Here is a 57,671-nt window from a genome sequence, read left to right on the forward strand (position 1 = left end):
CCAACACACGGGGGTATGAGAGGCCGGAACCAAAAAACATTTGGCACTGACATTCATCGACACACTATTGAGTTCTCAAAGAACACACGCACACACATTCACTCCGGCGTAAATCCGAGGCTTCAGTGAGGCAACTTGATGAAGCTTAGCTCAGCCGAATCCCGAAACAAAATCAGAACCCGTTCGAACTAGTGTGATTGTCAGGCGCTCCTCGTCCTACCTCGTTTCCCAGGCCGTTCGGCTCCGGGTCGGTGTCCGTGTCGCTCTGACTTGGATAAAGTTACTTACCGGCGTGCATGATGTCAAATCGCCTGGCCAGCGGGTGTTTACAGCGAGTTCACCCAATTGCGGAGCAACTGTGCGCCCGCGTCACCGGACTTTTCGGGATGAAACTGCGTCGCCGACAGCGGCCCGTTCTCGACGGCCGCCAGAAATGGGACGCCGTGTTCGGCCCAGGTGAGTTTCGGCGCTGCGAAGTGTTCACTCGGTGGCAGGTCCCAGGTCTGCGCGGCATAGGAATGCACGAAATAGAAACGGGTATCGCTGGCCATTCCGGCGAACAGAACGCTGTCGGACGGAGCCGACACGGTGTTCCAACCCATGTGCGGGAGCACAGGCGCGGACAGCCGCTCGACCACACCCGGCCATTCCGCGCATCCTTCGGTTTCCACACCGAACTCCCTCCCATGCTCGAACAGGATCTGCATGCCGACGCAGACACCGAGCACCGGACGACCGCCGGCCAGCCGCTGACCGATGATGCGTTCCCCTTTCACCTCACGCAGTCCGGCCATGCACGCGGCGAAGGCACCGACGCCGGGGACGACGAGTCCATCGGCGGCCAGCGCGATACCAGCATCCGCGGTCACCTCGACATTCGCACCCGCGCGGATCAGCGCGCGATATGCGGAATGCAGGTTGCCGGAGCCGTAGTCGAGCAGAGCGACGGATTTGGTTGTCACAGTGTCCCCTTCGTCGACGGGACACCGCTCACCCGCGGATCCAGTTCGACGGCGGCGCGCAATGCCCGCGCCACCGCCTTGAATTCGGCCTCGGTAATGTGGTGCTGGTCACGGCCGTACAGCACCCGCACGTGCAGGGCGATGCGGGCGTTCAGCGCGATCGATTCGAATACGTGCCGGTTGAGCACGGTGGAATACGGTGCGCCTGGTCCGGAACCAGGAATCACCGTATGCAGCAGGTGATCAGGTTCGCCGGTGTGCACGCAGTACGGGCGGCCGGACACATCCACCGCGGCATGCGCCATCGTCTCGTCCATCGGAATGAACGCATCACCGAAGCGACGGATGCCGGACTTGTCGCCCAGTGCCTTACCCAGCGCCTGGCCGAAGACGATGGCGGTGTCCTCGACGGTGTGATGCGCCTCGATCTCGATATCCCCCTCGGCGCGCACCGTCAGATCGAAGCTGGCGTGTGCGCCGAGCGCGGTCAGCATGTGGTCGTAGAACGGGACACCAGTGGCGATATCGGTCTTGCCGGTGCCGTCCAAGTCCAGTTCGACGACGATATTCGATTCCTTGGTGACGCGCTCCACCCGCGCGGTGCGATTCATCTTTACTTCCTCCACAGGCGGATTCATCGAACGGTGAGGCCGGTTTCGACCAAGGTGCCACTGACGCGCAGGAATTCGTCGTTCTCGGCGGCGAGACCGATGGTGACGCGCAGATATCCTGTGATGCCGACATCGCGGATCAGCACGCCGCGGTCCAGATAGTGCTGCCAGGCGCGGGAGGCGTCGGTGAAACGACCGAAGAGCAGGAAGTTGGCGTCACTGGGGATCACCTCGAAACCCATGGCGCCCAATGCTTCCGCGACGCGGTCCCGCTGTACCGCCAGTTCGGCGACGCTGGCGAGGGTTTCATCGGCGTGGCGCAGGGCCGCGCGGGCGGCGGCCTGGGTGACCACCGACAGGTGATACGGCAACCGCACCAGCAGCATCGCGTCGATCACCGCGGGAGCGGCCACCAGATAACCGAGTCGGCCGCCCGCGAAGGCGAAGGCCTTGCTCATGGTGCGACTGACCACGAGTTTCGTCGGATAGCGGTCGATCAGAGCGATCGCGCTCGGCTCGGCGGAGAATTCGCCGTATGCCTCGTCGACGACCACGATTCCCGGTGCGGCGGCCAGGATCCGGGCCAGGTCGGCCTGCGGAATGCTGTGCCCGGTCGGGTTATTGGGTCTGGTCACGAAGACCACATCGGGTCGGCGCGCTGCAATGACGGTGAGTGCGTAGTCGATATCGAGGGAGAAGTCGGCATTGCGCTTGGCCTCGACCCATTCGGTATCGATGCCCTCGGAGATGATCGGGTGCATCGAGTACGACGGCACGAAACCCAGTGCGCTGCGGCCGGGTCCGCCGAAGGCCTGCAGCAGCTGCTGCAGGATTTCGTTGGAGCCGTTGGCCGCCCAGACATTCGCGGTATGCACCGCGACGCCGGTTTGGCGGGTCAGGTATTCGGCCAGGTCGGTGCGCAGCGCGACGGCGTCACGGTCCGGGTAACGGTGCAGGTCGGTGGCGGCGGCGCGAATGGATTCGGCGACGTCGTCGACGAGGGCCCGGCTGGGCGGGTGCGGGTTCTCATTGGTGTTGAGTTGCACTGGCACCGTCAATTGGGGTGCGCCGTAAGGCTTTTTACCGCGCAGATTCGCGCGCAGCGGCAAATCGTCCAGGCTGATGTCGGAGCCGGGCACGGTGATCTCGGGATTCATGGCAGTGCCTCGAATCGTGCTTGTACGGCCTGGCCGTGTGCGGGCAGGTCCTCGGCATTGGCCAGGGCCACCACATGACCGGCGACATCTTCGAGTGCGGCCCGAGTGTATTCGACAACGTGGATACCGCGCAGGAAGGTCTGCACGCTCAGGCCCGAGGAGTGGCGCGCGCAACCCGCCGTCGGTAGTACGTGATTGGAGCCCGCGCAGTAGTCGCCCAGGCTGACCGGGGCGTACGGGCCGACGAATATCGCGCCGGCACTGCGCACACGGGCCGCGACGCCCGGTGCATCAGCGGTCTGGATCTCCAGGTGTTCGGCGGCGTAGGCGTTCACCACCCGCAGGCCCTGCTCGATATCGTCGACGAGCACGGTGCCGGATTGCTTGCCGAACAAAGCCTCCCGCACCCGATGCGCGTGTTTGACCACCGTCATCTGGGCGGTGAGCGCGGCGTCCACCGCATCGGCGAGTTCGACGCTATCGGTGACCAGCACGCTGGCCGCGAGCACGTCGTGTTCAGCCTGACTGATCAGATCGGCGGCGACGTGGACCGGATCGGCGGTCGCATCAGCCAGGATCGCGATTTCGGTGGGGCCCGCCTCGGCATCGATGCCAACCAGGCCGCGGCACAGGCGCTTGGCGGCGGTCACGAAGATATTGCCGGGACCGGTGATCAGGTCGACCGGCTCGAGCTGCGCGCCATCGGTATCGATGCCGCCGTAGGACAGCAGCGCGACCGCCTGTGCACCACCGATGGCCCACACTTCCTCGACCCCGAGCAGCTTCGCGGCCGCGAGGATGGTCGGGTGCGGCAACCCGCCGAACTGCGCCTGCGGCGGTGAGGCAACCACCAGCGAATCGACACCGGCGGCCTGCGCGGGCACCACATTCATCACGACGCTCGACGGGTAGACGGCATTGCCGCCGGGCACGTAGAGCCCCACCCGCTCGACCGGCACCCACCGCTCGGTGACCGTGCCGCCGGGCACGACCTCGGTGGTGGTATCGGTGCGTCGCTGGTCGGCGTGCACTGTGCGGGTCCGTTCGATCGCGACCTCGAGTGCGGTACGGACGGCCGGATCCAGCTTCTCCAACGCGGCATCGAGTTCGGCCGCCGCGACCCGCACGCTCGCCGGAATCACGCCGTCGAACTGCTCGCTGAACTCCAGCGCCGCCGCGACCCCGCGGTCCCGGATCGCCTCGACCACCGGTCGCACCTGATGCAGCACCGAGTCCACGTCGACCCCCCCGCGCGGCAGCGCGGTGCGCAGCTCGGCAGCGGAGGGAGTACGGCCGCGCAGATCGACGCGGGCGAGCTCGATGCGGGATGTCATGAGGTCTGCGATCCTGTCTGTCCTGATCCGTGGACGCCGTGCCCGACGCCGAGCGGTCGGTATTCTCCGCTCCGCTCCAGCTACCAGCCTATCGGTCCGGTGCCACCCGTTATCCGCGGCGGGTCGCCGGATGTATAGCGGAGTACGGCCGCCCGCAGATCGTCACTTTTGATCCGATCCGCCCCTCGGCCACGGACTGCACCACTCCACCTGGCGGCGCCGACATCAATATCGCGCCCGCATCCGTCACTATCAGCGACGATCCGGCCAGCCCACCGCGTCACGATGTCCGGCTGCCCCCTGGCCGAATCCGGACGCCCGTGTTAATGGGTGTCGCTGTCAATAAGCGGAGACCCGCTGCCAGGGTTGATCAACCGAAGCGTCACCGACCTGTTCTGGCTCGCATAGGTCACGCTGGCCACATCGATGTCCACCGAACCGTCTGGGTTGGTACCGATACCGCCACCGGCCGCACCAACAGTGTTGAAGTCCGTGACTCGATTCTGCGTCCAGTAATCCTGGAAGGCTTGTTGGCTGCCGAAGACCTGCTGGGCAGCAGGGGTCAACTGTTTCCATGCATCGGCGAGCCTGAGACGGGAAAGGTTGTTGTAGAAGTCCACTACTTGATCAATGGATTTCCGTACGTCGGCCTGGCCGACGCTCTTCGTCCGGCCCACCGGGCCCGCGGCAGCCGTGGAACTGGTAGTACCGGGCGACGCGGACGATACAGGCGGACTCGCTTGCACCGACGGCGTATTGCCGCCCGACTGATTCAGCACACCGATCAGGATGGCCACGACGGCCACCACCGCTCCGACGGTCGCGCCGACCAGTACGGCCTTGCGCTTACCACCGGACTTGCGCGGCGCCGGACGGGGCTGGGTGGCTGTCTGCGGATGTGCGGCGGTTCTGGGATGCGATGCGGTCCTCGGATGCGACGCACCACCGGAGTTATCGGGGCGGGCGGAATTTCGCGGCGGCGGCGCTGGACGTGGCTGCCGCGCGGTCGGCTGATGTTCCGGCGTCGGATTCGCGGGTGGGCGCAGCGCACGGGTCGCGGATTCGCCGTGGCGGCCGAAAGCCTCACTGGCGGGCACGAATCCGGCGGGCACCGGTCCGGAATCGGAGAGTGCGGAAAGATGTTCGCGAGCCGCACGCATGGTCGGCCGGTCCGCGGGGTCCGGGCTCAGCAGATCCAGCAGGAAGTCGGTCGCGGGGCCCGCATGCCGCGGTTCGCTCACCTGGCCGTTCGCCGCGGCGTAGAGCACGGCGAGCGGATTGGCGCTGGCACCGTATGGCGGTTCCCCCTCGAGTGCGTGGAAAAGCGTTGCGCCCAGGGCGAATACGTCGGCGGCGGGCGTCGGGTCGGCGCCGCGCGCGACCTCCGGTGCGAGATAGGCCGCGGTCCCGCAGATCAGACCCGTCTCGGTGAGGGTGACATCACCGGTGGCGCGGGAGATGCCGAAGTCGGTGATCTTCACGGTGCCGGTGTCGTCGAGCAGGATATTGCCCGGTTTGACATCGCGGTGCACGATTCCGGCGTGATGCGCGGCGATGAGCGCCGAGGCGACCTGTTCGCCGATCCGCGCGACCTGGGTCAGCGGCAGCATGCCCTGCGCGGAGATCACGCCCGCCAGACTCTTCGACTTCATATATTCCATCACCAGGCACGGATCGCCGTTGTGCTCGGTGATATCGAAGACCACAATCGCATTCGGATGCTGGAAGCGCGCCGCATTGCGGGCCTCGCGGATCGCCCGCTGACGCACTACATCGCGCTCGGCTTCGGGCAGGCTCGGCTTGATATGGATCTGCTTCACCGCGACCGAGCGCTGCAGGCGTTCGTCGACGGCACGCCAAACCACACCTGTGCCGCCGCTACCAATCCGCTCGACCAGGCGGTAGTGCTCCGCGATCAATTGACCGGTATCGATGGCGCCTACTCCGAACCTTCTCGAAATCGTGACATCACGCGTATTGACCATCAACGCGTTCCGCCGACGAGTGTAGCGGGGGGCAATCCTCGGCACACGGCTGCGGGGGTATATTCGCCGCCCACACCGCGCCGAATGCTCATGCCGTGCGGATTCAGGTGTCGCTCAATGCCCCGAACGCAGCATACGACCCGCGGCCTGCACGGCCGGACCCGAACTGTTCGCATCGCTGACGAAGACGGCGAAGGCCAGGTCACCATCGATGCCGACGAACCAGCCGTGCGCGTGCTTGTCATCTATGTACTCGGCGGTGCCCGTCTTGCCGATAAGGCCCGAAATGTCGCGCAGCGCGGTGGCGGTGCCGCCGGTAATGGTTTCGCGCATCATGGTTTTCAGCTGCTCATCGGTGGTCGGTGGGAGCGGCGCCGGGGTGCGGTCGGCGACACCGGGCTGTCCGTTGACGACCATCGGCAGCGGCAGCGATCCGCGTGCGATGGATGCGGCGACCAGCGCCATCCCGAACGGTGAGGCCGTCACCTTGCCCTGGCCGATACCGGACTCCACCCGCAGCGTCGGAGTGTCCACGGTCGGCACCTTGCCGGTGACGGTGGTCAGACCGGGTGTGATGAAGTCGATGCCAAGGCCGAGTTGCGCTGCGGCATCGGTCAGTCCGTTCGGTGCGAGATTCGCCGCGAGTTGGCCCATGGTGGTGTTGCACGACTGGGCGAAGGCGGTGTGCAGCGCGACATTGCCGAGGTCGAAGTTGTTATCGTTGGGGATGCTGCGGCCCTCGATATTAGCGGTGGCCGGGCACGGCAGCACGGTATCGGGCGTCACCGCGCCGGATTGCAGTGCGGCGGAGACCGTGACGGTCTTGAAGGTCGAACCGGGTGGATACAGGCCGGTGAGCGCGATCGGTCCCTGGGCGTCGGCGGCCGCGTTCTGCGCGACGGCGAGCACCTTCCCGGTGGAGGGTTGCAGTGCGACGATAGCGGCGGGCTGGGTGATCGGCGTCAATGCGCTCTCCGCGTAGCGCAGCAGATCTGTGTCGAGAGTGGTCACGATATCCGCAGTGGGTTTCGGATCCTGACCGGCGACGCGTTCGGTGCCGTCGGCGGTCTGCGCCCGCACCGCCCAGCCCGCCGCCGCGTCGGCGGAGCTCTGCCACAGGTCGGCCAGGCCGGACAGCACGGGTGACGCCAGGGATTTATCGGTGGCGAGCAGGCGGGTCTGCGGCGCGAGAGTGACACCCGCAACCGCGGCCAACGCCGTCTGGATCGGGGCGATATCGGTGTCGCGCAGGGTGACCGCGGTGATCGGCTTGCCTTGTGCCGCAGCCAGGTCCGATTGCAATGACTGTGCGGTGATATCCGCGGCGACCGGGGCGAGCAGAGCTGCGAGCGCGGCGGTGTCGGCACCGGGGGCAACGTTCACCAGGGTGACGACCTGCTCGGTCATCAACTCACCGCCCGATGCGTCCAGCACGCGCGCCGGCTTCGGATAGGTGTTCGCGTAGCTCAGCGGGCCGAGCGCGAGACCGGGTGCGATGGCATTGGGATCCCATTTGATCTTCCAGCGGTCGCCGGATTCGCTGGCGGAACCGGTGGTGGTGTAGCTCCACTCGTTCTTGCCGTCCTTGCCGAACTTCCAGGTGGCGGCGAGGGTGAAAGAGTTCTTATCCACATTGCGGACCTCGAATTTCACATCCTTGCCGAGCCCGTCGTAGAGCTTGCCCAGTGCATCCGACGCCTTGATCGGATCGTCGGTGAGTGCGGCGGCCGCGGCGATATCGTCCCGGCTGAGCGCAGCGGCGAACTGCCCGGCGACGGTGTCGGGCTGGTCCGGCCCTGAGCTGCACCCCAGGGCCACGGCGGAGGCTGCGAACAGAACGAGAAGATTCCGGTATGAACGCACCTGGCCGACTCTAATGGCCGATAGTGATCAGCCCGGGGAGCCCACACGGAGCTGTTTCAGGCGAGCAAGGGACCTTGGGCGAGGGCGATGGCGTCGGGCTCGGAGAGCTCGATATCGAAGACCTCGGCGAGGATTTTCGGAAGTTCGGCGGGTTCGAGTTCGCGGGTTTCGCTGGAGCCGTTCGGATATTCGGTGATGAGGGTGAGGCCGTCCAGGACATGATGGACGTCCGGGAGGAAGCGCTGTACGAACGGCCGGGTGGTGAACGGCGACCGCGGCGCGGTGGACACGAAGTGGTTGCCGACCACGAAATCGATGCGGTACTGCGGGTTCAGCGTAAAGGTGTAGCGGTCGATCCAGCCGTCGCGGCCGAATTGGTGCAGCACCCACCGGTCGCTGTCGAGTTCACCGGTGCCGCGCTCGAGCCGGAAGCGCCAGTCGCCGAGCGCGAATTCGCCGCCCTCGACCAGTTCATAGGGCGCGAGCGGTCCGGAGCCGAAACCGACATCGCAGATCCAGACGCGATCGTCATCGCTGGTGGTGACGCGCAGCAGGGCGTGGGTGGCCGGGCGCAGACCGTCGGATACCCCCATGGTGACCCGGCCGCTGAGTCCGGTCACTCCGAAGCCGAGCCGTTCCAGCGCGGCGGCGAACAGGCCGACGTTCTCGTAGCAATAGCCGCCGCGCTGGTGCCGGATCATCTTGTCCTGCAACGATTCCAGATCAAGCGGCACCGGGCGGCCGAGAATGGACTCCAGATTCTCGAACGGGATCGTGGTGGTGTGTGCATAGACGAGCGCGCGCAGGGTGGCCGTCGTCGGGGTGCGGTCGCCGCGGTAGCCGATGCGAGCCAGGTACGCGTCGAGGTCCAATTCCGCGCCGTTCCAGTGGTACGCGGGATCATTCGGCTTCATGGCACCTCTCCTAGTGTCCGGTTCTGCTCGAATGAACCACACCGCATCGACAGGTGTTCCCTAGGCCGCGCATTTGGCGTTCGGCGGGGCCGGTGGGGCGGTCACGATGCCGCGGGCGACGTCGACCAGATAGTCGCGGTCGGGTCCGTCGACGGGTTCCGTGCCGAGCAACAGGCGCTCGACCACGCAGCCGCCCTCGAAGTACGCGGGACCGATGCGGTGATCGCCGGGGACCACGGCGCCGTACAGGTCGCGGCCGGTGACGATCGTGTACATCGAGGTGGGCTTACCCGCGGCGAGCAGTCCGGCCCGCATTTCCAAGGTCGCCGGGTACGGCACCACATCGTCGGCGGTGCCGTGGATGAGAAAGGCGCGTTTGATGCTCATCCGGGCGGCAAGCAGAGCGGGTGAACGTTGGGCATACGCCTGCGGACAGACCGTTGGGACGCAATCGCCCGCATCGCGTTCGATCTGAGCGGGCAGTGCTGGATCGATGCCCGCCGCGGCAACCCACATGCTGAAATCATCGGCGGGACCGTAATTGTCGACCCAGTAGTCGAAAAGCCCGTGCGGAGCGTACGCTGCCGCGAGTCCGCTCATGGTGCCGCCCTGACTCCAGCCCCACAGCACGGTGCGGCCGATGGTCGGATGCTCGTTGTGGTACCACTGGGTGGCGGTGACGATATCGCGCCAGCCCGCCCACAGATTCCAGTCACCGGTGCGCCAGACGCTGGTCGCGCTGCGGGCGTCCACGGACAGGATCGGGGTCGCGGTGCGGCGGGCGATCGAGGTCAGATATTCGGCGAAATCGGCGGAGCTGCCGTTGTGGCCGTGGACCGCGACGACCAGGTCGCGCGGCGTCAGATCGCCCGGCGCACAGCGATCCGGTTCGTATACCCGGCCGGTGGCGTCCTCGCCGTCCACCGTCAGGGTCACCAGCCGCACGTCCACTTCGACCGCGCATTCCGGCACGGCCGAAACGGGCGATGCGACAAGGCTTGTCGTCGACACCGCGACGAACAGCGCACAGCCGAGCGTCAGCAGGAGGTGCCTCATCCTGGAATGATGACATGTGGCTATCGCTGTCCGGGCGCGGTGACGGGCGAGTCGCGACGAATACCGCGCCGCGCATCGCGGCCGCCCCCACATGTCCGCCGGCAAACCGATTGTGCCACCGAGCAAACCGGCGATTTGCCAACATCGCATCCGTACACGCGAGCGATTTCTGCTACGCAATGCGGATGGGAATTTCCATCAGGACGAGATCGCGGCGGCGCGGGAGGCGTGTCAGGCGTTGCTGGTGGATCCGCAGCAGGTCGACATCCAACCGCTAGTATTCGCATATGCGTTCGATTGATACGGCAGAGCGGCGGGCCCGGCTTGCGCGACGACATCGGCTCACGTCGGCGTGCCGCACCGATGATGTTGCCGATATCGTCCGCTCCCTCGTCGTACTGCATGCGACCGATCCCGCGACGGTGTATCTGTCGGTGGGCGCGCGCAGTCGCACCGCCGAGTCCGCACATGTCGAGCAGGCCCTGTACGACGATCGGACGCTGCTGCGCCTGCTCGCGATGCGGCGCACCATGTTCGTCGCACCGGTCGAATTGCTGCCGGTATTGCAGGCGTCGTGCGCGGATGCGTTGGCGGAGAAGCAACGTCGCACCTACAGCAGATTCATCGAGCAGGCCGGTGTCATCGACGGGGATGTGCGCGCATGGCTCGCCGATGTCGAAGACGAAACGCACAAGGCGCTTTTGGCGCGCGGGGCGGCGACCGGCGCGCAGCTGAGCAACGACGTGCCCCGGCTGCGCACGCAGGTAAATCCCGCTCCGGACAAGGCATATTCGCGCCCCAACAGCATTACCACCTGGGTGCTCCTGATCCTCGGTATCGAGGGGCGCATTGTGCGCGGTCGGCCGAACGGCAGTTGGACGAGCAGCCAATACACCTGGGCGCCGACGGAAACCTGGCTGCCGCAAGGTGTTTCGACCATGTCCGCCGATGCGGCCCGCGCCGAACTCGTCCGACAGTGGCTCTACGCCTTCGGCCCCGCCCCGATCACCGATATCAAATGGTGGACCGGCTGGACCCTCACCGAAGTCCGCAAGGCGCTCGCCCAACTCGACGTGGTGGAGGTCGATCTCGACGGCACCACCGGCCTGCTGCTCGCCGACGACCAGGACCCAACCCCCGAGCCCGAACCCTGGACCGCGCTACTCCCCGCCCTCGACCCCACCCCCATGGGCTGGCAGTCCCGCGACTGGTACCTCGGCCCGCACGCACCGATGCTGTTCGACCGCAACGGCAACGTCGGCCCCACTATCTGGTGGAACGGCCGCATAGTCGGCGGCTGGGCCCAACGCAAGGACGGCGAAATCGTCTATCGCCTCCTGCAAGATATCGGTGCCGAGGCCAAATCGCTCATCGAAGCCGAAGCCGACCGCACCGCCACCTGGTACGGCGGAGTTCGCGCCATCCCACGCTTCCGGACTCCGTTGGAACGGGAACTCACCGCCTGACAGGTCGCTGCTACATGTCCAGGCCGAGGTCGAGGACACGGACGGAGTGGGTCAGGGCGCCGATGGCCAGGTAATCGACGCCGGTGCGGGCGTAGTCGGCGGCGTCGGCGAGGGTCAGGCCGCCGGAGGATTCGAGTTCGGTGGTGGGGGCCTGAGCATCGCGGCGTTGGACGGCGGCCTGGGTCTGCCACAGGGGGAAGTTGTCGAGCAGGACCAGTTCGACGTTTTCGGACAGGACGGCGTCGAGTTGTTCGAGGCTGTCCACTTCGACCTCACAGGCGATATCGGGGGCCAGCTCGCGGACGGCACGCAGGGCCGCGACCACCGAACCGGCGGCCACCACGTGGTTGTCCTTGATGAGGGCGGCATCGCCGAGACCCATACGGTGATTGACGCCACCACCGACGCGGACCGCGTACTTCTGCAGGGCACGCAGGCCGGGCAGGGTTTTACGGCTGTCGCGAATGCGGCAGTTGGTGCCGGCGACCGCATCGACCCACGCGGCAGTCGCGGTCGCGATGCCGGAGAGGTGACAGACCAGATTGAGCATGGTGCGTTCGGCGGTGAGCAGGCCGCGGGTCGGCGCGACCAGCTCGAGCACGGACCGGCCCGGCTCGACCCGGGTGCCGTCGGCGACCCGATCGGTGATTTCGTAATTGCCCGCACCGATCACCTCGTCGAGCACGAGCAGGCCGACATCGAGCCCGGCCACCGTGCCCGGCTGGCGCGACACCACTGATGCCTTCACCGCCGCATCGGCGGGAACCGTTGCCGCCGTGGTGATATCCGGGCCGTAGCGCAGATCCTCGTCCAGCGCGGTGCGAATCAGGGTCAGCACCTCGTCACGATCCAGGCCGGTATCCAGTCCCATCAGTGCACTCCTTGTCTTACTACCCGCAGCGTGCGCGGAAATTCCCTGTTCTCGATCATGAGGCGTTGGGGATGTCGTTCTGAGTCCAGGTGGTGAGGTCGAGACCGTCCGGGGCTGGGACGGGGTGACCTTCTGGGCCCAGACGTACCGTGCGACTGCGGCATTGGTGGTCGTCGGGGGCCGGGTGGTCGGAACGGGTGTGGGAGCCGCGGCTTTCGGTGCGCGCTGCCGCGGCGAGCAGCAGCACTTGGGCGGTGAGGGTGAGGGCGGCGTCCTCGAATTCGGTGATGCGTTGTGCCGCGGCCGCGGCGTTGAGGTCTGCGGTGTCGTTACCGCTCGGTGCGCCGTTCCGCGCCGAAATGTCGCTCACTACCGAAAGTTCGTTCGCGAATCGCTGGCTGGCACTGGTCAACTCGGCACGCAAGCGACTTGCCGTACAGTGCGACACCCCATCCCGTAACCGCACGGCCGCCTCCGCCAGCCCGGCGGCATCGCGGACCACGGAGGCATGCGATGTCATCGACTGCTGGACCAACGCTCGGGCCGCGCGCGGAATGGTATGGAAGGACATGTCCGTCACGTGCGCTTCCTCGCCGAGACGTTCGGCGGCGGCGGCCACTCCGGCTCGCTCACCGACCACCAGCCCCTCGAGCAGACTGTTGGAGGCCAGCCGGTTGGCACCGTGCAGTCCGGTGCGCGCCACCTCACCCGCGGCGTACAGACCGGGAACCGCGGTCCGGCCGTGGGTGTCGGTCACGACCCCGCCACATTGATAGTGCGCCGCGGGGGCGACCGGAATGAGATCGGTATGCGGATCGATCCCGGCGGCCAGGCAGGATGCGGTGATCGTCGGAAAACGTTGCGGGAACTGGTCGATCGCTCGGGCATCGAGGTAAACATGGTCGGTGCCGAGTGCGCGCATCCGTGCGGCGATCGCACGCGACACCACATCGCGCGGTGCCAGATCACCACGCGGGTGCACACCCGCGGTCACCGAATTTCCTTCGGAATCAACCAATGTCGCGCCTTCGCCGCGGACCGCTTCGCTGATCAACGGCCGCCTGCCCAGTCCACCGGGGGTGTAGAGCACCGTCGGATGAAATTGCACGAATTCGAGGTCGGCCACCGTCGCACCGGCCCACAGCGCGAGCGCGATGCCGTCGGCGGTGGCACCCGGCGGATTCGTGCTCAGCGCGTACAGCTGACCGAGCCCGCCGGTGGCCAGCAGCACTGCCGGCGCGTGCACGACCCCGAATCCGTTCTCGGACACCGCGATCACGCCCTGCACGCCGGTCCGCCCGGTGACGACTTCCAATGCCGCGGCACCGAACAGGACCGGCAATCCGGCCGCATTCAGCGCACGCTGCACCTCGGCGCCGGTGGCGTCACCGCCGGCATGGATGATCCGTCGCGTGCTGTGCCCGCCCTCGCGCGTACGCGAAATCTGGCCGTCCCGTGCGAGATCGAAGACCGCGCCCAAGTCGGTCAGTGCGGCGACCGCGGCCTGACCGCCTTCGACAATCGACCGCACCGCCGCCTCGTCACACAGTCCGGCACCGGCCTCGACTGTGTCGCGCACATGTGATTCCACCGAATCCTCGTGCGGCGCAACGACTGCGATGCCGCCCTGGGCGTACTGGGTCGCGGTATCGGTGGGGCCGCCCTTACTGAGGATGAGCACCCGCAGACCGCGCAGCGATGCCGTCCGTGCCGCGGTCAACCCGGCGACACCGCCGCCGATAACGACCAGATCGGCGGCGGCTTCCCAGTCGATCCGCGGCGCTGCGGTCATTCCGCACCGCCACTCCGGACGAGCGCGCACGTCGCGCTCCGATCGCAGCGGTTCATTCGCCACCGCCCGGGTTGCCGATTTCGATCATGCGCTGCACCGAATTGCGAGCCAACGCGGCGGTTTCCAGGTCGACGTGCACCTCGTCGGTGTTCTCCACGAGCGAGCGGAGCAGTGCCGCCGGGGTGATCATCTTCATGTACTTGCAGGACGCACGATCGTTCACGGCCTGGAAGTCGATGCCGGGGGCGGCCTTGCGCAGCTGGTGCAGCATGCCGACCTCGGTGGCGACCAGGACCTGATTCGACTTCGCGGCCTTGGCGGCGTCGATCATCCCGCCGGTCGACAGAATGTGCACCCGGTCGGCCGGGAACGAGCCCTCGCCCGCGAGGTACAAGGCCGAAGTAGCGCAGCCGCATTCGGGGTGCACGAACAGTTCGGCATCCGGGTGGGTGCGGGCCTGCTCGGTCAGTTCGTCACCGTTGATCCCCGCGTGTACGTGGCATTCGCCCGCCCAGATGTGCATGTTCTCGCGGCCGGTGACCCGCTTGACGTGCGCGCCGAGGAACTGATCCGGCAGAAACAGCACCTCGCGGTCCGGATCGATGGAGGCAACCACATCGACGGCATTCGATGAGGTGCAGCAGATATCGGTGAGCGCCTTCACCGCGGCGGTGGTGTTCACGTAGGAGACGACCACCGCATTCGGGAATTCGGCCTTCCAGGCTCGCAATTCGTCGGCGGTGATGGAATCGGCCAGGGAGCAGCCCGCCCGCTGGTCCGGAATGAGCACGGTCTTCTCGGGGCTCAGGATCTTGGCCGTCTCGGCCATGAAGTGCACACCACAGAAGACGATGGTGTCCTCGGGCGCCTCGGCCGCGATGCGGGACAGCGCCAGCGAGTCGCCGACGTGGTCGGCCACGTCTTGGATCGCGGGCAACTGGTAGTTGTGCGCGAGAATCGTCGCGTTGCGCTCCCTGGCGAGGCGCTTGACCTCGGCCGCCCACTCCGGTGTGGCCTCGACACCGGCGAATCCGGTCGGACCATCGAATACCTGCCCCATCAGCGGGGGCGCCAGCTTCACACCCGTCGTCGCCATGGATGGCTCCTCTCCTCGTACGCTCGGCCCTTGTGCCTATTCGCATGCCAGCCGATTCGCACCAAACCAGGTTTTCGACTTATAATCGAAAACGTGCCCCATAGTAACACCATCCACGAAACGCTTACCGCGGTGTTCCAGGTTCGGCGCTTCCCCACCGAAATCGCCGCAGGTAGCAGCCCTGCGCGCAGGACAGATGAGCTGATTCGACCATGTCCGCCCGGTCAGCGGAGTGAACTCGCGGTGCTGCTGTGGGAGCGCGCACTCGACCCACAGAAGGGCACCTGGTCGCTACCCGGCGGACGACTGCGCGACGACGAGGACCTCAATGTCTCGGCCCGCCGCCAGCTCGCCGAGAAGGTCGATGTGCGCGAGTTGGCGCATCTGGAGCAGCTGTCGGTATTCAGCAATCCGGACCGGGTGCCCGCACCGCGCCGGATCGCCTCGGCCTATCTGGGGCTGGTGCCGCTGACCGCGGACCCGCAACTGCCCTCGGACACCTCATGGCATCCGGTCTCCCAGCTGCCGCGCATGTCGTTCGATCACGGCACGGTCGTCGAACACGCGCGCACCCGGCTCGCCGCGAAGCTGTCCTACACCAATATCGCCTTCGCACTGGCGTCGGAGCGGTTCACCATGTCCACGCTGCGCGAAATTTATTGCGCCGCACTGGGGTACGAAGTCGATACAACGAATCTCCAGCGAGTTCTTACGCGCCGCAAGGTGATCACGCCGACCGGTGCGACCGCATCCCCCGGCCGGACGGGTGGACGCCCCGCGGCGGTCTATCGGTTCACCGACTCCGAGCTCCGGGTCACCGACGAATTCGCCGCGCTGCGCCCACCGACCTGACCGCCCTGCGATCGCCTGGGCACGATCGCCCTTGGTTCGAAATGGACTGTGCCGTGGCCACTGTCATAGGGGGCCACAGCCCGGTGCGATCGATCCCTACCGTCTGACGAGTTATCCGGACCGGAAGGAGCCGGCGGTTCGGTGTTCCGGATCGGATACGAGTCGGTGAAAGCCCTGTGGCAGAACACCTCCCGGCCTCGCCAACGAGGTCCGCGCGCATCCGGTTGCTCATCGGATGCCGCCACCACCGAGCACATTGTCGGAATTGGACTCGAGCACCCCGAACAACAAAGACCCCGCCTTCACATGCCTTCGCACACGAAAACGGGGTCAATTACGAACCACTGGAAGCAACCTCAATCCCGCTCCCGCCCCTTATGTTTCACCTTCCGCCGATACCGCCGCGCACTGGGAATCGGCTGCGCGGCATTGGACCGCCGCAATGCATCCCGCCGCCGCCACGCCACCAGATCAGCCCGTTCCCACGCCCCGGCCTCCGGAACCAGCACCCACTGCCCATGCCTGATCAACATATCCTCGCTCATCACCACCTCCTTCCAGTCCTCGGCTCAACGTGCGCAACAACGGTATCGACGAGGCGCCACATGCGGCCAGCGATTTTCCGCGAGTAATGAACGCCCACAGGCCGGGAACGCGAGCCGAGACTTCGTCGATCAGGGCAACAACCATGCGGCTGGAACAGCTGAAAGGAGTTCCGGACCGGAATATTCGACCTGCTCGGGCGGCCGTGTTCAAGCCGTTTTCAGCCGCGGCTGGGGCGGTGGCGCGCCGGTTCGGCGGCCGAGCCGCGCGAACACCCAGAACACCAACTCCACCAACCAGAACAAGAGCAGGAATACCGTCACCACGGTCACCGGGATCGTGAGGAATACCGACGATGGGATGGCGATGAGTACGACCAGTGCGATATCGCCGAGATTCGCGCCACGAAGGCGACTGTCCAAACGCACTGCGGCCCACATCATGTAGCGGCGCGGTACCGAGACCCGGAACTCCCGCAGACAGCGCCGGAAGATGCCGTCGGCGTCGGCCGTACTCACCACATTCGAGCTGCGCAGGTAGTCGTGCAGGATGGCGGCACGGGTGTAGACGCCGTATCGCGGCACCAGCCAGACCAGAGCCCTTGGCACCGATGCGAAGTCGGTGCGGAAGCCCGCGGGGATGACGAATTCTTCTGTCGCACCGTGATAGACGAGCGGCTCGACGACCCGCCAGAATTGCGCATCGAGTTCCTCGACCACCGGTCCGCTACCGACGAACGCCATGATCCGTTCCTCTCTGAACGCACAGCGTGTCCCACAATTCTAGGCCGTCCCGGTACGTCTGTACCGCCGCGTGGGCAACGGTTCGGATAACGTTAGCGAGCGCCATCCGAACCAGGCGGTCCGAAGCCGCCATAGGGAACACCGTAGGGCACCGTCCCGCCGTTCACGGCGCCATGGTGCGGATCGGCACTCTGGACCGTCGCGAATCCGCTTGCCGCAGTGCAGTATGGCCGCGCATCGCCGAACGGTCCGCTGAATCCGGTGCCGAGATCCTCTGTCGGACTGAGCGCCGCGAGGAACAGCACGATCAGCGAGGCGAACAGTGGTTGCACGATCAGCGCCAGCCAACTGCCGACCTCGACCGGCAGCCGCACGATCTGGCCGACCGAGGGATCGTACGGCATCGGATGCTGCCATTGCATGATCTGCTCGCCGACCTTCGCCATCACGTAAGCGCCTGCGCCGGAACCGATCAGCAGTCCCAATTGCAGCAGCGGTCCGCGCGGGCGACGCCAACGCCACACACCGATGGCCGTCAGCACACCCAGCACGGCACCGATGCAGACAAAGATTGCCAGCGCGTCGAACTGGTGCACACTCTCGCCGGTCAATGCCGCGCCCTTGGCCGGTACCGCACCGGCGCGCGCCTTGACCACCAGATACTGCTCGGAAGGCGCCGCGAACGCCCACAACACACCGCCGAGCACGCTGAGCAGCACCACCCCGACCGCGATCAGCGCGGCCGCCCGCAGCTCACGCCGCACGCCAACCAGCCGAGCCGAGCCGGCCGGCCCGCTGACGTCGCCGTATTCGGTCACCACTAGCGATGTTCCAGATTCTTCGAATCCAGTTCCCCGTGCCGCGAGCACCTCGCCCACCAGCCGTCGGGGCTGACCTGCACGATCATGCGGCGGCCGCACTGTTCGCAGAAGCGCGGCGGTTCCAGTCCCAGCGCCGCGGCGGCCGGGACCGGATCGTCGAGACCCGGCACGATGCGTTTGCCGGTGAACGGGTTGTAGCGCTCGTCCATATCCATGACAGTACTCATGGCACCAGCCTCTTTCGTGATGCTTGCGTACTCAGTATTCGGCAGCCGGATCACAGTGTTTCGTTGAGCGCCTTGATCGGCATCTTCAGCTCGCCGAGCAGGTCCAGATCCGACTCGGCGGGCCGACCGAGGGTGGTCAGATAGTTGCCGACGATGACGGCATTGATACCGCCGAGTATGCCCTGCTTGGCGCCGAGGTCGCCGAGGGTGATCTCGCGACCGCCCGCGAAGCGCAGAATGGTGCGCGGCAGCGCGAGCCGGAATGCGGCCACGGCGCGCAGTGCGTCAGCGGCGGGTAGCACCTCGAGGTCGCCGAACGGGGTGCCGGGACGCGGGTTGAGGAAGTTCAGCGGCACCTCGTCGGGCTCGAGTTCGGCCAGGTTCGCCGCGAATTCCGCACGCTGCTCCAGGGTTTCGCCCATGCCGAGGATGCCGCCGCAGCAGACCTCCATACCGGCCTCGCGCACCATGCGCAGGGTGTCCCAGCGCTCTTCCCAGGTGTGCGTGGTGACGACATTCGGGAAGTGCGAACGGGAGGTCTCGAGGTTGTGGTTGTAGCGGTGCACACCCATGGCGGCGAGCTGGTCGACCTGTTCCTGGGTGAGCATGCCGAGCGAACACGCGACCTGGATGTCGACCTCGTTGCGGATGGCCTCGACACCGGCTGCGACCTGCGCCATCAGCCGCTCGTCCGGACCACGCACGGCCGCGACGATGCAGAATTCGGTGGCGCCGGTCTTGGCGGTCTGCTTGGCGGCCTCGACCAGGCTGGGGATATCGAGCCAGGCGGCACGCACGGGCGACTGGAACAGACCCGACTGCGAGCAGAAGTGGCAGTCCTCGGGGCAGCCGCCGGTCTTGAGGCTGATGATGCCCTCGACCTCGACCTCGGGACCGCACCACTTCATGCGCACCTCATGCGCGAGGGCGAGCAGTTCCTCCAGCCGGTCGTCGCCGAGCCGTAACACCTCGAGGGTCTGCTCCTGGGTCAGGCCTTCGCCGCGCTCGAGCACCTGCTCGCGGGCGGTCGCCAGAATATCGGTGTGGACGGGTGCCTGGGTCACTGCACGAATCCCTTCGTCCGGCCGAGGTGGCCGTGCAACTTGAACGGTGTTCAGGCTAGGGTAGCGGTAACAGTGAGTCAAAATACGCGCAGCATGAACGACGGGCCTGGAGGCGGCAGCGAGCGTAACCACGCAGGGCCCCGGGAATGCCGCATCGAACACAGCGGAAGGAAACACCGTGCAGCTGCACCGCGCGGACGTGGTCGACGGCGCCATCGCCATACTCGACCAGTACGGTCTCGCCGACCTGACCATGCGCAGGCTCGCCGGTTCACTCCAGGTCCAGCCGGGGGCGCTGTACTGGCACTTCCCCAATAAACAGGCGCTGCTCGGCGCGGTGGCCGACCGGATCCTGGCCCCGATGGAGGATCCGGTCGAGGCCGAGGACTGGTCGGCCCAGATCACCGAATTGGCGCATCGGCTGCGCGGTTGCCTACTCGCCTATCGCGACGGCGCCGAATTGGTCTCGGCGACCTACGCTTCCCGACTCACCACGAGCAAGGGTCGGGAACGACTCGCGGGCGCGGCGATCCGCGGCGGAATGCCACGGCCGGAAGCGGAACACGCGGCGTACACGCTGCTGTACTACGTGCTCGGGCAAACGGTGGACGAACAGTCCAGAATGCAAATGGATTCGGCCGGCGCGCTGACCGAGGACGCCTCACCGCTGAACGAAACCCCTGACGCGACAGCACGTTTCGATTTCGGTCTGCAACTGTTCGTCGGCGGTGTGCGGCACCTGCTCGGCACCCGCGTACGCTGAATCCCGCGTCGGCGCACGCGCCTGGAAGGAACGGTCCCGATGCCCATCTCCGATCCGGCCGGTCCTGCCGAAGCGGCGGGGTCATCCAGAACATCCCGATGCCGTGGTCGTTTTCGGCAGGCGGGTGCCAGCCCGTGTCTTCGGAACCGTCGGTGCCTCGAACAAGCCGTCCACGCCTGGGATATCGCCGCAACCCTATCGGTCGCGCCGCCCATCCCGGAGCGCCTCGCCCGCGAATTACTCTCGGTAGCACCGGAACTCGTCGCGATCGCCGACAGATGGCCCCTGTTCGGTCCGCCGGCCGAACCGCCGACCACCGACCCGGGCGACCAACTCCTCGCCTACCTCGGCCGAACCCGACCAGTACCCTGAGATACCCCAGCGCATCGGTGCAGCGAGCACCTCACCGTAGGTGCAACCCATGCGAGACACGCACTAACGGATTCCGTTGTGGCGCGGACCTGGTCGCTCACCTCGTCCAGGCCGTACGAAGTCGGCATCGCAGTCATCGGGACCCGACGCTGTCGAGCACCAGTTCGGCGGTCGCCTGCCCGCGTGGTCCGAGGTTGTCGCCGATGGTGCGAGCGGTCGATTCGCCGGGCTCGATACGGGCCGGTGCAGGTGCTCACGGCGCGAGCGCCGGTCGCTGGGCATACCGGCTCGTCGGGCGCGCCAGGCCGAAGTGGTCACGCAGCGTGGTTCCGGTGTATTCGGTGCGGAACAGGCCGCGCCGCTGCAGGATCGGGACGACCTGCTCAGCGAAGACCTCCAGACCACCCGGGTAGTAGGGCGGCATCACGTTGAAACCGTCGGCGGCGCCATTGCGGAACCATTCCTCGATGGTGTCCGCGACCTGCTCCGGCGTGCCGGCGAAGACTCGATGTCCACGGGCACCGGCGAGACGGTGCAGCAGCCCGCGCACGGTGGGCCGTTCCCGCCGCACGATCCCGGCGACGACCTGCCGACGGCTGCGGTCGTTATCGGTGACATCACCCGCGTCGCTGAACAATTCGAGCGGCACCAGTTCATCCAGCGGCAGCTGCCGCAGGCTCTGCCCCGCGATGGCCTCCAACTGCTTCAGCCCGTATTCGGGCACCGTGAGCTCGTTGAATTCCCGCTCCAACTGTTTGGCCGCCGCTTCGGTATCACCGATGAACGGACTGATACCGGGCAGAATCTTGATCTGCTCGGCGTCCCGGCCGAATTCGGCGGCCTTGCCCTTGATATCGGCATAGAACGCCTGCGCATCCGCCAAGCGCTGATGCGCGGTGAAGATCGCCTCAGCGTACCGGCCCGCGAACGCCCGTCCGTCATTCGAAGCACCGGCCTGGACAAGCACCGGATGCCCCTGCGGGGTGCGCGGCGCATTGAACGGCCCACGCACACTGAGGTATTCGCCGACGAAATCGATCGGGTGGATCTTATCCGGATCGGCGTAGATGCCCGCCTCCTGGTCCAGCAGGATGGCGTCGTCCTCCCAGCTGTCCCACAGCGCGACGACCGCATCGACGAATTCCCGTGCCCGCGCGTACCGAGTCGTGTGGTCGGGATGTTTGTCGAGCCCGAAATTCGCTGCGGCGAGGTCAGTTCCGGTGGTGACGATGTTCCAACCCGCCCGGCCGCCGGAAATGTGGTCCAGCGTGGAGAACAGCCTGGCCAGGTTGTATGGCTCGTAGTAGGTAGTGGACGCGGTGGCGATCAGACCGAGATGGGTTGTGGCCGTTGCGATCGCGGTGAGCAGTGTGATCGGTTCCAGCCCGGAGGCGGCATTGTGTTCGACATCGGTGCGCAATGCGGGCCCGTCGGCGAAGAACACCGCATCGAGTTTCGCCGCTTCGGCGGTGCGGCCGATCTCCTGGTAGTAGGCGACATCGTAGATCCGGTCGGGTCGGCTCTGCGGATGCCGCCAGGCTGCCTCGTGATGTCCGGCGGGGTAGATGAACGCATTGAGGCTGAGTTGGCGTGTCATGAGGCCTTCTTCTCATCGGATAGAGCCCCGACATCGACGCCGAGGCTGGAAAGTAGCAGTTCACGCAGGCGGTGGAAGTCCGGATCGATGTGGCGGCGTGGACGTTCCAGATCGATGCGCTGATCGACGGCGATGCGCCCCTTGTCGAGTACGAGGACGCGGTCGGCGAGCAGTACCGCCTCATCGACATCGTGGGTCACCAGCAAGACGGCCGGCTTATGCCTGGCGCACAGATCCAGCAGCAGCACATGCATCTTGATGCGGGTGAGCGCATCCAGCGCCCCGAAGGGCTCATCGGCCAGCAGCAACTCCGGCTCCCGCACCAGCGATCGCGCCAAGGCGACGCGCTGCTGCTCACCTCCGGAAAGCTCCTTGGGCCAGGCCTTTTCCCGCCCCGCAAGCCCTACCTCGGCCAGCGCGGTGCGACCGCGCTCGGCGGCATCAGCGCCTTTCAAGCCGAGAGTCACATTGTCCAGCACCCGATTCCACGGCAGCAGCCGCGAATCCTGGAACACCACCGCACGTTCCGTTGGCACCCGCGACTCACCCGAGCCGGGTACATCACGATCCAGCTCGGCCAGCGCGCGCAACAAGGTGCTCTTGCCCGAACCACTGCGTCCGAGCAGCGCGACGAATTCGCCGCGCGCGATATCGAGATCGATACCATGCAACACCACGCGATCGCCGAAACCCCTACGCAGCCCGCGGGTTCGCACCACATTCAGTCCGCGATCGTCTGCCGCCATGACAGCGCCCTCCGTTCCGTCGCGCGCACGGCGAGATCGCCGAACAGTCCGAGCAGGCCGTAGATCACCAAGCCGACCACGATGACGTCGATCTGTCCGTAGGTTCGCGCTTGTGTCATCAAATAGCCGATGCCGCTGGTGGCATTCACCTGTTCGACCACGACCAGCGCCAGCCAGGAAATCGTCACCGCCAGCCGCAACCCGGTGAAGAATCCGGGCAGTGAACCGGGCAGCGCGATCCGTCGAATGAAACTCCAGCGCGAAAGTCCCACCGTCGCAGCCAATTCCACATAATGGCTATCGACGCCGCGCAATTGCGCGTGGGTATTGATGTAGATCGGAATCGCGACACTGGTCGTGATGACTATGAGCTTCATTTCCTCACCGATGCCGAACCACACGATGAACAGCGGGATCAGTGCCAGCGTCGGAATCGAGCGTTTGATCTGAATGGGCCCGTCCAGTAGCGCCTCACCGACCCGGCTCAACCCGGCGATCAAGGCCAGCACAACACCGATCACCACGCCGAGCCCGAGCCCCCAGGCCGCGCGCTTCAGCGAAGTAAGCAGATTGGACTGCAACCTGCCGTCGGCGAGCAGATCGCGCGCGGTCTCGGCGACCGTCCACGGCGCGGGCAGTGTCTGCTCATCGAGTGCGCCCGTGGCGGATCCGATCACCCATGCCGCGATGAGCAACGCGGGCCCGATGGTGAAAGCGAGCGGAATCGGGCGGCCCGGTCCGAGCCGGGGCCGAATCGACTTGCGACGGGACAATACCGGCTCCGCGGTGGTGCGCGAGCTGTGTCCCCGGCCGAGTACGCCGACATTTACGGTGGCCATTGCTATTTCGCCTTCGGTTCGAATGCGGCGCCGCTCTCGGTGACGGCCTGGGTGACAATGGCGTCGAAGCGCAGATCGAAACCGTCCGCGGCGCGCACCTTCTTGGGCAATTCGCCCGCCTTGTCGATCGCGTCGATGGTGACCTGCTGGCGATCGATGAGCTGCTGATCCAGATGCGGGAAGACGTACGTGCCGAGCGAATCGACAATGCGCTTGGCATCATCGACGCTGACCTTCTGGTTCTCGACGTAATACTTGCGCGCCCACTCCTCCTGATGGGTATTGACCCATTGGTAAGCGCGAATATAGGCAGCGACAACTGCCCTTGTCGCGGCTGCCTTGGCCGGATCGGTCACCGCGACGCGGCGCGCGTACAGGTAATTGACACCGCCATAGATCCCGATGGTCTCCGAATCCGGGATCAGTGCAGCACCCGGGGTGCGCAGCAGCCGAGTGACATGCGGTTCGACGAGCGGAGCGATATCGACCTGACCGGTACGCACCGCGTCCAAGAATTCCGCGAGCTGTAACCGAACCAGTTGTACGTCGATGGTTTTCAATCCGGCCTTATCGAGAGCCCGCAGCACCGCGGCCTGTTGCGCGGTACCCTCCGCATAGGCGATCTTCTTTCCCTTCAGATCGGCCAGGGTGTTGACCGTCTTACCTGGAGCCACAGCGAGTTTCAGCGCATTGGGATTGGTTTGGTAAGCCGCGATGATCGGCACGTCCTGCCCGGCGACCTGCGCATGAATCGGCGGAACATCGCCGACGGTCGCGACATCCGCGGCGCCCGCCCGGAATGCCTCCAGAATGGCCGGACCGCCGATGAAATTGGCGAACTCTACCTTGAACGGCAGCTTGTCCAGCTCACCGGAGAACTGGAGTACCGACTTGAACCGCTCCTGCTGGTCGGCGAGTACGAGTTCGGTGCCGGCGGGGATTTCGGTGGGCAGCGGCGCGTCGGTTTTACCGACCGGCTTATTGTCGCTCGCACAGCCGGTTATACCCAGGCTCGCAACGGTCGCCGCAGCGAGCAACGCGGCAATTGTGCGCCCGCGCAGGCCGGTCAGGAACGTACGTGGTCGGAACATGCGGTGATTGAATCAATACGAAACCGGCACGCATATGGTTTGTCTTAGCCTGATTCCAACTGTGTTCACACACCCCCGCCCGCTGCCATACCCCTCAGCGCGGTGCCGCCGCCGCCGACGTCGCGCGCACCTGTTCCTGGTATCGCTGGATGAACGGCAGGATCTGCTGTTCGATGATCTGGTTGTAGGCATCGGGACGCTGCATCGGATTGGCGTGCCCGGTATTTCGCGGCATGACGACCAGCAGTGCGCCGTCGACGCCACCGGCCCGCTCGATGAGCACCTGATGGGAGTACTCGACATCCACCACCCGGTCGTTATCCGGATCGCGCGGTCGGATGAAGACAATAGCCGGGCGCGGTTTGCCGTCGGCGGGCCGGGACAGCGCGCGCAGATCGTTGATGGCTCCGCCCGCCACAATCGCCAGGAACTGGGTTTCGATCAGGCCGTTGCTGGCCGCGTCATGGGAGAAAACCTTCTCGCGCAACACTTCTTCGACGACATCGAGCAATGGCTCGAGCCGGATCCCGGGCAACCCCTTGGCCCCGCGATCGACGAATCGGTCACGGCGCGCGTAGGTTTCGACCGCCAGCCGCAGGGCGCGGCTTTCCCGTGCCCCGGGCAGCCAGCCCATCCAGCGCACCATGTCCTCGCCCGCACCGCGACTCTCCGGACGCACCGCAGTCAAATCCACCGGCGTGCAGTCCAAGATCACCGCCACCAACTGCCGATCGCTTTCCAGATGGATATGCCGCGCGACCTCGAGCGCGATGACCCCGCCCATGCTGTGTCCGACCAGCACGATGTTCTTCAGCCCCGACATATCGGCGGCGCGGATGATCAGATCCGCGATCACCTTGGTGTCGATACCTTGATTGTCGTACTTGATGGCCCAGACCACGCCCATGTCGCTGAGGGCGGGCAGTGCGGCTGCGGTATTGCTGGCATTGAGGCCGCCGAGTCCGACCATATCGACGACGACGGTGTCCCAGTCGCGATCGTGCGCGGGGGTGGCGATCGGCAGGACGGCGGGTTCGGTCCGCGCGAGGCGATCGCGTTCCGGGGTGACGTCGTACACCCAGTACTGGGCGAACACGACGAGCCCAGCGAGCAATACCAAGGCGACCCGCAGCAGCGCCAACCTGGTACGGCGCAACGTCTGCCACCCGTGCCCGAGACGAGTTTCCCGAAGCCGGGCCCTCCGTCGCGCGGCGTCCCAGTCCGAAACGGTGGACGGGTGCCGATCGTCCAACGGCGACATCTTTTCCACTCTAGGTACGGTTCCCGAGTGCTGCCAGGCAACCCGATAGCGGCCCTCGACCCGAGTAGATCCGCGAACAGCTCGAGCGCTGGAATACGCTGCCCGCCGCCAGCATTGAGCCGTGCGCGGACGCTGGGGGCGGTAGGTGCTATCCGGGCAGTTCGCCGGTTTCGGCCAGGGTGGCGAGCTTGCCGAGTGAGAGGCACCAGCCGAGTTCGTTCTGGTCGGGCGGGACGCCCTCGGGCAGTCCGTCGTGCACAGCGCTGATCCGGGTGCCGCCGTCAGCGTCGGCGAGGTCGATGGTGATGGTCATTTCGGCGGTCATCGCGGGATTGTCGGTCTCGAATTCGACGAGCTGGACCACCTGCTCATCGGGGACCAAACAGACGAAGCGACCGTGGAAGGTATCGGTCTGCGCGGTGGTCTTACCGGTATCGGTCGGCTCGTCATAAGTGAGCGAAACCCGGAAGTTCCCGCCCTCGCGCGGGTCGAACTCGTGCACCTGGCTGCTCATCCCGGTCGGCACCTGCCAGACCGCTACCGCGTCCGGGTCCAACAGCAGGCGATATACGGTCGCCCGCGGCGCTTTCACATGCCAGCTCATCCGAGTGGACGCCACGGGTCGAACGATATTCGTTCCGATCCCGATTCGGCAGAGAGCTACCGGCCCAGCACGGACCAACCGGCAGTGAACCACCCAGGTGCGGCGGCGCAGAAGCGCTCTCGATCCCACGCACCCGCACCCGCGGGCACCACCCCGACCAATTCGACTCCGGTAATCCGCGGCAGATCAGCGCGATTGCACTGCTCGGCCAGCCCGGGATCATCGGGCCAGGAGCCGATCACCAGCCCCGCACAGCGGACGCCGGCAGATGACAGTGCGCGCGTGGTCAATTCGCTGTGGTTGAGGGTCCCGAGCCCGGCCGCCGCGACCACGACCACCGGGGCGTCGAGCTTCTGCGCCAGCTCGAGCAGCGTGAATTCGCCGAGGCGGACCAGCAATCCGCCCGCCCCTTCCACCAAGGTCAGATCCGCCTCGGCGAGCGAGTCGATGGCAGCGGCGGTTTCGCTCAGCGTCAACAGCGGCTGCCCGGACCGAAGCGCGGCGGTATCCGCCGCCAACGGATCGGGATAGCGGGCGATCTCGAGCGTTCTCGTCACACCGGTGAGGCGTTCGACTTCGGCGAGATCGCCGGGTTCACCTGGCGTCACACCGGTTTGGGCCGGTTTGCACACGGCCACCGACCGACCGGCGGCCAGCGCGGTCGCGGCGAGCGCGGCGGTCACGACGGTCTTGCCGACATCGGTCGACGTACCGGTCACGAACAGCACACTCATGCGATCACCAAGCCACGCGCCTGCGCCAGCACCTCGGTGAGAACCGTTGCGATGGTGGTGAGTTCGTCGGAAGTCAGATTCGCCCGTGCGGTGAGCCGCAACCGCGATGTCCCCTCCGGCACCGATGGCGGACGGAAGCAACCCACCTCCAGCCCGTGCGCGCGACAGGCTTGCGCGGCGTCATGGGCAAGCTGGGCGTCGCCCAGCACCACGGACACCACCGCCGAATCCGGTTCCGCCACACCGGCGATGCGTGCGATATCGGCCGCCCGCTCCAACACCCGACCCGCCATCGCGGGCTCCTGACGCAACAACCGCAGCGCCGCCCGCGCCGCACCGACCGCGGCGGGCGCCAGCCCGGTATCGAAGATGAATGTGCGTGCCGCATCGATCAGATGTGCACGGACCCGCTCGCTGGCCAACACCACACCGCCCTGTGCGGCAAAGGCTTTCGACAGGGTCGCGGTGACAACGAGATCCGGTTCCCCGGCCGAACCGACCTCGTGCACCAGCCCGCGCCCACCCACACCGCGCACACCGAGCCCGTGCGCCTCATCCACGATCAGTACCGCACCATTGGCCCGGGTGACCCGGTGCAACTCGGCCAGCGGCGCCAGATCACCATCGGCGCTGAACACCGAATCGGTAAGCACCAGTGCCCGTTCCTCGGTCCGCTCGGCCAGCAACCGCTCGACCGCCTGCACATCGCAATGCGCGGCGATCGCCACGCGCGAGCGCGACAGCCGGCAGGCATCCACCAGCGAAGCATGACTGCCCGCATCAGAGACGACCAGCGCGTCCCGCCCGGCGAGCGCGGTCACCACCCCGAGATTGGCGGCATAACCGGAGGCGAAGACCAAACCGGCCTCGGCACCGACGAATTCGGCGAGTTCGGTCTCGAGCTGCTCGTGTTCGGCGGTGGTCCCGGTGACGAGCCGGGATCCGGTCGATCCGGCACCCCAGCGTCGCACGGCATCGATCGCGCCCTCGATCACCTCCGGATGACGGACCAGCCCGAGGTAGTCATTGGATGCGAGGTCGATCGACGGCGACTGGGCCGCGCGCGGCCGCAGCTCGCGGCGCAATCCCACGCGCACGCGCTCGGCAGCGCGTTCGTCAAGCCAGCCCAACGGATCGGTAATCACAGCTCCGCAGCATACTTGAACATCGTTCAAGCCGCATCTGTCGGGGTGGGTGCTGGTACCGTGGAAACCAATCGTTGAAGGTTCGTCACCGACCAACGGTGGCGCGGCATTTCCGCCAAAGGGAGCAGGGCCGAATGCCACGGTGGGCGATAGTCGTCGAAGAGACAACAGGTTCCGGCGATCACAAGCGTTGGTCGCCGCGAGTACTCGCGGAGGTGGTCGGCACTCGCGAGCAGGCGCTGACCAAATTGCATTCGCTCGTGCCCACATTCACCCCGCAGCATCCGAGACTGCCGGGTCGCCGGATCCTGCTGCGCGACGGCGACACCTATCTGCTGATCGCCTGCGGCTGGGCCGACGACTACCACTACGTCTTCCGGGTCTGGGAGATCGTCTCCGACACCGACCGCCCCGAAAGTGCGGGCAGCGAGCACAACACCCGCAAACGTGCCTGATTCCTGCCGCATTACGCCCGAGCGGCGGCGACCATACCGGCGGTGATGCGTTCGATGTCCTCGGTCGTGCTGATGAAGGGCGGCATGGTGTAGATCAGATCGCGGAAGGGGCGCAGCCACACGCCCGCTTCGACGGCGGCGTGGGTGGCCTTACGCATATCCACCGGATGATCGAGTTGCACAACGCCGATCGCACCGAGCACCCGCACATCCGCCACCCCCGGCAGCGAACGCGCCGGGGCCAGACCGGCTTTCAGTTCCGATTCGATACGGGTCACCTCGGCGCGCCAATCCCGTTGCAGCAGCAGCTCGATCGAGGCCACCGCGACCGCACACGCCAGCGGGTTACCCATGAAGGTCGGGCCGTGCATGAGTCCGCCGTGCTCCGCGCTGATGGTCGCCGCGATCCGAGAGGTACACAGAGCGGCCGCCAAGGTCAGATATCCGCCGGTGAGCGACTTGCCGACACACAGCACATCCGGACACACCCCGACGTGATCGGCCGCGAAAAGCGTTCCGGTGCGGCCGAATCCGGTCGCGATCTCATCGAAGATCAACAGCACCCCGTACTCGTCGCTCAGGCGCCGCAGGTCGGTCAGATACCGCGGATCGTGCCAGCGCATCCCACCCGCGCCCTGCACGACCGGCTCCACGATGACGGCCGCGAGTTCGTCGGCATGTGCGGCCAGCAGCCGTTCGAACTCGGCCACATAGTCGTCCGAATATTCGCGCGGCGGCGCGGGGGCGAAGATCTGCTCCGCGAGCACATCGGTCCACAGCGCGTGCATGCCACCCTGCGGATCGCACACGCTCATCGGCGTGAAGGTATCGCCGTGATATCCGCCGCGCCAGGTGAGCAGCCGCCGCTTCGCCGGCTTACCCATCGCGCGCCAGTATTGCAGGCACATCTTCGCCGCGACCTCGACCGATACCGAACCGGAGTCGCACAGGAATACCTTGTCCAGACCGGCGGGCGTCAGCTCGACGAGCAATGCGGCCAATCGGGCAGCCGGTTCATGGGTGAGCCCGCCGAACATCACATGACTCATCCGCTGCGACTGCGCCACCAGCGCAGCATCCAATACCGGATGCCGATAACCGTGGATGGCGGCCCACCACGAACTCATCCCGTCGACCAATTCCCGACCGTCGGCGAGGGTCAGCCGGGTTCCGGAAGCACCGGAAACCACCAGCGGTTCGGTCGTCGCGGGAAAACCGCCGTACGGATGCCAGACATGTTCGGCGTCGATGGCGGTGATCTCGTCGGGGGTCAATGCCACAGGATTCCTCGCGGTCGCGACGGGCCCGGCCAACCGGGGCTTGAACGGTGTTCAAGTTACCAGGGCGGTGAATTCAGTCGATCAACGCCTCGCGCACGCGGCTCAACGATCGCCGCAGATCAGCCAACGCGCGCTCGCCGAGACCGGCCTCCAGCTTTCGCTCGAGCTGCCTGATCCGCTCCACCGCTACGCCGAGCGCCGCATCCCCCTCGGCAGTCAGCACGACGAGCCGCGCCCGCCGATCACCCGGGTCGACCTGCCGTTCCACATACCCGCATCGCTCCATATGCGTCACCAATTCCCCCATCGACTGCTGCGTCATGCCCGCCTCCTCGGCCAGCGCACTGATCCGCGAACCCTCCGGCGCCAGGTAGCGGAACACCGCGTAGTGCGCCGGGCGCAGGTCGTCGCGCAGTGCCGCCCGCAGTTCCCGATTCAGCTCGCGTTCGAAGGCGTGCGTCGCCTGACCGAGCAGCTTCAACAACGTGGTGTGAGGTTCAACTGTTGACACATTACAAAGGATACCTTTATACCTGGAGATATGGGCGACACACTCACCTTTCGTAACGGCCACCGCATCACCCTCGTCGCACGCGGCACGGACGAGCGCGGCCCCTACCTGCGGCTGGAACATCAACTGCCGGAAGCGGACCGGCAGGCGGGCCCGCATTGGCATCCGGTGCTCAGCGAATCGTGGACCCTGCGGCACGGTCGGCTCCGCTTCAAGATCGATGGCACGGAAATCGTGGTGCATCCAGGCGATTCGCTCACCGCACCCCCGCGCGCGGTACACGAGTTCTGGAGTGAGGCGCCCGATACCGTCTTCGAGCATGAGATCCGCCCGCCGCTGCGGCACTGGGAGATGTTCCAGCTATGGCACAACCTCGATGCCGCACACAAGACCACCGTGCGCTCACGGATGCCGCGCAACCCGTTGGCGCTGGCATTGCTGTGGGATTACCAGGATGGCTATCTCGCGGGCATCCCGGTCTGGTTGCAGCATGCGGTGATCGGCGGACTCGCCCGGCTGGCCACCCGAATCGGCTACGGGCGGCGCTGGCTCGAAACCGGCCCCGACCAGGGCTGACTCGCTCGGCGGCAACCACCCACACGGACTGCGATCCGACTGACGCTAGTGTTTTTGACATGGCTCAGCCCGACGCAGCGACCGGTGAGGTGACACCCCTCGGTGTCTGGCCGGGCACCGCCTACCCACTGGGCGCGACCTACGACGGCGCAGGCACCAATTTCTCGGTGTTCTCCGAGGTTGCCGACACGGTCGAACTGTGCCTCATCGCCAGGGACGGGACCGAAACCAGAGTGCCGTTGGAAGAGGTCGACACCTACGTCTGGCACGCCTATCTCCCGACCATCGGACCGGGCCAGCGCTACGGTTTCCGGGTGCACGGACCCTACAATCCCGAGCACGGATTGCGCTGCGATCCAAGTAAATTGCTGCTCGATCCCTACGGCAAGGCGTTCGACGGCGAATTCGACAACGACCCCTCGCTCTACACCTATGGCCAGGATTCGCTGGGGCACACCATGACCAGCGTGGTGATCAACCCGTTCTTCGACTGGGGCGCCGACCGTCCACCGAATCGGCCCTACCACGAGACGATCATCTACGAGGCGCACGTCAAGGGCATGACGATGACGCATCCGGATATTCCGGAGGAATTGCGGGGCACCTACGCCGGCATCGCGCATCCGGTGATCGTGGAACATCTGAAGGGACTCGGCATTACCGCGATCGAGCTGATGCCGGTGCACCAATTCCTGCACGACCGTGTCCTCTTGGATCAGGGCCTGCGAAACTACTGGGGCTACAACAGCTTCGGCTACCTGGCGCCGCACAACGAATACGCGGCCAGCCCGCGCGGCGGCGCGGCGGTGACCGAATTCAAGGCCATGGTGCGCGCACTGCATGCCGAGGGAATCGAGGTCATCCTCGATGTGGTCTACAACCATACCGGCGAGGGCAATCACCACGGGCCGACCCTGGCCTTCCGTGGTATCGACAATGCCGCCTACTATCGCCTGGCCGACGAGGACCCGTCGCACTATATGGACTACACCGGCACCGGTAACAGCCTGAACGTGCGCCACCCGCATACGCTGCAGCTGATCATGGACTCGCTGCGCTACTGGATCCTGGATATGCACGTCGACGGCTTCCGCTTCGACCTCGCCGCCACCCTGGCCCGGGAACTGCACGATGTGGACCGGCTCTCGTCCTTCTTCGATCTGGTGCAACAGGATCCGGTAGTCAGTCAGGTGAAGCTCATCGCGGAGCCGTGGGATGTCGGCGAGGGCGGCTACCAGGTCGGCAACTTCCCCGGCCAGTGGACCGAATGGAATGGCAAGTACCGCGACACCGTTCGCGACTACTGGCGCGGTGAACCCGCCACTCTCGGCGAATTCGCCTCCCGGCTCACCGGATCCTCGGATCTGTACGAGGCCACCGGGCGCAGGCCGAGCGCGAGCATCAACTTCATCACCGCACACGACGGCTTCACCCTGCGGGATCTGGTGTCCTACAACGAGAAGCACAACGGGGCCAATCGCGAGGGCAATCGCGACGGCGAGAGCTACAACCGCTCATGGAACTGCGGGGTGGAGGGCCCCACCGACGATCCGGACATACTCGCGCTGCGCGCCAAACAGAGTCGCAATCTGCTGGCCACGCTGGTGCTCAGTCAGGGCACCCCGATGCTCGCGCACGGCGACGAGATGGGCCGCACCCAGCAGGGCAATAACAATGTCTACTGCCAGGATTCACCGCTGGCCTGGATGGATTGGTCGCTGATGCAAACGAATTCGGACCTGTTCGAATTCACCAAGCGAGTGATCGCCTTGCGCACCGCGCACCCGATATTCCGCCGCCGCCGCTTCCTGGCGGGCCGGCCGATCCGTTCGAAAGATCATGCCCACGATATCGCCTGGCTCACCCCAGCGGGTGAGGAGATGACCCCAGCCGACTGGGACAGCGGTTTCGGCAGGTCGCTGACGGTATATCTCAACGGCCTCGGCATCAACGAACCCGGCCCGCGCGGCGAGCACATTACCGACGATTCGTTCCTGCTGTGCTTCAACGCCCACGACGGCGGCCTCGACTTCGCACTGCCCGATCCGGATTACGGTGCCGAATGGGCTGTCGCGCTGGATTGTTCGGTACCCGACGGCCGCGCCGATGCCACCTATCCTGCAGCGAGCATCATCGCCGTCCCCGCCCGATGTCTGCTCGTCCTCCACTGCCCCGCATAACCGAAACGCCGATGACCGAGACGCCGAAGATCGAGACGCTGAAGATCGAGACGCCCAAGTCCGATATGCAGACCCACCACACCGACCCCATCGCCCGTGGCCGCAAGCCGGCCCGGCCGACAACGGTCCGCAGCACCTACCGACTCCAGCTGCGCCCCGACGCGTTGACCTTCACCGATGCCCGCGTGATCGCGGAATACCTACAGCAGCTGGGTATCTCGCATCTGTACCTGTCGCCGGTCCTGACCGCAACGGTCGGTTCGACGCACGGTTACGACGTCACCGATCCCACCACCGTGTCGGCGGCTCTCGGTGGCCCGGCCGGACTCAAGGCGCTCGCGGACGAAGTGCGCAGCCGCGGTATGGGTTTGATCATCGATCTGGTGCCCAACCATGTCGGCGTGGCCGATCCCCGGCAGAACCCGTGGTGGTGGGATGTACTGCGCAACGGCCGCGCTTCGCAGTTCGCGCATTTCTTCGATATCGACTGGAGTGCGGGCAATGGCGCGGGCGGTCGGTTGGCGCTGCCCGTGCTGCAGAGCGAAAACGATCCGGCCGCACTGACGGTGGACCGATCCGGTTCGGAACCGATGCTGGCACTGCACGATCTGCGCTTCCCCATCGCGGCGGGCACCGACGGCGACAACGCGTTGCGCATCCACGATAAACAGCACTACCGGCTGGTCAGCTGGAAGGCGGGGCTGTGCACCTACCGGCGGTTCTTCGCGGTCAGCAGCCTGGCCGCGGTGCGCCAAGAGGATCCCCAGGTCTTCGAGATCACGCACCGCGAACTGGCCGCATGGTGCGAACACGACCTGATCGACGGTGTCCGGGTCGACCATCCGGACGGATTGTCTTATCCCACCGCATATTTGATGAAATTGCGCCGGCTCATCGGCCCGCGCCGGCTACTACTTGTGGAAAAGATCCTCGCCAATCGCGAACCGCTGGACTCGACGCTGCCGGTCGACGGCACCACAGGCTACGACGCCCTGTCCGACTACGGCGGCGTACTGATCGACCCCGACGGCGAACAGACGCTGACCGAACTGTCGCGCAAGCTCGCCGGGCATGGCAGCGACCGCGCCTGGATCGGCGAAACCGAACACCGGATCAAACGCGCGGTGGCGGAGAACATTCTGGCCCCGGAGATCCGGCGCCTGGTCGTCGCGATCAAGCGCGATGCGCATGCCGAAAGCTTCGACACCATGGCATTGACCAATGCCACCATCGAGGTGCTGGCCTTCATGCCGGTATATCGAGTCGATTACGCACCGCTGGCGGGTATGACCGGCGCGGTGGTCGCCGAGGTGGAGAAGCGCAACAGCGAACTGACGGTGCCACTGAGTGTGCTGGTAAGGGCGTTGGCGACCGATGGCGAGGCGGCCGTTCGATTCAGTCAGGTGTGCGGTGCGATCACCGCCAAAGCCGTCGAGGACACCATGTTCTATCAGGCGGCGCGGCTGGTATCGCTGCAGGAAGTGGGCGGCAATCCGGCCCGATTCGGCCACTCGCTCAACGAATTCCACCTGTCCAATAGCGAACGCGCACAACGCTGGCCCGCCACCATGACCACACTGTCGACGCACGACACCAAGCGCGGTGAGGATGTGCGGGCCCGGATCGGGGTGCTGTCCCAGGCCGCGGATACCTGGGCGCGTGCTGTCGAATCCTGGCAGGAAATCACGCCCGGTCCCGACGGTGCGACGGCATTGTTCCTGTTGCAGAACATGTTCGGCGTCTGGCCCGCCGACGGCCGTCCAGCCTCCTCGGTGGCCGGACTGCGCGAGCGACTGCATTTGTTCGCGGAGAAGGCGATTCGCGAGGCCGGTGTCCACACCTCCTGGGAGGAACCGGATGCCGAATTCGAGGCGAAGGTGCACGGTTGGCTGGATGCGGTGATCGACGGACCGGTCGGCTCCGAAATCGGTGATCTGGTGCACGAACTCGCCCCGCACGCCTGGTCGGATTCGCTGTCGCAGAAGCTGCTGCAGCTGTGCGGGCCCGGAATTCCCGACATCTATCAGGGCTGCGAGCTGTGGGAGGACACGCTCGTCGATCCAGACAACCGCCGCCCGGTGGACTTCGCGGCCCGTGCCGGGCTACTGCAATCACTCACCGGCACACCGGCTCTGGATACCACGGGCGCGGCGAAAATGTGGATTGTCGCCTATGCGCTGTGGTTGCGCCGCGAACGTCCGGACTGTTTCGTCGGCGGCGCCTACCTGCCGCTGTTCGCCACCGGCGAGCAGGAGAGCAGGCTGGTCGCCTATGCGCGCGGTCGGGCCGCTGAGACGCCCGAGGTGATCGTGGCCGCCACCCGTCACAGCCTCGCGCTGGCCGAAACCGGATGGGGCGATACCACTTTGGAACTGCCGCAGGGCAACTGGACCGATCGGCTGACCGGCCATACCTTCCAGGGCCGGGCCCGATTGGAAAAGCTCTTCGCCCGGCTGCCGGTGGCGCTACTGGTGCGCTGAGGGCCGATCGAGCGTCATGGCCGTTACCGTGCCGGTCTTCTCGATCAACGTCTCGGGCACCACCCCGTCGTTATCCTTCAGCCAGCGACGCAGATTCGTCGGCCGATAGTCCGCGGCGTCGTGCACGGTGGAGGCCAGGCGCACGCCGCGGTCCCCGTCGGTGTACAGCCGCCGCCAGGAGTCCCAAGTAGAACCGCGGGGTGCGCGGTTCGCCTCGAGTCCGAGTCCGAACGCACCACCCATCAAGCGGTCGGCCAGGAAACCGCAGGCGCCCGGCCCGGAAACGTAGCTGACCCACTGTTGGATCGGCTCCCCCGACGGTTCCGGCGCCTCGCACCGGATCGTCTGCGCGATCTCGGCCAGGGTGTAACCGTCGAAAGTCCGAGGCGCGCAACCAACTTCAGCCTGCCCTGGAAACCTTCAATCGTCTCGATGCCGCACCGTTGGCCGAATACACCCGCACCGAACTCCCCGCCCTCCTCGACGTCGCGTAGCTCTCGATCAAGATCAGGTGGACTGATGGCGGTAGCTATTCGGGCAACGCCTCACAGATTCAGGTAGGCGGATAGGCCCGCAGCTTCCAGCGTCAAGACTGGTTGCGGTTGCGCCTGGGGCGAGGTGCCACACTCAGTCAGCGGCAGGTGCCACCCGACTACGTTCGATGGCTCGCGCCAACCTGGCCGACAACCCAACGGCCCGCCCCGACCCCGGCAGCGACCAGCACCGCCACCTGCGGCGACCCGGTGATCAGCGCGAGGACAACGCAAATGACCAGCCCCAGGGCGATCGCCTCGAGTTTGTACATCGGCCACGGGCTCCCGGCGATATCTACCGTCGCGGGACGGGTCGGAAGCGGGACCACTGCCATGTAGTCAGGGTACACGGATCATGAAGTTCGGGCCACCTAACATTTGCAGCGGGAACAGCGGCGGGTGTTGCGGCGTTACGGGTGTCATGCCATTGACAGGTGAGTACGGACCGAGCACATCCGATTGGGCTCGTGAGCAGGCTGAGCAGATCGAGAATTCCGGCGGGACCGAGGCGCTGACGCTAAAGGGCAAGCCCGTGATCGTCCTGACCAGTAAGGGCGCGAAGACCGGCCTGCTGCGCAAGACCGCGCTGATGCGGGTCGAGCACGACGGCGAATACGCGATCGTCGCCTCGCTGGGCGGTGCGCCGAAGCACCCCGTCTGGTACTGGAATATCAAGGCCGAGCCGCATGTCGAGCTGCGCGACGGCACCGCGAACAAGGACTACACCGCGCGCGAGATCTTCGGCGAGGAGAAGGCGCTGTGGTGGGATCGGGCGGTCGAGGCCTGGCCCGATTATGCGAACTACCAGACCAAGACGACCCGTGAGATCCCGGTTTTCGTCCTCACGCCACGGTAGCTCCGACCGGCAACCCGATCGTTTGCTCACCTCCCATGCGCACCCGCCGCGTCCGGCCGACGCGGCGGGTGGCAGCATATTTCGGGTGTCCAATCCGCTTGAACTCCTCGACGACCAGTCCACATCTCGGCCCGCGCTGACCGCGGACGAGATCGACGCCGCCGCCAAGCGAATTTCCGACATTATCGAGCCCACCCCGCTACAGCACAGTCCTCGGCTTTCCGCGCTGACCGGGGCGCAGGTCTATCTCAAGCGCGAAGACCTCACCGCCGTCCGTTCCTACAAGCTGCGCGGCGCCTACAACCTGATCGTGCAGCTCACCGACTCCGAGCGAGCCGCAGGCGTGGTCGCGGCCAGCGCTGGCAATCACGCCCAGGGCGTGGCCTTCGCCTGCAATGCGATGGGCATCAAGGGCCGCATCTACGTGCCGACCACCACGCCGAAGCAGAAGCGCGACCGTATCCGGGTACACGGCGGCGAGTTCGTCGAACTGATCGCTGTCGGGGAAACCTATGACGCCGCCGCCACGGCCGCCGCCGAGGATGTCGAGCGCACCGGCGCGACCATGGTGGCGCCGTTCGACGATCCGCGCACCGCGGCGGGGCAGGGCACCATCGCGCCCGAATTCCTGGAACAGCTCGGCGGTCGGACCCCCGACCTGGTGGTGATCCCGGTCGGTGGCGGTGGCTGTCTGGCGGGCATCGGCACCTATCTGCGGGAACGCTCGCCGCGCACCGGAATCCTCGGTGTGGAGCCGGCGGGCGCGGCTTCGATGACCGCCGCGCTGGTCGCGGGCGGCCCGGTGACGCTGCCGGAGATCGATCCGTTCGTCGACGGCGCTGCGGTGCGCCGGATCGGCCAGGTGCCCTACACCGCGATCGCCGCATTCGGCGGCCGGGCCATCTCGCACGGCTCGCTGCCGTTGCTGACCGCGACCGAATCACCAACGGGTGCGGGCGCTTTCCGCATGATGCAGGTCGACGAGGGCGCGATCTGCACCACCATGCTCGACCTGTACCAGAACGAGGGCATCATCGCCGAACCCGCGGGCGCGCTGTCGGTGACGGCGCTGTCGGATATCGCCATCGAACCGGGTTCGACGGTGGTGTGCCTGGTCTCCGGTGGCAATAACGACGTCTCCCGCTATGGCGAGATCATCGAGCGCTCATTGGTGCACCGCGGCTTGAAACACTATTTCCTGGTCGACTTCCCGCAGGAGCCGGGCGCACTGCGGCGGTTCCTCAACGAGGTACTCGGCCCCGACGACGACATCACCCTGTTCGAATATGTCAAGCGCAATAACCGGGAAACCGGTGCCGCGCTGGTCGGTATCGAACTCGGAGCGCCGGAGGGGCTCGGCCCGCTGCTGAAGCGGATGGAAGAGTCGCCGATCCAGTGCGAGCGCTTGGAACCGGACTCCCCCGCCTACCGCTACCTCACCTGACCAATCCACTCGACCAGAACCGGCCGCGCAGACATTGTCCGCGCGGCCGGTCTGTCCGCATCCTATCCGACTGGCCGATTACGCGGCCTCGGGCGTCTGCACCGGCGTTGCAGACCGGCGGGTCGTGCGCACCCCCGACATGACCATCGGCAACAGCCAACCGGCCGTGGCCTGGTCGAAACTCAGCTGCGCGGCCGAGAGGTGATTGTGCACGAATCCAACGGAGAGGCCGAGGCGGGGTTCGGCCCAGCCGAAGGAGCCGCCGAGACCGATATGGCCGAAACCGCCGTGTGCGCCCGGCATCGGCACCGAGTGATAGCCGAGGCGCCAGAGCATCGGGGCGTAGAACAGGGTGCGGTCGAGCCGGTAGGTCCGAATTCGACTGAGCGCCTTGATGGTTTGCGGTGTCAGATATTGCACGCCGCCCGCCATGCCGCCATTGGCCAGCGCGCCGTACATGGTGGCCAGGGCGGAGGCGGTGCAGACGCCGTTGCCCGCACCGAGTTCGGTATCGAGGATCGGCGGGATTTCGCCCTCCAGGATGGTCTCCAATCCGGGCAGGAACAGGCATCGGGCTGCGGCGCCGAACACACCGGGCAGACCATAGCTGCGACCCAAAATCCGTGCGCTGAACGGATTTCCGATCATGCTGAGCTGGGAGCCCGCCAACGGTGCGTAGACGGTGGACGAGTGCGCGGACGGCCGGCCCAGGTGCAGGCCGTCGATGCCGAGCGGTTCGGCGACCTCGGTGCGGAACAGGTCCGCCATCCCCTGGCCGGTAATGGCGCGGGCCAGTCCGGCGAGCAGCCAGCCAAAGGTGAGCGCGTGATAGGCCGGAGTGCCGAGCAACCGATCGGGTTTCGCGGCGGCGAGGCGCTTCTCCATCAGCTGGTGGTCGAGCACATCCTCGAGTCCGGCCGCGATCGGGTCGAGGCCACCGAGTCCCGCGCTGTGCGTCATCACCTGACGAATGGTGATATTGCCCTTGCCGTTCTGGCCGAACTCCGGCCAGTACTGCGCCATCGGCGCTTCGTAGTCGAGCAGACCGCGATCGGCCAGCCGGTGGATGACGGTCGCGGTGATGCCCTTGGTGGCGGAGAAGATGATCGCGCCGGTGTGCTGGGTCCAGGGCTTATTGCCCGCGCTCCCGGTCCAGATATCGACCAGTGGCTCACCGTACCGATGTACGGCCAACGCGCCGCCCGCCCCTCTACGGCGGCCGAAAACCTTCGCGAATGCGCGTACCAATGGTGCGAATTCGGCGGCTGCGCTGCCACCCACCCCATCGGGGAGATTCGCCGGGTCCCCGGGTGAAGCCACGTTGCTCATACTTCAACGTTAATGGCGCAGGTCACACTCGGCAATAATTGTGTCTCGGACAGTTGCTGCCAGTAAGTTTTCAGCAATCGATATCCGAGCTGAGATTCCGCTGCGAGCCCTCGAGTATCACAAACGAGCGCCCCGGTATCTCCGTCGCGGAGACACCTTCGGTCGCGAGTTCCCACGACAGCACCGAAACACCGACAATAGGTACGTTCACCTGCTTTTCAGAGAGGTTGCACACCAATGTCAGCGAGCCGCGATGCACCGCGATCCAGCGGGCGTTCTCGTCGTAGTCGACAGATACGCGCGTGAGCCACGGGTTCGCTACTTCGGCCCGACCGCGGCGCAAACCGATCAGTTTTCGATAGCAGGAAAGTAACCGAGTGTGTCGATTTTGCTCGCGTTCGGACCAGTCGAGCTTCGACCGCAGGAAGGTTTCCGGGTCTTGCGGGTCCGGGACGTCGTCGCTGCCCCAGCCGTGTTCGGCGAATTCGTCCTTGCGTCCGGTGGCGGTGGCGGCCGCGATCACCGGATCGGTATGCGAGGTGAAGAACTGGAATGGGGTGCGCGCGCCCCACTCCTCCCCCATGAACAGCATGGGCGTGTACGCCGAGAACAGCACCAGCGCGGCCTTGATCGCCAGTTGTCCGTCGGTCAGGTAGGCGCTGGGCCGGTCCCCGATCGCCCGATTGCCGATCTGATCATGGGTGCAGGTGTAGGCGAGCAACGCACTCGCCGGAATGAGTCGGGTATCGATCGGACGACCATGGATGCGGCCGCGGAAGCTGGAATACGTTCCGGCGTGGAAGAATCCGTGCGTCAGTGTCTGGGCCAGACAGCGCAGCGAACCGAAATCGGCGTAGTAGCCCTGATGTTCACCGGAAACCGCGGTGTGCACCGCATGGTGCAGATCGTCGTTCCACTGTCCGGTCAGGCCATAGCCGCCTGCCGCGCGCGGGGTGATGAGCCGCGGATCATTGAGGTCGCTCTCCGCGATCAACGACAGCGGCCTACGCACATGTGCGGCAAGGGATTCGGTGTCGGCGGCCAATTCGGCGAGCAGGTGGGTGGCGGTGCGATCGACGAGTGCGTGTACGGCATCGAGTCGCAGTGCGTCGATATGGAAATCGCGCAGCCAGCGCAGGGCATTCTCGATTATGAAGCGGCGCACCGGATCCGAGGCGGGACCGTCGAGATTGAGACTCTGCCCCCAGGTATTGCGGCCCTCGGTCAGATACGGCGCGAAGCGGGGCAGATAGTTGCCGGAGGGGCCGAGATGGTTGTAGACGACATCGAGGGCGACGGCCAAACCCTTTGCGTGGCAGGCGTTCACGAAGCGCTGCAAACCATCGGGTCCGCCATAGGGCTCGTGGACCGCATACCAGAGCACACCGTCGTAGCCCCAGTTGTGGTTGCCGTCGAAGGCATTGACCGGCATCAATTCGACCATGGTAATGCCGAGCTCGACGAGGTGGTCGAGACGCTCGACGGCGGCGTCGAAGGTGCCCTCGGGGGTGAAGGTGCCCAGATGCAGTTCGTAGATGATCGCCCCCGCCAGCGGGCGACCGGTCCAGCCCGCATCGGTCCACCCGGCCGGATCGAGCGCGTGCAGCGCCGAGCGGCCGTGCACGCCGTCGGGCTGCCGAGCCGAGCGCGGGTCGGGCAGGACGGTCGGGTCGTCGTCGAGCAGATAGCCGTAGCGCGCAGCCGGTGCGGCGAACACCTCGGCCCGCCACCAACCGTCGCCGGATCTGGTCATCGGATGCACGGCGCCATCGACCTCGATACGCACCCGTTCCGGTCGCGGGGCCCACACCTCGAACAAGGTCACCGAGCCAGCATCGCACGTCACCGATCGTGCGGCCCGCCGACAGCGGACGCGCCCGTTCGACCGGGACCATTGCCCGCGGTGCACGGACCCTGACAGAGTGAGTACGTGGGTATCTACAACGCTCAGATCGTGCCTCGGCTAGTAAATCTGGTCTGCGGGGCCAAGATCAACAATTCGCAGCGCGAGCGCGCCTGTGCCGGGCTACACGGGCGAGTGGTGGAGATCGGCTTCGGATCGGGACTCAATATCCCCTTCTATCCGGCCACCGTCGAGTCGGTCAGCGCTGTGGAACCCGCCGACCTCGGCTGGCGGCTAGCGGATAAGCGGCTCGGCGAGGCCACCGTGCCGATCGAACGGGCCGGACTCGACGGCCAATCGCTGCCCTTCGCCGATGACAGCTTCGACTCCGCACTCTCGACTTGGACGATGTGCACCATTCCGGATATCGCGGCCGCGCTGGCCGAGCTGCGCAGGGTGCTCGTCCCCGGCGGGACCCTGCATTTCGTCGAACACGGGCTCGCACCGGATCCGGGCGTCCAGGCATGGCAGCACCGTTTGAATCCGATCGAGAAGGCGATCGCGGGCGGCTGCAATCTTGATCGCGATATTCGCGGAGCCGTCGAGAGCGCCGGATTCGAGATCCACGAGCTCGACGCGTTCTACGCGGACGGACCCAAGTTCCTCGCCGCACTCTCGCTCGGCGTCGCGGTCTCGCCGTAGCACCGCCGACGCGTCCCGCCCGTGCGTAGCGTCAGCCCGCGAGGCAGCCGGGACCGAGCAGGGCCTTGAGATCGCCCATCAGCGCCGAGGATGGTGAAACTCGCAGGCTGTCATCCAATTTCCACAGTGAGGTGTTTTCGCGTGCACCCACATGGCGGACGTGGACGTCCGCGGTACCCGGATGTCTGGACAGGATGCGCTTGAGTTCGCCGATCTTGTCCGGCGTGCACAGGCGGGTCGGCATGACGACCGCCAGCGGCTTGGCCACACCGATCGAGGAGAGGTCGGGGACGGCGAGATCGTTGGCGATCAAGGAGATCCGGTCGTCACGCACCGACACCCTGGCCTTCACCAGGACGACCGCATCCTCCACCACATCCGCGCCGTATACCGAATAGGCCTGCGGGAAGAACAGCACCTCGATGCCACCAGTCAGATCCTCGATCTGCGCCGAGGCCCAGGCCAGGCCGTTCTTATTGATGCGGCGGTTGACCGAGGCGAGGATGCCGCCGATGGTCACCTGAGCGCCATCCTTGATATCGCCCTCGAGAATGGCCGGAATCGCCGTATCCGCCTGTGCCGCAAGCACATGCTCGACACCGTTGAGCGGATGTCCGGACACGTACAGGCCGAGCATTTCCCGCTCGAGCGCGAGCTTGTGCTTGGTCTCCCACTCGTCCTCGGGCACCTTCACATTGAAGACCGAGGCCACCGACTCGTCGCCGTCGTCCAGCCCGCCGAACAGGTCGAACTGGCCGATCGCCTCGGCCTTCTTGGTGGACATCACCGCATCGATGGCATCGGAGTGCACCAGCAGCAGACCCTTGCGCGGATGCCCGAGCGAATCGAATCCGCCCGCCTTGATCAGGGATTCGGTGACCTTCTTGGTGCAGGCGATGGCGTCGATCTTGTTCAGATAGTCGGAGAAATCGGTGAACTTCGACTTCTCCTTGCGCGCCTGAATGATCGAGGCGACCACGTTGGCACCGACATTGCGCACCGCGCCGAGGCCGAAGCGGATGTCCTTGCCGACCGAGGCGAAGTTCTGCTCGGATTCATTGACATCCGGCGGCAGCACGGTGATGCCGAGGCGGCGGCAATCCGACAGGTAGACCGCGGCCTTGTCCTTGTCGTCGCCGACGGAGGTGAGCAGGGCCGCCATATATTCGGCGGGATAGTTCGCCTTGAGATATGCGGTCCAGTAGGAGATCAGGCCGTAGGCGGCGGCGTGCGATTTGTTGAACGCGTAACCGGCGAAGGGCAGGATGGTGTCCCACAGCGCCTTGATCGCGGGCTTGGAGAAGCCGCTCGCTTGCATACCCGCCTCGAAGCCCTCGAACTCCGCGGCCAGCACCTCGGCCTTCTTCTTACCCATCGCGCGGCGCAGAATATCGGCTCGACCGAGCGAGTAGCCGGCCACCTTCTGCGCGACGTGCATGATCTGCTCTTGGTAGACGATCAGGCCGTAGGTCTCGCCCAGGATGTCCTCGAGCGGTTCGGCCAGCTCCGGATGGATCGGCTTGACTTCCTGCCGGTCGTTCTTGCGGTCCGCGTAGTCGTTGTGCGCGTTCATGCCCATCGGGCCGGGGCGATACAGCGCGCCGACGGCGACGATGTCCTCGAAGGCGGTCGGCTGCATGCGGCGCAGCAGATCGCGCATGGGCCCACCATCGAGCTGGAAAACGCCGAGAGTGTCACCGCGCGAAAGCAATTCGTAGGTGCGCGGATCGTCCAGCGGCAACCGGTCCATATCCAGATCGACACCGCGGTTGGCCTGGATATTCTCCAGCGCGTCGCCGATCACGGTCAGGTTGCGCAGGCCGAGGAAGTCCATCTTCAGCAGGCCGATGGCCTCACAGGACGGATAGTCCCAGCCGGTGATGAGCGCACCGTCCTGCGGCCGCTTCCAGACCGGGATCGCGTCGGTGAGCGGATCACAAGACATGATGACCGCGCAGGCGTGCACACCCGCATTGCGGATCAGGCCCTCGAGGCCGCGCGCGGTTTCGTAGATCTTCGCGACATCCGGATTGCTCGCGATGAGTTCGCGAACCTCGGCAGCCTCCTTGTACCGCTCGTGCTCCGGATCGGTGATACCGGACACCGAGATGTCCTTGGCCATGATCGGCGGCGGCAGCGCCTTGGTGATCTGATCGGCGATGGCGAATCCGGGCTGGCCGAAGAGCACTCGGGCCGAGTCCTTGATGGCGGCCTTGGTCTTGATCGTGCCGAAGGTGATGACCTGGGCGACGCGGTCGGCGCCCCACTTCTCACTCGCGTAGCGGACCATCTCACCGCGGCGGCGATCGTCGAAGTCGATATCGATATCGGGCATCGACACGCGCTCGGGATTGAGGAAGCGCTCGAAGAGCAGGCCGTGCGGAATCGGGTCGATATTCGTGATGCCGAGCGCGTAGGCGACCAGCGAACCGGCGGCGGAACCACGGCCCGGACCGACGCGGATACCGACCTCGCGGGCGTGGTTGATCAGGTCACCGACGACGAGGAAGTAGGCCGGGAAGCCCATCTCCAGGATGACGCCGATCTCGTACTGGGCCCGGTCCAGATAGTCCTGGGGCGCGCCGTCCGGGAAACGGCGCCGCAGCCCGAGGTCGACCTCGCGACGCAGCCAGCTGGCCTGGTCATATCCCTCCGGCACCGGGAAGATCGGCATCCGGTCGCGGTGCTGCCACACCTCGTCGTAGGACTGCACCCGCTCGGCGATCAACAGGGTGGAATCGCACGCGCCGGGCACTTCCATATCCCAGATCGCCCGCATCTCCTCCGCGGACTTCAGATAGTACCCGTCGCCGTCGAACTTGAAACGCGTTGGGTCACTGAGTGTTTTACCGGTCTGGATGCACAGCAGCGCCTCGTGATTGGTCGAGGCGTCCTTGGTGACGTAGTGGCAGTCGTTGGTGGCCAGCGGTCGGATCCCGAGCTTTTTGCCGATCTCGAGCAGCCCCTCGCGGACCCGGCGCTCGATGGACAGGCCGTGGTCCATGATCTCGAGGAAGAAATTGTCCGGTCCGAAGATCTCCTGCCATTTGGCCGCGGCCTCCAGGGCCTCGCGGTCGTGGCCGAGGCGCAGACGGGTCTGCACCTCGCCCGACGGGCAGCCGGTGGTGGCGATGATGCCCTCGGCGTGCTCGGCGATGATCTCCTCGTCCATGCGCGCCCACTTGCCGAGCTGACCTTCCAACGAGGCGAGCGAGGACAGCTTGAACAGGTTGTGCAGGCCGGTCGCGTTCTCCGCGACCATGGTCATATGCGTGTAGGCGCCGGAGCCGGAGACGTCGTCGCCCTTCTGGCTGGGATCACCCCACTGCACGCGCTTGGTGTCGAACCGGGAACCCGGTGCGATGTAGGCCTCGATGCCGATGATCGGCTTGATATCGGCCTTCTTGGCGGAATTGTAGAACTCCGAGGCCCCGTACATATTGCCGTGGTCGGTCATCCCGACGGCGTTCATTCCCAGCCGTTTTGCCTCGGCGAAGAGCGGAGAGATTTTGGCCGCACCATCGAGCATGGAGTACTCGGTGTGATTGTGCAGGTGAACGAACGATCCGGACGAGGCGGCCAAGACGGTCCTTCCTCCCAAGGTCTCGACGGGGGTTGGTGAAGCGATTCTAGGGGTCCCCACCGACGAGTACGGCCTGGCCCACCGAGTGCACGCAGGTGCCCGGCGTGTCGGTGGTGAAGATCACCGATGCGTCTCGCGACCCACGTGTGCGGCTGTCCGATTTCCGCGACAGTGGGGTGTTCCGCGGATCGCTCGACACTACGCGTCCTAGATCAAGTGCGCTTGCCCAGACGAACTTCGGACCGGACCAAGCATTGTCGAACGCGCCCACCTTCACATCGACGACGCCGATGGCAAGCAGCAGCTCGCGCAGATCGTTCTCGGCGATATCGCTGACGTGCCCGCCCGCCTTGCGCGGCCAGGCGATCCACATCCGTCACGCCCGGTGTCAGTCCGGCGGCCAGTGCCTGAGCCTCGTCGGCCAAGTCGGCGAGTTCGCGATAGAAAGCGAGGACGACGTCCGCGGATTCGGTGCGTCGGCGGCGATCGCGACATCCGGTGGCCGATCCGAACTCCGCCAGCGCGCGGGCACATGCCACAGCACCCCGGTGGCCGGATGTGATTCCGATCTTCTTCGCCAGCGGCGTCCCCGAGTAGCCCGCGGTCATGGACACGTCGGTATCCGGCACCGATCGGCGCTGTTGGGCGCGGATTCGGTGGGACGCCGCGATAATCAGGCCATGAGGTGGCCGCCATGGAGACGATCGGTGAGGGTGCGATGACGACCGTCGGTTTCGCGGCGGTGGCTGGGGCGGTGCTGATCGTCGGCGCGCTGCTGGTGTGGTCGCGGACACGGCGAGTAGTGACCACACCGGCCGAGCGAGCGGTGTTCAGCGCGCTGCATACAGCGTCACTGGCCGCGCGGCCGTTGCGGCAGGGGTTGAACGATCGGTCTGCCCAGGAGGCCGCACCGCATCTGCGGACACTCACCGGAGCCGATGCGTTGGGCGTCGCGGATCCCGATGGCACGCTGCTGGCGTGGGATGGGCCGCATTCGGATCTAGCCGAACCCTTCGCCGATGCGGCCAGACGGGCGGTGGCGACCGAGCGGCCGGTGCTGGTATCAGGGCCCGGTCGCACCGAACACGCCGGGCGCACGCTGATCGCGCAGCCGCTGCTCATCGAAAATGCCGGGGTAGCAGGGGCTCTGGGGGTGGTGACCACCGGCAAGCCGGAACCGGGGCGGCTGGGGGCGGTCGCGGAGGTGGCGCGATATGCCTGCGGACAGCTGGAATTGGCGGAATTGGACGCCTCGCGGGCCCGGCTCGACCGAGCCGAGGTGCGCGCGTTGCGGGCGCAGATCAGCCCGCATTTCATCTACAACGCGCTCAATACCGTTGCGTCCTTTGTGCGTACCGATCCCGATCGGGCGCGCGAGTTGATCCTGGAGTTCGCGGACTTCACCAGGTACTCCTTCCGTGCCGCGGGCGAATTCACGGTGCTCTCCGACGAACTACGCAATATCGAGCGGTATCTGGCGCTGGAGCGCGCCCGCTTCGGTGACGCATTGCAGGTACGTTTGCGGATCGCGCCGGAGGTCCTCGGCGTTGTGCTTCCGTTCCTGGCACTACAGCCCTTGGTGGAGAATGCGGTTCGGCACGGTTTGGCCGGGGCGACGCGCGGCGGCACGGTGACGATTGTCGCTGCCGACGCGGGTACCGATTGCGTGATCAGCGTCGAGGACGACGGCATCGGGATGGATCCGGATCTGCTGCGCTCCGGCGCCCTCGATGCCATCGAAACCGGGACCGGCCCGGCGGGTTCCGGAGAATCCGCCCATGTGGGGCTGGCCAATGTCGATGACCGGCTGCGGGCGGCCTTCGGCAACGACTACGGCCTGATCGTGGAGACCGGCCCCGGTGCGGGCACCAAGGTCAGCCTGCGCGTGCCGAAATTCCGCGCGGGCATCCAGGCCTGAGCTCGCACGGCACACGCCTGCGCACGGGTGCGGTCAGCCCCCGATTCGTCCCGATGTAGGTATCCGGGCCGAGCGTGAAGCGGCTCCGTTTACGATGAAACGACTGTGACCCGGACCACCGACCAGTCCGCCGCCGCACTACGCGTGCTCGCGGTGGACGACGAGAAGCCCGCTCTGGACGAGCTGGTGTATTTGCTGCGCGCGCAGCCGGGGGTCGGTGATATCCACGGCGCGAACGATGCGACCAGCGCATTGCGGCTGATGCGGGCGCATCCGATCGACGCGGTATTCCTCGATATCAATATGCCGGGGCTGAACGGCATGGAATTGGCCGGCATCCTGTCCGAGTTCGCGAACCCGCCCGCGGTGGTGTTCGTGACGGCCCACGATGATCAGGCGATCGCGGCCTTCGATCTGGGGGCGGTGGACTATCTCCTCAAACCGCTGCGGGAGGCGCGGCTGGCGGAGGCGGTGCGGCGGATCGCCACGGCACGCGCGACACCGGCCCCGGCCGTCGCGGCACCGCGCACCGATCCCAGTGAGGTGATTCCGGTAGAGCTGGGTGGGGTCACCACGCTGGTGCACCGATCGAGTGTGAGCTGGGTGGAGGCAGAAGGCGACTACGCCAGGTTGCACACCAGCAGCGGATCGCATCTGGTGCGGATTCCACTGTCGGCGCTGGAATCCCGGTGGGAGAATGCGGGATTCCTGCGGGTGCACCGGTCCTATCTGGTGGCGCTGCGGTCAGTGACCGGACTGCGCACGGTCGGCACCGGAACGGTGGTACGGCTGCATTCCGACGGCAATGCCGCGGCGGTGGAACTGCCGGTCAGTCGTCGGCAGGTGCGCGAACTCAAGCAGCGGCTGGTGCACGGGCCACGACAGCAGTGGACGAATCCGTGACCACGCCGCAGCAGCGTCCGACCAGACAGCGCGTTGTGCTCGCCGAACGCCGTGGCGCGCGGCGCGTGCGGACCCGTACCGAAGTGGTCGAGCAGACCGAGATCGGCGAGGCGCTGATCGGCGGCCTGATTCGGGCACAGTTGGGGTTGGCGGTGCGGGCCGGGTTGGTCATGGTGCTCGTATTGTGTTCGCTCCCAGTGCTTTTCCGCCTCGGGTCGGTGGGATCGTTCGTGCTGCTCGGGCTGCGGCTGCCGTGGTTGCTGCTCGGCGTTGCCGTATATCCGGTGCTGTACGGCGTCGGGCGGCTGTACGTCCGACTCGCCGAACGCAATGAGCAGGACTTCCTGGAATTGGCCGAGGACTGACCCGATGTGCAGCGCCGCGCCGGATAACGTGCCGTGAACACCGCGTCGACACCAGCGCTCACGGTTTTCGCATTGCTGTTCGCCGCCCTCGCCACGGTCGCGATCGGCGTCTACGGTGTTCGGTTGGCGCGCACCACCTCCGATTTCCTGGTCGCCTCACGCAGCGTCGGGCCGCGCTGGAATGCGGCGGCCATCTCCGGCGAATACCTGTCGGCCGCTTCATTTCTCGGTGTCGCGGGACTGATCGCGAAATACGGCGCGGACGCACTGTGGTATCCGGTCGGGTTCACCGCCGGATATCTCGGGCTGCTGCTGTTCGTGGCCGCGCCGCTGCGCCGGTCGGGCGCGTATACGGTGCCCGATTTCGCGGAGTTCCGGCTCGGCTCGCTGCGGCTACGCCGCCTGGCGGCGGTGGTGGTGGTGCTGGTCTGCGGGGTGTATCTGATTCCGCAGTTCCAGGGCGCGGGGCTGACACTGCACATCCTGCTGAATGTGCCGAAATGGGTGGGCGCGGTGGCGGTGGGCGCGATCATCATCGCGAATGTGGCCGGTGGCGGCATGCGGTCCATCACGCTGGTGCAGGCCTTCCAGTATTGGCTGAAGCTGACCGCGGTGGCGATTCCGGCGCTGGTGCTGCTCGGCCATTTCCTGGCCGAGGATCGCGAACTCGGCACCCCCGCTCCCCCGGTGGTCACCGAGCGCACCACGGTGGACGTCAGCACCAGCGTGGTGGTGCGGGTAGGTGCGCCGCAACAGGTTTCGATCACCGGGACGCTCGACGATCGCGCGGTGGACGGTCCGGTCCTGCTCACCACCGGCACACACGAACTGGCGGCGGGCACCGAACTGACCCTGGCGGCGGGCTCGGCTGTGCCGGTGGTGGCCGGAGCACCGGCGAACGGTGCGGCCTGGCTGGCACCCGGTGGCGGATTCGGCGGCAGCCATCCAACCTATCAGGTGTATTCGCTGATCATCGCCACTTTCCTGGGCACGATGGGACTTCCGCACGTGCTGGTGCGGTTCTATACGAATCCCGATGGCCGCGCGGCACGCACGACCGCACTCGCGGTCATCGGCCTGGTCGGAGTGTTCTACCTCTTTCCCGTCCTGCTGGGGGTTTTCGCGCGGCTGTACGTGCCGCAACTGTTGATCACCGGCACCTCCGACGCTGCCGTGGTGCTGCTGCCCGGGTCGGTGCTGGCGGGCCTGCCGGGACAACTGCTGGCGGCACTGGTCGCGGCGGGTGCGATCGCGGCATTCCTTTCCACCTCGTCCGGACTGTTGGTCAGTATCGCGGGTGTGCTCAGTACGGATATGCTGCGCGGACGAATTCGCGACTTCCGCGCCGCGGCAGTATTCGCCGGTGCTGTGCCCCTTGGCATTTCGGTCATGGTGGTGTCGCTGGATCTGTCTCGCACTGTCGCCCTGGCCTTTTCGGTGGCCGCCTCGACGCTGTGCCCGCTGCTCGTACTCGGCATCTGGTGGCGCGGCCTGACGGCCAAAGGGGCGACCACCGGTCTGATCGCGGGCGGTCTGGCGGCGGGCGGTGCGACCGTGGTTTCGGTGACCGGCGGCATCTCCGACGAGCTGGGGGGCGGCTGGCTCGCGGCCGTCCTCGGCTATCCGGCGGCGCTCAGCGTACCGCTGGCATTCGCGGCGATGATCCTGGTCAGCATGCTGACGCGAGGTCAGAGCGCCCGCACGGTCGGGCACATATTCGTCCGGATGCACGCGCCGGAGCGGCTCGGCATGGGTGCGGACCGGGAGCGCGCCATCGGGCTGCGCCGCTGACCGTTCGTCGCGGCCAGCCGACCGTTCACCGCATAAACCGGCGCCTTCACAGAGTGATCCACGCCACATCATAAATCCTTCACGGGCCACCCCTTATGGTCGGCAGGTAGTAAGCCACGTCACACGCTAGGACCCTGCGATGACCAGTATCGACCTCGACAAAGATGGCACGCCGCCGCGGCGCACGCCGACGGCGGAGGAGTTCGCCGCCGTCCAGTCGAGTCCCCAGTTCCAGGAATTGCGAAGTCGGTTGCGCCGCTTCATCTTTCCAATGACCGCACTATTCCTGGTCTGGTACCTGAGCTATGTGCTGCTCGGCGCTTACGCGCACGACTTCATGGCCACCCAGGTCATCGGCGATATCAACCTCGGCCTGCTGCTCGGCCTCGGGCAATTCGTCTCGACGTTCGTGATCACCTGGCTGTATGTCCGGTTCGCCACTAAGGAACTGGATCCGCGCGCCGCGTCGATCCGCAACTATCTCGAGGGAGACCGGGCGTGAGCATTCAGTATCTGTCCGCTGCCGAGGCGGTCGGCAATCCCGCCGCGAATATCGCCATTTTCGGTCTGTTCGTGGCGATCACCATGATCGTGGTGATCCGGGCCAGCCGCAATAACCGCACCGCCGCCGACTACTTCACCGGCGGCCGCGGGTTCTCCGGCCCGCAGAACGGCATCGCCATCGCCGGCGATTACCTTTCCGCCGCAAGCTTTCTCGGCATCGCCGGCGCCATCGCCGTGTACGGCTACGACGGGTTTCTGTACTCGATCGGCTTCCTGGTGGCCTGGCTGGTCGCACTGCTGCTGGTCGCCGAAATGCTCAGGAACACCGGCAAATTCACCATGGCCGACGTATTGAGCTTCCGGTTGCAGGAAGGTCCGGTACGTACCGCTGCCGCACTGACCACGCTCGCGGTGTCACTGTTCTATCTGCTGGCCCAGATGGCGGGCGCGGGTGGTCTGGTCGCGCTGCTGCTCGATATCTCCGATAAGACCGGACAGAGCATCGTCATCGCCGTCGTCGGCGTACTGATGATCGTCTACGTGCTGGTCGGCGGCATGAAAGGCACCACGTGGGTGCAGATCATCAAGGCGGTGTTGCTCATTGCCGGCGCGGCGCTGATGACGGTGATGGTATTAGCCAAGTTCGGCTTCAATTTCTCCGACATCCTCGGCTCGGCACAGGACGCGGTACACGGCTCGAAGACCAAGGGCGTGGCCGCCCGTGACGTGCTCGCCCCCGGTGCCCAGTACGGCGGCAGCGCGACCTCCAAGCTGAACTTCGTCTCGCTCGGCCTGGCGCTGGTGCTCGGCACCGCGGGTCTGCCGCATGTGCTGATGCGCTTCTACACCGTGCCGACCGCGAAAGAGGCGCGGCGCTCGGTGGTTTGGGCAATCGGCCTGATCGGCGCGTTCTATCTGTTCACCCTGGTGCTCGGTTACGGTGCGGCCGCCATTGTCGGACCGGATCGCATTCTCGCTTCGGCGGGCGGCCAGAATTCGGCGGCGCCACTGCTGGCCTTCGAACTCGGCGGCGTCATCCTGCTCGGCATTATTTCCGCGGTCGCCTTCGCCACTATCCTCGCGGTTGTCGCGGGGCTGACCATCACCGCCTCTGCGTCGTTTGCGCACGATATCTACGCGAGCGTGCTCAAGAAGGGGCAGGTCGACGAGAACAAGCAGGTCAAGGTGTCCCGGATCACCGCGGTGGTGATCGGTGCGCTGGCCATCGGCCTCGGCATCCTGGCCAACGGCCAGAACATCGCGTTCCTGGTGGCGCTGGCCTTCGCGGTCGCGGCGGCGGCGAATCTGCCGACCATCGTGTTCTCGCTGTTCTGGAAGCGGTTCAATACCACCGGCGCCCTGTTCAGCATGTACGGCGGCCTGATCTCGACCATCGTGCTCATCGTGTTCTCCCCCGCGGTATCCGGGACGAAGACCTCGATGATTCCGGGTTCGAGTTTCGATTGGTTCCCGCTGTCGAACCCCGGAATCGTCTCCATCCCATTGGCTTTCGCGCTCGGTGTGATCGGCACCTTCCTCGGCGGCGGTAAACCGGAGGATCCGGCGAAGCAGTCCGAGATGGAGGTTCGTTCGCTCACCGGTGTCGGCGCGGAAAAGGCGGTCGTGCACTGAGCGCATCCGAGCAGAGCCTGCCGCCCTTGTTATTTCGAGAGGAAGAATAGACGTTGACCAGCGCAACCACCGACCCGACCACCTACCCACCGGATACGGCATTCGCCGCGAACGCCAATGCCGATGCGGCACTGTATGAGCGCGCCGCCGCCGATCGGCTGGAGTTCTGGGCCGAACAGGCTCGGCGGTTGCACTGGCATCAACCGTGGACGCGGGTCCTCGACTGGAGCGGCGCGCCGGTCGCGAAATGGTTTGTCGACGGCAAACTCAATGTCGCCTACAACTGTGTGGACCGGCATGTACTCGATGGTTTCGGCGAGCAGGTGGCCATCCATTGGGAGGGTGAGCCGGGGGACTCCCGCGATATCACCTATGGCGAGTTGCTCGCCGAAGTATCCAGGGCGGCGAACTATTTCACCGAGCTCGGGCTGCAGACCGGCGATCGAGTCGCCATCTATATGCCGATGGTGCCGGAGGCGATCGTCGCCATGCTGGCCTGTGCCCGGCTCGGGCTCACCCATTCGGTGGTATTCGCCGGATTCTCGCCGACCGCCCTGCGCCAACGGGTCGATGATGCCGGTGCTCGATTGGTGATCACTACCGACGGCCAGTGGCGTCGCGGTACCGCCGCGCCGTTGAAGGCCGCGGTCGACGAGGCGCTGGCCGATGGTGAGCACACCGTCGAGCACGTGCTCACGGTGCGGCGCACCGATATCGAGGTGCCGTGGACCGAGGGCCGCGATCTGTGGTGGCACGACACCGTCGCCAACGCGTCCCCCGATCACGAGGCGCAGGCCTTCGATGCCGAGCATCCGCTGTTCATCCTCTACACCTCGGGCACGACCGGAAAACCCAAGGGCATCCTGCACACCACCGGCGGCTATCTGACCCAGGCCGCCTACACCCACCACAACGTCTTCGATCACCGAGCGGGACAGGACGTCTACTGGTGCACCGCCGACATCGGCTGGGTTACCGGACACAGCTATATCGTCTACGGACCGCTCGCCAACCGCGCGACCCAGGTCGTCTACGAGGGCACCCCCAACTCTCCCGATGAGCACCGGCATTTCGACATCATCGAAAAGTACGGCGTCACCATCTATTACACCGCCCCCACCTTGGTGCGGACCTTCATGAAGTGGGGTCGTGAGATTCCGGACGCGCACGACCTCACCTCGCTGCGGCTGCTCGGCAGCGTCGGCGAACCGATCAATCCCGAGGCCTGGCGCTGGTACCGAGAGGTGTTGGGCGGCAATCGGACTCCCATTGTGGACACCTGGTGGCAGACCGAGACCGGCGCCATCATGATCTCCCCGCTGCCCGGTGTCACCGCCGCGAAGCCGGGCGCCGCGATGACACCGCTGCCCGGCATCTCCGCGAAGATCGTCGATGACTACGGCGTCGAACTCGACCACGGCCGGTCCGGGTTGCTGGTACTGGATCAGCCGTGGCCATCGATGCTGCGCGGGATCTGGGGCGATATGGATCGGTTCCGCGAGACCTACTGGGACCGATTCGCCGACCGCGGTTGGTATTTCGCCGGTGACGGCGCCAAGCTCGACGACAATGGCGACCTCTGGGTGCTCGGCCGGGTCGACGATGTCATGAACGTCTCCGGGCACCGGATCTCCACCGCCGAGGTGGAATCCGCGCTGGTCGGGCACGTCTCGGTCGCGGAGGCCGCGGTGGTCGGTGCGAACGACGCCACCACCGGCCAGGCCATCGTCGCCTTCGTCATCCTCACCGCAGGTGCGCACAACAGCGGCGATGCGCTGATCGGTGAGCTCAAAGCCGCTGTCTCCCAGGAGATCAGCCCCATCGCCCGACCGAGGGAGATCCATATCGTCCCGGAACTGCCGAAAACCCGCAGCGGCAAGATCATGCGCCGCCTGCTCCGCGATGTCGCAGAGGGTCGCGAACTCGGCGATACGTCGACCCTCGTCGATCCGAAGGTCTTCGAGGCCATCGCCCGCGGATAGGCGACGCCCCCGGGCGGACCCGGACCACACTGATGAGGGGGACCGGGTCCGTCCCGCCGCGTCGCGGACTCGACGCCGAGATCCGCCGCGAACCTGGCGCACCCGGCTACAATCCCGACGTGCGAATAGCCGCGATCCGTCTCGGCGCTGTCTTCGGCGCCTTCCTGATCGCCACCGCTGCCGTGCTGCTCGGTACACCGCGCGCGCAAGCCCAGATAGACAAACGCTGCTATACCAACACCGCGGGCACCCGCTGCTACTACCTGCACATACCGCCGGGTGGCAGTGCGGGTAGGCCGCTGATGGTGTACCTGCACGGTTGTGACGACCCGCTCACCGACACCCAGCCGACCGGATTCTCGCTCACCCGCGTCGCCGACGAAATGGGTTTCGTCCTCGCCTATCCGATCCAGGACCAAGCGGCCAATGAGCACGTCTGCTGGAACTGGGACGAGGCCGAGAGCCGCGAACGCAACCAAGGCGAGCCGTCCATCATCGCGGGCATCACCACCACGCTCATCGACGCATTCGCACTCGATCGCTCGCGCGTCTATCTCGGCGGATACTCCGCGGGTGGGGCGATGACCACCAATCTCGGCGCCGCCTACCCGGACCTCTACGCGGCAATCGCCCCGATGGCCGTTGCGCCCTATCGAGCCCAACTCGGCGGCCAACTGATCATCGACACTATGGGTGCACGCGCCCGCCCGATGCCGACGTACTTCCTGCAGACCCTCTTCGACCAGATCAGCAACTACGCGATCGGCCGCAGCAATCTGGCGCTGTGGCGCGAGGCCGGCAACCTCGCAGATCCGGATTCGGTGCCGACCCTGCCGACGGGTCTGCAGGTTCAGCTCGCCGGACCGGGTGTCCCGATCCCGCTCACCGCCGAGCACTACGACAGTCCGCGCGGATGTGAAATGGCGCAATTCACGACGCCGCTGCTCGCCGAGCATTCGATCGGGGCGCGCATCGTTCAGGACGACGGGGGCATCGAGGTCCAGCGCAACCTGATGCGTTTTCTGCTCGCCCACCGGATGACCGCACCGCACCAGGCCTGTTAGGCGACGAAGTCGTCCCGCGCGCGGGCTGCCCGCAAAGCCGTTGCCCACCAGGTGATTTGGTCCAACGCAGCGCACACCGCAGCTTCGAGTTCGGGGTCGCGACGGGGCCAACTACCGTCGGCGCCGAAGCGCTGCCAGGCCCGCGCGACCGCAACCGTACGGCGGATCGGGACGGCATTGAGTTCTGCGAATATCTGCCGCAGTTGAGCGGTGGCGCGGCTGCCGTCGGAGTCGCGGCCGTAGCTGACGACGGTGACCGGTTTGGCCGCCCATTCCGCATCGAACCAGTCGATCGCGTTCTTCAGCGCGGCCGGGAAGCTGCCGTTGTACTCGGGCGTGATGACGATGAAGGCGTCGGCGGCGGCCAGGCGCTGCCCGATTTCGCGCACCGGTGCGGGAGTCGGATCGTCATGATCGGCCAGCTCATCGGGCAGCCCGGCGCTGGCGAGGTCGATGGTGTCCAGGTCGAGATCACGGCGACGCTGGACTCGGCCCGCCAGCCAGTCGGCGACGGTCGGGCCGAAGCGGCCGGACCGCGTGCTGCCGATGATCATCGCGATGCGCAGGCGCTGCCGCGCTACCTCGGACTGCGCACAAGGTAGCGCCTCGATCGAGTGCTCGGTCACTGTGCGGCCTTGATCGGCGCGTCGAGGAATGCCGGAATGATCGACAGCAGCAGGTCGGGGCGGTGGACCAGGGTGATATGCGAGGTGCCGGGCAGGATGGCCAGTTGTGCGTTCGGCAAACCCGCCGGGGTGTCACCCATCGCGCCGCCGCCGAAGACGCGGAACATTTCGACGGCATGCTCGGGCCGGATGATGTCGGCGTCACCGACCATCGTCAAGGTCGGTGCGGTGATCCGGCGGACGGCCTCGACCGGGAAGGTCGGGGTCGCGTTCTTGTCCTGTTCGCCGACCTTGGCGACCAAGCGCGGGAAGTCTTCGGGGCGAGGCGCATTCGCGATGTAGTCGTTGTGGAACGGTGTGCCGTACAGCATTTCGGGCTGAATTTCGGCGATGTCTGCCATCAGACCGGGTTTCATGCCGTTCACATCGAGGCTGGCCGCGGCGATGATCTGCTTGCGCACCAGGTCCGGATGGGTGAGCGCGATCTGCAGTGCGACGCCGCCGCCCATGCTGTAGCCGAAGATATCAGCCTGCCGCACACCGATGCTGTGCAGCAGGGCGACAGTGTCTTCGGCCATCTGTTCGTAGCGCAGTGGGCGGTCGAT

The 57,671-nt window shown here is 66.0% G+C and carries 51 protein-coding genes and 1 pseudogene (1 of these 52 running past the window's edge); 18 read left to right on the top strand and 34 right to left on the bottom strand.

Annotation, left to right across the window (positions count from 1 at the left end; all coding sequences use genetic code 11):
- Window positions 1-326: 326 nt before the first annotated feature.
- From hisH to AB0L63_RS27495, 8 genes are all read right to left on the bottom strand, one after another.
- Window positions 327-962 (bottom strand): imidazole glycerol phosphate synthase subunit HisH, encoded by a 636-nt coding sequence (hisH, locus tag AB0L63_RS27460; RefSeq protein ID WP_364506251.1) that lies wholly within the window; start codon window positions 960-962, stop codon window positions 327-329.
- Entirely contained in the window at window positions 959-1,573 is a 615-nt protein-coding gene (gene hisB, locus AB0L63_RS27465; protein ID WP_364506254.1) for an imidazoleglycerol-phosphate dehydratase HisB, read from the bottom strand. The genes hisH and hisB overlap by 4 nt, the downstream gene beginning before the upstream one ends.
- Before the next feature lie 23 nt (window positions 1,574-1,596).
- Complete coding sequence (locus AB0L63_RS27470) at window positions 1,597-2,730, bottom strand: histidinol-phosphate transaminase (RefSeq protein ID WP_364506256.1); 1,134 nt, start codon at window positions 2,728-2,730, stop codon at window positions 1,597-1,599.
- Entirely contained in the window at window positions 2,727-4,064 is a 1,338-nt protein-coding gene (gene hisD / locus AB0L63_RS27475; protein WP_364506259.1) for a histidinol dehydrogenase, read from the bottom strand. Before hisD ends, AB0L63_RS27470 begins: the two co-directional genes overlap by 4 nt.
- A gap of 323 nt (window positions 4,065-4,387) precedes the next feature.
- On the bottom strand, window positions 4,388-6,049 hold the full coding sequence (locus AB0L63_RS27480) for a protein kinase (protein WP_364506262.1): 1,662 nt from the start codon (window positions 6,047-6,049) through the stop codon (window positions 4,388-4,390).
- A gap of 114 nt (window positions 6,050-6,163) precedes the next feature.
- Window positions 6,164-7,912, bottom strand: a complete 1,749-nt coding sequence (locus AB0L63_RS27485) for a penicillin-binding transpeptidase domain-containing protein (RefSeq protein ID WP_364506265.1) — start codon at window positions 7,910-7,912, stop codon at window positions 6,164-6,166.
- Window positions 7,913-7,968: 56 nt separating this feature from the next.
- On the bottom strand, window positions 7,969-8,826 hold the full coding sequence (locus tag AB0L63_RS27490; RefSeq protein WP_364506268.1) for an arylamine N-acetyltransferase: 858 nt from the start codon (window positions 8,824-8,826) through the stop codon (window positions 7,969-7,971).
- A 60-nt stretch (window positions 8,827-8,886) separates the two neighbouring features.
- Window positions 8,887-9,882 carry a prolyl oligopeptidase family serine peptidase gene (locus AB0L63_RS27495; RefSeq protein WP_364506270.1) on the bottom strand — a complete coding sequence of 332 codons (996 nt, stop codon included), beginning with the start codon at window positions 9,880-9,882 and terminating at the stop codon, window positions 8,887-8,889.
- A 287-nt stretch (window positions 9,883-10,169) separates the two neighbouring features.
- Here AB0L63_RS27495 and AB0L63_RS27500 point away from each other — a divergent pair, with 287 nt between their 5' ends.
- Complete coding sequence (locus tag AB0L63_RS27500; RefSeq protein WP_364506273.1) at window positions 10,170-11,348, top strand: winged helix DNA-binding domain-containing protein; 1,179 nt, start codon at window positions 10,170-10,172, stop codon at window positions 11,346-11,348.
- Between the two features lie 10 nt (window positions 11,349-11,358).
- On the opposite strand, the gene nadC is transcribed toward AB0L63_RS27500, so the two are convergent.
- The 3 genes from nadC to nadA are packed head-to-tail and all read right to left on the bottom strand — an operon-like array spanning window position 11,359 to window position 15,107.
- Window positions 11,359-12,219, bottom strand: coding sequence for a carboxylating nicotinate-nucleotide diphosphorylase (gene nadC, locus AB0L63_RS27505; protein ID WP_364506276.1), 861 nt, complete (start codon window positions 12,217-12,219; stop codon window positions 11,359-11,361).
- A 55-nt stretch (window positions 12,220-12,274) separates the two neighbouring features.
- Window positions 12,275-14,011, bottom strand: a complete 1,737-nt coding sequence (locus AB0L63_RS27510) for an L-aspartate oxidase (protein WP_364506279.1) — start codon at window positions 14,009-14,011, stop codon at window positions 12,275-12,277.
- Window positions 14,012-14,063: 52 nt separating this feature from the next.
- Complete coding sequence (gene nadA, locus AB0L63_RS27515; protein ID WP_364506281.1) at window positions 14,064-15,107, bottom strand: quinolinate synthase NadA; 1,044 nt, start codon at window positions 15,105-15,107, stop codon at window positions 14,064-14,066.
- 93 nt (window positions 15,108-15,200) lie between these two features.
- Here nadA and AB0L63_RS27520 point away from each other — a divergent pair, with 93 nt between their 5' ends.
- A complete protein-coding gene (locus tag AB0L63_RS27520; protein WP_364506284.1) occupies window positions 15,201-15,959 on the top strand; it encodes an NUDIX domain-containing protein in 759 nt (252 codons plus the stop codon).
- A gap of 356 nt (window positions 15,960-16,315) precedes the next feature.
- Here the strand turns inward: AB0L63_RS27520 and AB0L63_RS27525 are convergent, their stop codons facing one another.
- The 5 genes from AB0L63_RS27525 to bioB all read right to left on the bottom strand — a co-directional run bounded on the left by AB0L63_RS27525 (window position 16,316) and on the right by bioB (window position 19,357).
- A complete protein-coding gene (locus AB0L63_RS27525) occupies window positions 16,316-16,504 on the bottom strand; it encodes a hypothetical protein (RefSeq protein WP_364506287.1) in 189 nt (62 codons plus the stop codon).
- 207 nt (window positions 16,505-16,711) lie between these two features.
- Complete coding sequence (locus tag AB0L63_RS27530; protein WP_364506290.1) at window positions 16,712-17,245, bottom strand: DUF1353 domain-containing protein; 534 nt, start codon at window positions 17,243-17,245, stop codon at window positions 16,712-16,714.
- Window positions 17,246-17,337: 92 nt separating this feature from the next.
- Complete coding sequence (locus AB0L63_RS27535) at window positions 17,338-18,063, bottom strand: DUF2567 domain-containing protein (protein ID WP_364506292.1); 726 nt, start codon at window positions 18,061-18,063, stop codon at window positions 17,338-17,340.
- A gap of 2 nt (window positions 18,064-18,065) precedes the next feature.
- Window positions 18,066-18,293 carry a hypothetical protein gene (locus tag AB0L63_RS27540; protein WP_364506295.1) on the bottom strand — a complete coding sequence of 76 codons (228 nt, stop codon included), beginning with the start codon at window positions 18,291-18,293 and terminating at the stop codon, window positions 18,066-18,068.
- Between the two features lie 50 nt (window positions 18,294-18,343).
- Entirely contained in the window at window positions 18,344-19,357 is a 1,014-nt protein-coding gene (gene bioB, locus AB0L63_RS27545) for a biotin synthase BioB (RefSeq protein ID WP_364506298.1), read from the bottom strand.
- A gap of 178 nt (window positions 19,358-19,535) precedes the next feature.
- Here bioB and AB0L63_RS27550 point away from each other — a divergent pair, with 178 nt between their 5' ends.
- The gene (locus AB0L63_RS27550; RefSeq protein WP_364506301.1) at window positions 19,536-20,120 is read left to right on the top strand and encodes a TetR/AcrR family transcriptional regulator C-terminal domain-containing protein; all 585 of its coding nucleotides are present in this window, start codon (window positions 19,536-19,538) and stop codon (window positions 20,118-20,120) included.
- A 625-nt stretch (window positions 20,121-20,745) separates the two neighbouring features.
- On the opposite strand, the gene AB0L63_RS27555 is transcribed toward AB0L63_RS27550, so the two are convergent.
- The 8 genes from AB0L63_RS27555 to AB0L63_RS27590 form a co-directional block, all read right to left on the bottom strand.
- The gene (locus AB0L63_RS27555) at window positions 20,746-22,089 is read right to left on the bottom strand and encodes an LLM class flavin-dependent oxidoreductase (RefSeq protein ID WP_364506304.1); all 1,344 of its coding nucleotides are present in this window, start codon (window positions 22,087-22,089) and stop codon (window positions 20,746-20,748) included.
- Window positions 22,086-22,835 (bottom strand): ABC transporter ATP-binding protein, encoded by a 750-nt coding sequence (locus tag AB0L63_RS27560; protein ID WP_364506306.1) that lies wholly within the window; start codon window positions 22,833-22,835, stop codon window positions 22,086-22,088. Before AB0L63_RS27560 ends, AB0L63_RS27555 begins: the two co-directional genes overlap by 4 nt.
- The gene (locus tag AB0L63_RS27565) at window positions 22,811-23,674 is read right to left on the bottom strand and encodes an ABC transporter permease (RefSeq protein ID WP_364506309.1); all 864 of its coding nucleotides are present in this window, start codon (window positions 23,672-23,674) and stop codon (window positions 22,811-22,813) included. The genes AB0L63_RS27560 and AB0L63_RS27565 overlap by 25 nt, the downstream gene beginning before the upstream one ends.
- 2 nt (window positions 23,675-23,676) lie before the next feature.
- Window positions 23,677-24,765 (bottom strand): ABC transporter substrate-binding protein, encoded by a 1,089-nt coding sequence (locus AB0L63_RS27570; RefSeq protein ID WP_364506311.1) that lies wholly within the window; start codon window positions 24,763-24,765, stop codon window positions 23,677-23,679.
- Window positions 24,766-24,859: 94 nt separating this feature from the next.
- Window positions 24,860-26,026 carry an alpha/beta hydrolase gene (locus AB0L63_RS27575; protein WP_364506314.1) on the bottom strand — a complete coding sequence of 389 codons (1,167 nt, stop codon included), beginning with the start codon at window positions 26,024-26,026 and terminating at the stop codon, window positions 24,860-24,862.
- Between the two features lie 148 nt (window positions 26,027-26,174).
- Complete coding sequence (locus AB0L63_RS27580; RefSeq protein WP_364506317.1) at window positions 26,175-26,618, bottom strand: SRPBCC family protein; 444 nt, start codon at window positions 26,616-26,618, stop codon at window positions 26,175-26,177.
- 68 nt (window positions 26,619-26,686) lie between these two features.
- On the bottom strand, window positions 26,687-27,364 hold the full coding sequence (gene bioD, locus AB0L63_RS27585; RefSeq protein WP_364506320.1) for a dethiobiotin synthase: 678 nt from the start codon (window positions 27,362-27,364) through the stop codon (window positions 26,687-26,689).
- On the bottom strand, window positions 27,361-28,509 hold the full coding sequence (locus AB0L63_RS27590; protein WP_364506323.1) for an 8-amino-7-oxononanoate synthase: 1,149 nt from the start codon (window positions 28,507-28,509) through the stop codon (window positions 27,361-27,363). The genes bioD and AB0L63_RS27590 overlap by 4 nt, the downstream gene beginning before the upstream one ends.
- Before the next feature lie 134 nt (window positions 28,510-28,643).
- On the opposite strand from AB0L63_RS27590, the gene AB0L63_RS27595 reads away from it, so the two are divergent.
- The gene (locus AB0L63_RS27595) at window positions 28,644-28,964 is read left to right on the top strand and encodes a hypothetical protein (RefSeq protein WP_364506325.1); all 321 of its coding nucleotides are present in this window, start codon (window positions 28,644-28,646) and stop codon (window positions 28,962-28,964) included.
- An 11-nt stretch (window positions 28,965-28,975) separates the two neighbouring features.
- Here AB0L63_RS27595 and AB0L63_RS27600 read toward each other — a convergent pair whose 3' ends face one another.
- Together AB0L63_RS27600 and AB0L63_RS27605 are read right to left on the bottom strand one after the other, a co-directional pair.
- Entirely contained in the window at window positions 28,976-30,244 is a 1,269-nt protein-coding gene (locus AB0L63_RS27600; protein ID WP_364506328.1) for an adenosylmethionine--8-amino-7-oxononanoate transaminase, read from the bottom strand.
- A 73-nt stretch (window positions 30,245-30,317) separates the two neighbouring features.
- Window positions 30,318-30,755, bottom strand: a complete 438-nt coding sequence (locus AB0L63_RS27605; RefSeq protein WP_364506330.1) for a MarR family winged helix-turn-helix transcriptional regulator — start codon at window positions 30,753-30,755, stop codon at window positions 30,318-30,320.
- Between the two features lie 30 nt (window positions 30,756-30,785).
- Here AB0L63_RS27605 and AB0L63_RS27610 point away from each other — a divergent pair, with 30 nt between their 5' ends.
- The 3 genes and pseudogenes from AB0L63_RS27610 to treY all read left to right on the top strand — a co-directional run bounded on the left by AB0L63_RS27610 (window position 30,786) and on the right by treY (window position 35,991).
- A complete protein-coding gene (locus AB0L63_RS27610) occupies window positions 30,786-31,331 on the top strand; it encodes a cupin domain-containing protein (RefSeq protein ID WP_364506333.1) in 546 nt (181 codons plus the stop codon).
- A gap of 104 nt (window positions 31,332-31,435) precedes the next feature.
- A pseudogene (gene glgX / locus AB0L63_RS27615) lies at window positions 31,436-33,511 on the top strand (glycogen debranching protein GlgX); the annotation flags it as partial.
- Between the two features lie 65 nt (window positions 33,512-33,576).
- On the top strand, window positions 33,577-35,991 hold the full coding sequence (treY, locus tag AB0L63_RS27620) for a malto-oligosyltrehalose synthase (RefSeq protein WP_364506502.1): 2,415 nt from the start codon (window positions 33,577-33,579) through the stop codon (window positions 35,989-35,991).
- On the opposite strand, the gene AB0L63_RS27625 is transcribed toward treY, so the two are convergent.
- Window positions 35,977-36,234: a hypothetical protein gene (locus AB0L63_RS27625; protein WP_364506335.1), complete on the bottom strand. Its 258-nt coding sequence runs from the start codon at window positions 36,232-36,234 to the stop codon at window positions 35,977-35,979. The genes treY and AB0L63_RS27625 overlap by 15 nt on opposite strands.
- A 409-nt stretch (window positions 36,235-36,643) precedes the next feature.
- Window positions 36,644-36,859: a hypothetical protein gene (locus AB0L63_RS27630; RefSeq protein ID WP_364506338.1), complete on the bottom strand. Its 216-nt coding sequence runs from the start codon at window positions 36,857-36,859 to the stop codon at window positions 36,644-36,646.
- Window positions 36,860-36,945: 86 nt separating this feature from the next.
- Here AB0L63_RS27630 and AB0L63_RS27635 point away from each other — a divergent pair, with 86 nt between their 5' ends.
- Together AB0L63_RS27635 and ilvA are read left to right on the top strand one after the other, a co-directional pair.
- Window positions 36,946-37,380, top strand: a complete 435-nt coding sequence (locus AB0L63_RS27635) for a nitroreductase family deazaflavin-dependent oxidoreductase (RefSeq protein WP_364506341.1) — start codon at window positions 36,946-36,948, stop codon at window positions 37,378-37,380.
- A gap of 85 nt (window positions 37,381-37,465) precedes the next feature.
- On the top strand, window positions 37,466-38,824 hold the full coding sequence (gene ilvA, locus AB0L63_RS27640) for a threonine ammonia-lyase IlvA (RefSeq protein ID WP_364506344.1): 1,359 nt from the start codon (window positions 37,466-37,468) through the stop codon (window positions 38,822-38,824).
- A 78-nt stretch (window positions 38,825-38,902) separates the two neighbouring features.
- Here the strand turns inward: ilvA and AB0L63_RS27645 are convergent, their stop codons facing one another.
- The gene (locus AB0L63_RS27645) at window positions 38,903-40,153 is read right to left on the bottom strand and encodes a serine hydrolase (RefSeq protein ID WP_364506347.1); all 1,251 of its coding nucleotides are present in this window, start codon (window positions 40,151-40,153) and stop codon (window positions 38,903-38,905) included.
- 70 nt (window positions 40,154-40,223) lie between these two features.
- Entirely contained in the window at window positions 40,224-41,978 is a 1,755-nt protein-coding gene (gene treZ, locus AB0L63_RS27650; protein WP_364506350.1) for a malto-oligosyltrehalose trehalohydrolase, read from the bottom strand.
- A gap of 105 nt (window positions 41,979-42,083) precedes the next feature.
- Between treZ and AB0L63_RS27655 the strand changes: the two genes are divergently transcribed.
- Window positions 42,084-42,698, top strand: a complete 615-nt coding sequence (locus AB0L63_RS27655) for a class I SAM-dependent methyltransferase (protein ID WP_364506353.1) — start codon at window positions 42,084-42,086, stop codon at window positions 42,696-42,698.
- Between the two features lie 31 nt (window positions 42,699-42,729).
- Here AB0L63_RS27655 and dnaE read toward each other — a convergent pair whose 3' ends face one another.
- Window positions 42,730-46,281: a DNA polymerase III subunit alpha gene (gene dnaE, locus AB0L63_RS27660; protein WP_364506356.1), complete on the bottom strand. Its 3,552-nt coding sequence runs from the start codon at window positions 46,279-46,281 to the stop codon at window positions 42,730-42,732.
- A gap of 46 nt (window positions 46,282-46,327) precedes the next feature.
- On the bottom strand, window positions 46,328-46,654 hold the full coding sequence (locus tag AB0L63_RS27665) for a hypothetical protein (RefSeq protein WP_364506359.1): 327 nt from the start codon (window positions 46,652-46,654) through the stop codon (window positions 46,328-46,330).
- A 345-nt stretch (window positions 46,655-46,999) separates the two neighbouring features.
- On the opposite strand from AB0L63_RS27665, the gene AB0L63_RS27670 reads away from it, so the two are divergent.
- The 8 genes from AB0L63_RS27670 (at window position 47,000) to AB0L63_RS27705 (ending at window position 56,440) form a co-directional block, all read left to right on the top strand.
- On the top strand, window positions 47,000-48,199 hold the full coding sequence (locus tag AB0L63_RS27670; protein WP_364506505.1) for a histidine kinase: 1,200 nt from the start codon (window positions 47,000-47,002) through the stop codon (window positions 48,197-48,199).
- A 105-nt stretch (window positions 48,200-48,304) separates the two neighbouring features.
- Window positions 48,305-49,102, top strand: a complete 798-nt coding sequence (locus AB0L63_RS27675; RefSeq protein WP_364506362.1) for a LytTR family DNA-binding domain-containing protein — start codon at window positions 48,305-48,307, stop codon at window positions 49,100-49,102.
- Complete coding sequence (locus AB0L63_RS27680; protein WP_364506365.1) at window positions 49,099-49,467, top strand: hypothetical protein; 369 nt, start codon at window positions 49,099-49,101, stop codon at window positions 49,465-49,467. Before AB0L63_RS27675 ends, AB0L63_RS27680 begins: the two co-directional genes overlap by 4 nt.
- A gap of 33 nt (window positions 49,468-49,500) precedes the next feature.
- Window positions 49,501-51,258 (top strand): cation acetate symporter, encoded by a 1,758-nt coding sequence (locus tag AB0L63_RS27685; RefSeq protein ID WP_364506367.1) that lies wholly within the window; start codon window positions 49,501-49,503, stop codon window positions 51,256-51,258.
- A 139-nt stretch (window positions 51,259-51,397) separates the two neighbouring features.
- The gene (locus AB0L63_RS27690; protein WP_364506370.1) at window positions 51,398-51,760 is read left to right on the top strand and encodes a DUF485 domain-containing protein; all 363 of its coding nucleotides are present in this window, start codon (window positions 51,398-51,400) and stop codon (window positions 51,758-51,760) included.
- Entirely contained in the window at window positions 51,757-53,394 is a 1,638-nt protein-coding gene (locus AB0L63_RS27695; RefSeq protein WP_364506373.1) for a cation acetate symporter, read from the top strand. Before AB0L63_RS27690 ends, AB0L63_RS27695 begins: the two co-directional genes overlap by 4 nt.
- A gap of 53 nt (window positions 53,395-53,447) precedes the next feature.
- The gene (acs, locus tag AB0L63_RS27700) at window positions 53,448-55,376 is read left to right on the top strand and encodes an acetate--CoA ligase (RefSeq protein WP_364506376.1); all 1,929 of its coding nucleotides are present in this window, start codon (window positions 53,448-53,450) and stop codon (window positions 55,374-55,376) included.
- Window positions 55,377-55,495: 119 nt separating this feature from the next.
- On the top strand, window positions 55,496-56,440 hold the full coding sequence (locus tag AB0L63_RS27705; protein WP_364506379.1) for a PHB depolymerase family esterase: 945 nt from the start codon (window positions 55,496-55,498) through the stop codon (window positions 56,438-56,440).
- Here the strand turns inward: AB0L63_RS27705 and AB0L63_RS27710 are convergent.
- Window positions 56,437-57,066, bottom strand: coding sequence for an NAD(P)H-dependent oxidoreductase (locus AB0L63_RS27710; RefSeq protein WP_364506382.1), 630 nt, complete (start codon window positions 57,064-57,066; stop codon window positions 56,437-56,439). The two genes, AB0L63_RS27705 and AB0L63_RS27710, sit on opposite strands and share 4 nt — an antisense overlap.
- Window positions 57,063-57,671, bottom strand: partial view of an alpha/beta hydrolase gene (locus AB0L63_RS27715; RefSeq protein WP_364506385.1) — the 3' portion only. It continues 297 nt past the right edge of the window; the window shows 609 of its 906 coding nt (coding positions 298-906); the start codon falls outside the window, past its right edge; its stop codon occupies window positions 57,063-57,065. Before AB0L63_RS27715 ends, AB0L63_RS27710 begins: the two co-directional genes overlap by 4 nt.

This window comes from Nocardia sp. NPDC051990, from assembly GCF_040680755.1.
Taxonomy (GTDB): domain Bacteria; phylum Actinomycetota; class Actinomycetes; order Mycobacteriales; family Mycobacteriaceae; genus Nocardia.

Coding starts and splice junctions, on each gene's coding strand:
- hisB (WP_364506254.1), bottom strand. CDS start 1,573: ATGAATCGCACCGCGCGGGTGGAGCGCGTCACCAAGGAATCGAATATC.
- AB0L63_RS27470 (WP_364506256.1), bottom strand. CDS start 2,730: ATGAATCCCGAGATCACCGTGCCCGGCTCCGACATCAGCCTGGACGAT.
- hisD (WP_364506259.1), bottom strand. CDS start 4,064: ATGACATCCCGCATCGAGCTCGCCCGCGTCGATCTGCGCGGCCGTACT.
- AB0L63_RS27480 (WP_364506262.1), bottom strand. CDS start 6,049: ATGGTCAATACGCGTGATGTCACGATTTCGAGAAGGTTCGGAGTAGGC.
- AB0L63_RS27490 (WP_364506268.1), bottom strand. CDS start 8,826: ATGAAGCCGAATGATCCCGCGTACCACTGGAACGGCGCGGAATTGGAC.
- AB0L63_RS27495 (WP_364506270.1), bottom strand. CDS start 9,882: ATGAGGCACCTCCTGCTGACGCTCGGCTGTGCGCTGTTCGTCGCGGTG.
- AB0L63_RS27500 (WP_364506273.1), top strand. CDS start 10,170: ATGCGTTCGATTGATACGGCAGAGCGGCGGGCCCGGCTTGCGCGACGA.
- nadC (WP_364506276.1), bottom strand. CDS start 12,219: ATGGGACTGGATACCGGCCTGGATCGTGACGAGGTGCTGACCCTGATT.
- AB0L63_RS27510 (WP_364506279.1), bottom strand. CDS start 14,011: ATGACCGCAGCGCCGCGGATCGACTGGGAAGCCGCCGCCGATCTGGTC.
- nadA (WP_364506281.1), bottom strand. CDS start 15,107: ATGGCGACGACGGGTGTGAAGCTGGCGCCCCCGCTGATGGGGCAGGTA.
- AB0L63_RS27525 (WP_364506287.1), bottom strand. CDS start 16,504: ATGAGCGAGGATATGTTGATCAGGCATGGGCAGTGGGTGCTGGTTCCG.
- AB0L63_RS27530 (WP_364506290.1), bottom strand. CDS start 17,245: ATGGCGTTCGTCGGTAGCGGACCGGTGGTCGAGGAACTCGATGCGCAA.
- AB0L63_RS27540 (WP_364506295.1), bottom strand. CDS start 18,293: ATGAGTACTGTCATGGATATGGACGAGCGCTACAACCCGTTCACCGGC.
- AB0L63_RS27555 (WP_364506304.1), bottom strand. CDS start 22,089: ATGACACGCCAACTCAGCCTCAATGCGTTCATCTACCCCGCCGGACAT.
- AB0L63_RS27560 (WP_364506306.1), bottom strand. CDS start 22,835: ATGGCGGCAGACGATCGCGGACTGAATGTGGTGCGAACCCGCGGGCTG.
- AB0L63_RS27565 (WP_364506309.1), bottom strand. CDS start 23,674: ATGGCCACCGTAAATGTCGGCGTACTCGGCCGGGGACACAGCTCGCGC.
- AB0L63_RS27570 (WP_364506311.1), bottom strand. CDS start 24,765: ATGTTCCGACCACGTACGTTCCTGACCGGCCTGCGCGGGCGCACAATT.
- AB0L63_RS27575 (WP_364506314.1), bottom strand. CDS start 26,026: ATGTCGCCGTTGGACGATCGGCACCCGTCCACCGTTTCGGACTGGGAC.
- bioD (WP_364506320.1), bottom strand. CDS start 27,364: ATGAGTGTGCTGTTCGTGACCGGTACGTCGACCGATGTCGGCAAGACC.
- AB0L63_RS27595 (WP_364506325.1), top strand. CDS start 28,644: ATGCCACGGTGGGCGATAGTCGTCGAAGAGACAACAGGTTCCGGCGAT.
- AB0L63_RS27610 (WP_364506333.1), top strand. CDS start 30,786: ATGGGCGACACACTCACCTTTCGTAACGGCCACCGCATCACCCTCGTC.
- treY (WP_364506502.1), top strand. CDS start 33,577: ATGCAGACCCACCACACCGACCCCATCGCCCGTGGCCGCAAGCCGGCC.
- AB0L63_RS27625 (WP_364506335.1), bottom strand. CDS start 36,234: ATGGGTGGTGCGTTCGGACTCGGACTCGAGGCGAACCGCGCACCCCGC.
- AB0L63_RS27630 (WP_364506338.1), bottom strand. CDS start 36,859: ATGGCAGTGGTCCCGCTTCCGACCCGTCCCGCGACGGTAGATATCGCC.
- AB0L63_RS27635 (WP_364506341.1), top strand. CDS start 36,946: ATGCCATTGACAGGTGAGTACGGACCGAGCACATCCGATTGGGCTCGT.
- AB0L63_RS27645 (WP_364506347.1), bottom strand. CDS start 40,153: ATGAGCAACGTGGCTTCACCCGGGGACCCGGCGAATCTCCCCGATGGG.
- AB0L63_RS27665 (WP_364506359.1), bottom strand. CDS start 46,654: ATGTGGATCGCCTGGCCGCGCAAGGCGGGCGGGCACGTCAGCGATATC.
- AB0L63_RS27670 (WP_364506505.1), top strand. CDS start 47,000: ATGACGACCGTCGGTTTCGCGGCGGTGGCTGGGGCGGTGCTGATCGTC.
- AB0L63_RS27690 (WP_364506370.1), top strand. CDS start 51,398: ATGACCAGTATCGACCTCGACAAAGATGGCACGCCGCCGCGGCGCACG.